This is a genomic window from Pseudomonas putida (genome assembly GCF_002741075.1).
In the GTDB taxonomy this organism is placed as follows: domain Bacteria; phylum Pseudomonadota; class Gammaproteobacteria; order Pseudomonadales; family Pseudomonadaceae; genus Aquipseudomonas; species Aquipseudomonas putida_T.
On sequence record NZ_CP016634.1, the window covers coordinates 3927722 to 3985392 of the forward strand.

At 63.0% G+C, this 57671-nt stretch carries 48 protein-coding genes (2 of these 48 running past the window's edge); 17 read left to right on the top strand and 31 right to left on the bottom strand.

The window, feature by feature from the left end; genetic code table 11:
* Positions 1-72, top strand: a protein-coding gene (locus IEC33019_RS18415; protein ID WP_372340685.1) for an IS3 family transposase; it begins 1457 nt to the left of the window's first position. Within the gene, positions 1-72 belong to an annotated coding region that runs on past the window's edge; the region does not span the whole gene.
* 297 nt (positions 73-369) lie between these two features.
* On the opposite strand, the gene recJ is transcribed toward IEC33019_RS18415, so the two are convergent.
* Positions 370-2079: a single-stranded-DNA-specific exonuclease RecJ gene (gene recJ / locus IEC33019_RS18420; RefSeq protein ID WP_070094683.1), complete on the bottom strand. Its 1710-nt coding sequence runs from the start codon at positions 2077-2079 to the stop codon at positions 370-372.
* 30 nt (positions 2080-2109) lie between these two features.
* Complete coding sequence (locus IEC33019_RS18425; RefSeq protein WP_070094682.1) at positions 2110-2652, bottom strand: YaeQ family protein; 543 nt, start codon at positions 2650-2652, stop codon at positions 2110-2112.
* Between the two features lie 132 nt (positions 2653-2784).
* On the opposite strand from IEC33019_RS18425, the gene IEC33019_RS18430 reads away from it, so the two are divergent.
* A complete protein-coding gene (locus IEC33019_RS18430) occupies positions 2785-3984 on the top strand; it encodes a CaiB/BaiF CoA transferase family protein (RefSeq protein WP_070094681.1) in 1200 nt (399 codons plus the stop codon).
* Between the two features lie 10 nt (positions 3985-3994).
* Positions 3995-4882, top strand: a complete 888-nt coding sequence (locus IEC33019_RS18435) for a TIGR02285 family protein (protein WP_070094680.1) — start codon at positions 3995-3997, stop codon at positions 4880-4882.
* A gap of 145 nt (positions 4883-5027) precedes the next feature.
* Here the strand turns inward: IEC33019_RS18435 and IEC33019_RS18440 are convergent, their stop codons facing one another.
* The 6 genes from IEC33019_RS18440 to xerD form a co-directional block, all read right to left on the bottom strand.
* Entirely contained in the window at positions 5028-5309 is a 282-nt protein-coding gene (locus IEC33019_RS18440; protein WP_070094679.1) for a DUF3509 domain-containing protein, read from the bottom strand.
* 79 nt (positions 5310-5388) lie between these two features.
* Positions 5389-5814: a response regulator gene (locus IEC33019_RS18445; RefSeq protein ID WP_070094678.1), complete on the bottom strand. Its 426-nt coding sequence runs from the start codon at positions 5812-5814 to the stop codon at positions 5389-5391.
* Between the two features lie 175 nt (positions 5815-5989).
* On the bottom strand, positions 5990-7399 hold the full coding sequence (gene thrC / locus IEC33019_RS18450) for a threonine synthase (protein WP_070094677.1): 1410 nt from the start codon (positions 7397-7399) through the stop codon (positions 5990-5992).
* A 54-nt stretch (positions 7400-7453) separates the two neighbouring features.
* A complete protein-coding gene (locus IEC33019_RS18455) occupies positions 7454-8758 on the bottom strand; it encodes a homoserine dehydrogenase (RefSeq protein ID WP_070094676.1) in 1305 nt (434 codons plus the stop codon).
* A gap of 82 nt (positions 8759-8840) precedes the next feature.
* Positions 8841-9602, bottom strand: coding sequence for a DsbC family protein (locus IEC33019_RS18460; protein ID WP_070094675.1), 762 nt, complete (start codon positions 9600-9602; stop codon positions 8841-8843).
* A 154-nt stretch (positions 9603-9756) separates the two neighbouring features.
* Positions 9757-10653 (bottom strand): site-specific tyrosine recombinase XerD, encoded by an 897-nt coding sequence (gene xerD / locus IEC33019_RS18465; RefSeq protein WP_070094674.1) that lies wholly within the window; start codon positions 10651-10653, stop codon positions 9757-9759.
* A 68-nt stretch (positions 10654-10721) separates the two neighbouring features.
* Here xerD and IEC33019_RS18470 point away from each other — a divergent pair, with 68 nt between their 5' ends.
* Positions 10722-12560 (top strand): cation:proton antiporter, encoded by a 1839-nt coding sequence (locus tag IEC33019_RS18470; RefSeq protein ID WP_070094673.1) that lies wholly within the window; start codon positions 10722-10724, stop codon positions 12558-12560.
* On the opposite strand, the gene IEC33019_RS18475 is transcribed toward IEC33019_RS18470, so the two are convergent.
* The 7 genes from IEC33019_RS18475 to ffh all read right to left on the bottom strand — a co-directional run bounded on the left by IEC33019_RS18475 (position 12554) and on the right by ffh (position 18009).
* Complete coding sequence (locus IEC33019_RS18475; RefSeq protein ID WP_070094672.1) at positions 12554-12964, bottom strand: acyl-CoA thioesterase; 411 nt, start codon at positions 12962-12964, stop codon at positions 12554-12556. The genes IEC33019_RS18470 and IEC33019_RS18475 overlap by 7 nt on opposite strands.
* A 140-nt stretch (positions 12965-13104) precedes the next feature.
* Positions 13105-14324 (bottom strand): IS3 family transposase gene (locus tag IEC33019_RS18480; RefSeq protein ID WP_099593083.1). Its coding sequence is split into 2 segments (ribosomal slippage): positions 13105-13976 and positions 13976-14324, totalling 1221 coding nucleotides; the frame shifts between segments, so codons are not numbered across the junction.
* A gap of 130 nt (positions 14325-14454) precedes the next feature.
* Positions 14455-14805, bottom strand: coding sequence for a 50S ribosomal protein L19 (gene rplS, locus IEC33019_RS18485; protein WP_070093150.1), 351 nt, complete (start codon positions 14803-14805; stop codon positions 14455-14457).
* A gap of 42 nt (positions 14806-14847) precedes the next feature.
* Complete coding sequence (trmD, locus tag IEC33019_RS18490; protein WP_070093151.1) at positions 14848-15600, bottom strand: tRNA (guanosine(37)-N1)-methyltransferase TrmD; 753 nt, start codon at positions 15598-15600, stop codon at positions 14848-14850.
* Between the two features lie 3 nt (positions 15601-15603).
* Positions 15604-16140, bottom strand: coding sequence for a ribosome maturation factor RimM (gene rimM / locus IEC33019_RS18495; RefSeq protein ID WP_070093152.1), 537 nt, complete (start codon positions 16138-16140; stop codon positions 15604-15606).
* 5 nt (positions 16141-16145) lie between these two features.
* Complete coding sequence (gene rpsP / locus IEC33019_RS18500; protein WP_043212455.1) at positions 16146-16397, bottom strand: 30S ribosomal protein S16; 252 nt, start codon at positions 16395-16397, stop codon at positions 16146-16148.
* A gap of 235 nt (positions 16398-16632) precedes the next feature.
* On the bottom strand, positions 16633-18009 hold the full coding sequence (gene ffh / locus IEC33019_RS18505) for a signal recognition particle protein (RefSeq protein ID WP_070093153.1): 1377 nt from the start codon (positions 18007-18009) through the stop codon (positions 16633-16635).
* Positions 18010-18357: 348 nt separating this feature from the next.
* Between ffh and IEC33019_RS18510 the strand changes: the two genes are divergently transcribed.
* From IEC33019_RS18510 to IEC33019_RS18520, 3 genes are all read left to right on the top strand, one after another.
* On the top strand, positions 18358-19167 hold the full coding sequence (locus tag IEC33019_RS18510; protein WP_070093154.1) for a cytochrome C assembly family protein: 810 nt from the start codon (positions 18358-18360) through the stop codon (positions 19165-19167).
* 9 nt (positions 19168-19176) lie between these two features.
* Positions 19177-20379 (top strand): transporter associated domain-containing protein, encoded by a 1203-nt coding sequence (locus IEC33019_RS18515; protein ID WP_070093155.1) that lies wholly within the window; start codon positions 19177-19179, stop codon positions 20377-20379.
* A 254-nt stretch (positions 20380-20633) separates the two neighbouring features.
* A complete protein-coding gene (locus tag IEC33019_RS18520; RefSeq protein WP_070093156.1) occupies positions 20634-21935 on the top strand; it encodes an MFS transporter in 1302 nt (433 codons plus the stop codon).
* A gap of 113 nt (positions 21936-22048) precedes the next feature.
* Here the strand turns inward: IEC33019_RS18520 and purT are convergent, their stop codons facing one another.
* The 5 genes from purT to IEC33019_RS18545 all read right to left on the bottom strand — a co-directional run bounded on the left by purT (position 22049) and on the right by IEC33019_RS18545 (position 25239).
* On the bottom strand, positions 22049-23230 hold the full coding sequence (purT, locus tag IEC33019_RS18525) for a formate-dependent phosphoribosylglycinamide formyltransferase (RefSeq protein ID WP_070093157.1): 1182 nt from the start codon (positions 23228-23230) through the stop codon (positions 22049-22051).
* A 117-nt stretch (positions 23231-23347) separates the two neighbouring features.
* A complete protein-coding gene (locus IEC33019_RS18530) occupies positions 23348-23815 on the bottom strand; it encodes a VUT family protein (RefSeq protein WP_070093158.1) in 468 nt (155 codons plus the stop codon).
* A gap of 49 nt (positions 23816-23864) precedes the next feature.
* The gene (locus IEC33019_RS18535; protein ID WP_070093159.1) at positions 23865-24068 is read right to left on the bottom strand and encodes a DUF1289 domain-containing protein; all 204 of its coding nucleotides are present in this window, start codon (positions 24066-24068) and stop codon (positions 23865-23867) included.
* 1 nt (position 24069) lies between these two features.
* On the bottom strand, positions 24070-24594 hold the full coding sequence (locus IEC33019_RS18540; protein WP_070093160.1) for a gamma carbonic anhydrase family protein: 525 nt from the start codon (positions 24592-24594) through the stop codon (positions 24070-24072).
* A 45-nt stretch (positions 24595-24639) separates the two neighbouring features.
* Complete coding sequence (locus tag IEC33019_RS18545; RefSeq protein WP_070093161.1) at positions 24640-25239, bottom strand: CoA pyrophosphatase; 600 nt, start codon at positions 25237-25239, stop codon at positions 24640-24642.
* 133 nt (positions 25240-25372) lie between these two features.
* Between IEC33019_RS18545 and IEC33019_RS18550 the strand changes: the two genes are divergently transcribed.
* The 5 genes from IEC33019_RS18550 to IEC33019_RS18570 all read left to right on the top strand — a co-directional run bounded on the left by IEC33019_RS18550 (position 25373) and on the right by IEC33019_RS18570 (position 35077).
* Positions 25373-25927: an NUDIX hydrolase gene (locus IEC33019_RS18550; protein WP_070093162.1), complete on the top strand. Its 555-nt coding sequence runs from the start codon at positions 25373-25375 to the stop codon at positions 25925-25927.
* Positions 25928-25946: 19 nt separating this feature from the next.
* On the top strand, positions 25947-26483 hold the full coding sequence (locus tag IEC33019_RS18555; RefSeq protein WP_070093163.1) for a L,D-transpeptidase family protein: 537 nt from the start codon (positions 25947-25949) through the stop codon (positions 26481-26483).
* Positions 26484-26638: 155 nt separating this feature from the next.
* Complete coding sequence (locus IEC33019_RS18560) at positions 26639-28318, top strand: ShlB/FhaC/HecB family hemolysin secretion/activation protein (protein ID WP_070093213.1); 1680 nt, start codon at positions 26639-26641, stop codon at positions 28316-28318.
* A 21-nt stretch (positions 28319-28339) separates the two neighbouring features.
* Positions 28340-32866, top strand: coding sequence for a hemagglutinin repeat-containing protein (locus tag IEC33019_RS18565; protein WP_372340674.1), 4527 nt, complete (start codon positions 28340-28342; stop codon positions 32864-32866).
* A 165-nt stretch (positions 32867-33031) separates the two neighbouring features.
* Entirely contained in the window at positions 33032-35077 is a 2046-nt protein-coding gene (locus IEC33019_RS18570; RefSeq protein WP_070093165.1) for a PhoX family protein, read from the top strand.
* A gap of 56 nt (positions 35078-35133) precedes the next feature.
* Here IEC33019_RS18570 and cutA read toward each other — a convergent pair whose 3' ends face one another.
* The gene (cutA, locus tag IEC33019_RS18575) at positions 35134-35445 is read right to left on the bottom strand and encodes a Nif3-like dinuclear metal center hexameric protein (protein WP_070093166.1); all 312 of its coding nucleotides are present in this window, start codon (positions 35443-35445) and stop codon (positions 35134-35136) included.
* A gap of 2 nt (positions 35446-35447) precedes the next feature.
* Positions 35448-39344 (bottom strand): phosphoribosylformylglycinamidine synthase, encoded by a 3897-nt coding sequence (gene purL, locus IEC33019_RS18580; protein ID WP_099593833.1) that lies wholly within the window; start codon positions 39342-39344, stop codon positions 35448-35450.
* A gap of 279 nt (positions 39345-39623) precedes the next feature.
* On the opposite strand from purL, the gene mltF reads away from it, so the two are divergent.
* On the top strand, positions 39624-41081 hold the full coding sequence (gene mltF / locus IEC33019_RS18585; RefSeq protein WP_070093168.1) for a membrane-bound lytic murein transglycosylase MltF: 1458 nt from the start codon (positions 39624-39626) through the stop codon (positions 41079-41081).
* 88 nt (positions 41082-41169) lie between these two features.
* Here mltF and tadA read toward each other — a convergent pair whose 3' ends face one another.
* From tadA to IEC33019_RS18620, 7 genes are all read right to left on the bottom strand, one after another.
* Positions 41170-41649 (bottom strand): tRNA adenosine(34) deaminase TadA, encoded by a 480-nt coding sequence (tadA, locus tag IEC33019_RS18590; RefSeq protein WP_070093169.1) that lies wholly within the window; start codon positions 41647-41649, stop codon positions 41170-41172.
* Entirely contained in the window at positions 41649-43031 is a 1383-nt protein-coding gene (locus tag IEC33019_RS18595) for a multicopper oxidase family protein (RefSeq protein WP_070093170.1), read from the bottom strand. Before IEC33019_RS18595 ends, tadA begins: the two co-directional genes overlap by 1 nt.
* A 182-nt stretch (positions 43032-43213) precedes the next feature.
* Positions 43214-46459, bottom strand: a complete 3246-nt coding sequence (locus IEC33019_RS18600) for a dermonecrotic toxin domain-containing protein (RefSeq protein ID WP_070093171.1) — start codon at positions 46457-46459, stop codon at positions 43214-43216.
* A gap of 177 nt (positions 46460-46636) precedes the next feature.
* Positions 46637-48214 (bottom strand): glutamine-hydrolyzing GMP synthase, encoded by a 1578-nt coding sequence (gene guaA, locus IEC33019_RS18605; RefSeq protein WP_070093172.1) that lies wholly within the window; start codon positions 48212-48214, stop codon positions 46637-46639.
* 78 nt (positions 48215-48292) lie between these two features.
* Positions 48293-49762, bottom strand: coding sequence for an IMP dehydrogenase (guaB, locus tag IEC33019_RS18610; RefSeq protein WP_070093173.1), 1470 nt, complete (start codon positions 49760-49762; stop codon positions 48293-48295).
* An 86-nt stretch (positions 49763-49848) separates the two neighbouring features.
* Positions 49849-50406: a sugar ABC transporter ATPase gene (locus IEC33019_RS18615; RefSeq protein ID WP_070093174.1), complete on the bottom strand. Its 558-nt coding sequence runs from the start codon at positions 50404-50406 to the stop codon at positions 49849-49851.
* Between the two features lie 46 nt (positions 50407-50452).
* Positions 50453-51208 carry a sulfite exporter TauE/SafE family protein gene (locus IEC33019_RS18620; RefSeq protein WP_070093175.1) on the bottom strand — a complete coding sequence of 252 codons (756 nt, stop codon included), beginning with the start codon at positions 51206-51208 and terminating at the stop codon, positions 50453-50455.
* A 97-nt stretch (positions 51209-51305) separates the two neighbouring features.
* On the opposite strand from IEC33019_RS18620, the gene IEC33019_RS18625 reads away from it, so the two are divergent.
* The 4 genes from IEC33019_RS18625 (at position 51306) to leuA (ending at position 56549) form a co-directional block, all read left to right on the top strand.
* Entirely contained in the window at positions 51306-52211 is a 906-nt protein-coding gene (locus tag IEC33019_RS18625) for a LysR family transcriptional regulator (RefSeq protein ID WP_070093176.1), read from the top strand.
* A 20-nt stretch (positions 52212-52231) separates the two neighbouring features.
* Entirely contained in the window at positions 52232-53611 is a 1380-nt protein-coding gene (gene xseA / locus IEC33019_RS18630; protein WP_070093214.1) for an exodeoxyribonuclease VII large subunit, read from the top strand.
* Between the two features lie 3 nt (positions 53612-53614).
* Positions 53615-54442 carry a M23 family metallopeptidase gene (locus tag IEC33019_RS18635; RefSeq protein WP_070093177.1) on the top strand — a complete coding sequence of 276 codons (828 nt, stop codon included), beginning with the start codon at positions 53615-53617 and terminating at the stop codon, positions 54440-54442.
* A 433-nt stretch (positions 54443-54875) separates the two neighbouring features.
* On the top strand, positions 54876-56549 hold the full coding sequence (gene leuA, locus IEC33019_RS18640) for a 2-isopropylmalate synthase (protein WP_070093178.1): 1674 nt from the start codon (positions 54876-54878) through the stop codon (positions 56547-56549).
* 224 nt (positions 56550-56773) lie between these two features.
* On the opposite strand, the gene IEC33019_RS18645 is transcribed toward leuA, so the two are convergent.
* Entirely contained in the window at positions 56774-57448 is a 675-nt protein-coding gene (locus IEC33019_RS18645; RefSeq protein WP_070093179.1) for a bifunctional 4-hydroxy-2-oxoglutarate aldolase/2-dehydro-3-deoxy-phosphogluconate aldolase, read from the bottom strand.
* A gap of 17 nt (positions 57449-57465) precedes the next feature.
* Positions 57466-57671: the final stretch of a 6-phosphogluconolactonase gene (pgl, locus tag IEC33019_RS18650; protein ID WP_099593835.1), read on the bottom strand. 508 nt of this gene lie beyond the right edge of the window; the window shows 206 of its 714 coding nt (coding positions 509-714); its start codon lies beyond the right edge, outside the window; it ends in the stop codon at positions 57466-57468.

A 57671-nucleotide genomic window follows, 5' to 3' on the forward strand; every position in this document is an offset into this window, starting at 1 on the left:
CGTAACTGGAAATTGCCTAACCATGTGTACTTGAATCGCGAGCGAGATCCAGAGCAAAAGCGCACCGGTTAAACCAGGCACGACAACTACCTTGACGCGCACCGTCTTGGGCAAAAGTAGGCATGGGACAGGCCCAGCAAAAACCGCTGGCTCCCACATGCGGCCCGGCGCTTCGCACCGGGTTCCCTCGCTGCGAAGCCCCGTAAGGCAATGAAGAGAGAACCCCGCCACGGGCGGGGCGTATGCGGGGGAACAGGCCCATGGTTACTTTGGCCAAGACCAAAGTGACCGCCGTAAGGGCGCAAAGGTGACTAAGCGTCACCCCAAAAAACGGAAAGCCCACAAACCTCAAACTAACAACTAATCAGCTCACCGCGGCTCCATGTGCGCAATCATCAACTGCACACTCTCATTCCCCCGAAACTCATTCACATCCAACTTGTAGGCCAACTCCACCCAGCGCACCGTTGGATTCGGCCAGATATCCCGATCGATACCAAAGGCGATGCCATCGAGCTTGACCGAACCACACTCGCTCTTGAGCACTACCTTCAAATGCCGCTCTCCCACCACCCGTTGCTCGACCAACTGGAACACACCATGGAAAAGCGGCTCGGGAAAGTGCTGCCCCCAAGGCCCCGCATGACGCAGGGCACGCGCAAGGTCCAGGTGGAACTCCTCGACCGCGAGGGTGCCGTCAGAGAGCAACCGCCCGGTCAGGTCTTCTTCCACCAGGTGCCGACGAACCTCTTCGTCGAAGGCCTCGGCAAACGCCGGGAAGTTTTCCGCAGGCAAGGACAGGCCAGCCGCCATGGCATGCCCGCCGAACTTGCTGATCAATTGCGGCTGGCGCGCCGCCACCGCATCCAGCGCATCGCGGATATGGAACCCCGGTACCGAGCGGGCAGAGCCTTTGAGCATGCCCTCGCCGACATCGGCGAAGGCGATGGTCGGGCGGTGATAGCGTTCTTTCATGCGCGAGGCGAGGATGCCGATCACACCCTGGTGCCAATCGGCCTCGAACAGGCACAGGCCATACGGCATGGATTCGACCGGCAGGTCCTTGAGCTGGGCCAGGGCTTCACGCTGCATACCTTGCTCGATGGTCTTGCGGTCCTGGTTCAGGCTATCCAGCTCTTGGGCCATCTCCAGCGCCACGGCCGGGTCGTCGCAGAGCAGGCATTCAATGCCCAGACTCATGTCGTCCAGGCGACCGGCGGCATTCAGGCGCGGCCCAAGGATGAAGCCCAGGTCCGTGGAGGTGATGCGCCGGTGATCGCGCCGGGCGACTTCGAGAATGGCCTTCAGGCCAGGGCGGGCGCGGCCGGCACGGATGCGCTCCAGGCCCTGGTGCACCAGGATGCGGTTGTTGGCATCCAGCGGGACGACATCAGCGACACTGCCCAGGGCGACCAGGTCGAGCAGTTCGCCGATGTTGGGTTGCGGTTGTTGATCGTAGCGCCCCAAGGCGCGCAGGCGAGCCCGCAGCGCCATGAGGACATAGAAGATCACCCCCACGCCAGCCAACGCCTTGCTGGGGAAGTCGCACCCAGGCTGGTTCGGATTGACGATGGCATCGGCATCGGGCAATTGCGCGCCCGGCAGGTGGTGGTCGGTCACCAATACCTTGAGCCCGGCGGCCTTGGCTGCCGCCACGCCCTCGACACTGGAAATGCCGTTGTCCACCGTGATCAGCAGCTGGGGCTCACCCTGCAAGGCCACTTCGACGATCTCCGGTGTCAGCCCATAACCGTACTTGAAGCGGTTGGGCACCAGATAATCGACATGGGCCGCGCCCAGGAGGCGAAGCCCCAGAACACCGACAGTACTGGCTGTGGCCCCGTCGGCATCGAAGTCGCCGACGATGACGATACGCTGGCGCTGATCCAGCGCCTCCAGCAACAGGTCCACCGCCGCATCGATGCCCTTGAGCTGCTGGTACGGCAACAAGCGCGCCAGGCTCTTGTCCAGTTCGGTCTCGGACTGCACGCCACGGGCGGCGTACAGGCGGGTCAGCAAAGGGGGCAGGTTACCGAGGAACGGCAGGCTCGGCGGCAGGGGGCGGGGTTCGATACGCATGGGGCCTTCGACAATCAGAGAGGGAACAGGTCAGCCGCGCTCACCGAGCAGCCACTCAAGCTGCACTTCGTGCTGGCCGCGGTCGTCGGTCACGAACACAGTGCCTTCACTGATCATCACGTCCCACTTGATCGAGCGGGGCATGTCCGTGGCCAGGATCTCCAGCACATCCTGGGGAACCGCGGCGATGCTGAGGTTCTTCAGGCCCTTGACTGCATCGACGACTTTGTTCTGCCATACCCGCAGACTGCCGTAGGCCAACAGACTGGTACGCTCGGTACGACGCGAGCACCAAGTCAGGCGCTCGGCGTCTGGCTGGCCGACTTCGATCCAGTGCAGGATGCGGTCGTCCAGGCTCTTTTCCCACAGGGCCGCTTCATCCACGTCGGACAGGCCACGGCCAAACGACAGGTTCCCGTTGTACCAGAGCGCGTAGGCCAACAGGCGTACAGCCATGCGCTCCTCGGTTTCCGACGGGTGACGGGCGATGGTCTGACGGACGCTCTCGTACACACCGCGGTCGAGGTCGGTCAGATTCAGTTCGAACTTGTAAGTGGTGGACGGCTGGGCCATGGGTGGGGGCTTCTTGCGAAAATAAAAGTCACACAGTCTAACCGATCCCGCTCATCGTTGCGCCGCGGCAGTACCTGCCGTCGACGACCTATGATAAAACCACGGGCTAAGCCCAGCTGCTACGGATGCCCCATGCCCACGCCAAGCAAACCCCTCGCCGGCCTGAAAGTGATCGAGCTCGGCACCCTGATCGCCGGCCCCTTCGCCTCGCGAATCTGCGCCGAATTCGGTGCCGAGGTCATCAAGGTCGAGTCGCCCGATGGCGGCGACCCGCTGCGCAAATGGCGCAAGCTGTACGAGGGCACTTCGCTGTGGTGGTTCGTCCAGGCACGCAACAAGCAATCGCTGACCCTCAACCTCAAGCACCCCGAAGGCCGTGAAGTGCTCAAGCGCCTGCTGGCCGAGGCGGACATCCTGATCGAGAACTTCCGCCCCGGCGTACTGGAAAAATTGGGCCTGGGCTGGGACGTGCTGCACGCACTCAACCCACGTCTGGTAATGGTACGCCTGTCCGGCTTCGGCCAGACCGGGCCGATGAAGGATCAGCCCGGTTTCGGCGCGGTAGGCGAGTCCATGGGCGGCCTGCGTTACATCACAGGTTTCGAGGACCGCCCGCCGGTACGCACGGGCATCTCCATCGGCGACTCGATCGCGGCCCTGTGGGGCGTGATCGGCGCCTTGATGGCCCTGCGCCACCGCGAGGTCAATGGGGGCCAAGGGCAAGTGGTGGACGTGGCACTGTACGAGGCCATTTTCGCGATGATGGAAAGCATGGTGCCGGAATTCGACGTGTTCGGTTTCATCCGCGAGCGCACCGGCAACATCATGCCCGGCATCACGCCCTCCTCCATCCACACCAGCGCCGACGGCAAGCATGTGCAGATCGGCGCCAATGGCGATGCCATCTTCAAGCGTTTCATGCAGGCCATCGGCCGCGACGACCTGGCCGATGACCCAAGCCTGGCCAGCAACGACGGCCGAGACCTGCGCCGCGACGAGCTGTATGGCGTCATCGACCGTTGGGTCAATAGCCTGCCATTGGAAGAGGTCATGCAGGCCCTCACCCAGGCCGAGGTGCCGGCCAGCCGCATCTATTCGGCCGAGGACATGTTCAGCGACCCGCAGTATCTGGCTCGCGAAATGTTCCTCCAGGCCAAACTGCCCGATGGCAAGCCGTTCAAGATGCCTGGCATCGTCCCTAAGCTTTCGGATACGCCAGGCTCCAGCGAGTGGGTAGGTCCAACCTTGGGCGAACACACCGAGTCGGTGTTGACGCGTCTTGGCTACGACGCTGTGGCCATCAGTCGGCTGCGCGAAACCGGTGCGGTCTGATCGCCTACCGATGCGAGGAATTGCCAGGCGTCTGCTCGGGCTGCTGATCATCCTGTGCGCAATGCTGCCGGTGTTGGGACAGTCCAAGGAGCGCCTGGTCTGGCTGGTGCGCGATCTGCCGCCATTCACCATCTTCGAAGGTACGGCCAAGGGCCAGGGCGTCGTTGACAACCTGCTGCCTCGATTGATTGCACAGATGCCCGAGTACGACCACAGCATCGTCAGGGTCAACCGTGCGCGGGGCATCCAGATGCTCCAAGAGCCCAGTTTTACCTGCGATCCGACGCTGCTCTGGACGCCGGAGCGGGCCAAGTTCGTGCATTACTCCATCCCGTCGCTGGGTGTGCTGAGCAGCGGGGTGGTGATACGCAAGCAGGACCAAGCGCTCCTGGCGCCGTTCCTCGACAACCAACAGGTCGACCTCAAGCGCTTGCTGGGCCAGACTCGACTCAAGCTTGGCATCGTCGCCGAACGCAGCTACAGCGTTCAAATCGACGAAATCCTCCGCCAGCTACCCGACACAGCGTTGAGCCGTCATTACGGCAATGACGCTACCGCCAATTTGCTACAAATGCAGCGCTTGGGCCGCCTTCAACTGGTCCTGGGCTACTGGCCGGAAATGCGCTATCTGATTCAGGCTCAGGGCAATAACCCGGACGAGTATGCTTTTCACCCGATCCAAGGTGTGAACCGCTATCAGTTTCTGCATGTGGGCTGCTCCGATACGCCCCAGGGGCGCGAAGCCATCAGTCAGATCGATCACCTGCTGCCTGCCCTGCGTCGCGAGACACTGCCAGAATTCTATGCCCGCTGGCTGGCCCCTGAAGAGCATGAGCAGTACCTGGCCGACAGTCAGCACTTTTTCGATACCCAGGCCGACAGCCCCGAGGAACACTGAGCTGGGCGATTGGCTGTAAAAAAAGAAACCCCGGGCGCAGGAAGGAACGCCCAGGGTCGAACGAAAGTCAGGGGACTTTCAGGAGCAGTCTTCAGCACCGGAGCAAAGCGCTGTCGACCTGCTCTTACCGATTCTGATGAAACCCTCAGACAAAGGTTCCGGAAAATGCTCGCTGATGCTGCAAGGCAGCGATCACACAAGGTTGCAGACGCCCTTCAGCGATCTGCAGGTCTCGGTGCAGGCCATCGACCAGGTCAACCAGCAAGCGCTGGTCCTCCAGCTGGCGCAGGCTGACCGAACGCCTGAGCGTCACATCACCCTGCTGATCGATCACACTGAGTTGGCGGTTGCCGCTGGCGTCTGTTTCGCCGAGCAGGGCATGGTAAGGGGTCAAGGCGTCGTTGAGCAGTTTGCAGATTCTTTCCATCCGGCGTACTCACTGTTCGAGGAAGCTATCGGAACTGACCACCAGACGCCGTGCAAAGTTCGCTCATGCCGCGCCGGTATCAGTGAGCATGCGCGGGGTACATGACAGTTTGAATATGTCCCTCGGACCCTTGATGGATACGCTCCAGAGCCCGTTGCAGGCTCGGCATCACCAATGGCCAGGACAGCTCGCCGACAACCCGAACGCCCTGGCGTCGGGCCTCCCGGGCCAGACCTTCGCCATGATCGGTTGATTGTCCGACGAACAATAACGCACAAGGCCGCTGCGCCTGCGCCACCTGCCGGAGCAGGGTTCGGCCGCAATGCACCGGCAAGCCATGATCGAGGATCAGCAGATCAACGATTCCCCGCTGGGATAAGCAGCCCTTTGCCTCGGCCAGGTCCTGGGCTACACGCACATTGAAGACGCCTTGTGCATTGCAGGCCTGGTGCAGCGAGATATCGTGGGAAGGTCGTGCGTGAATCAGTACGTTGAGCCAATGCATGAACCGCTCCTGGAGTAGCACTACGCCCTTGTGGATAGGCGAGTCACTCTAGAAGGCCCCATGCAACGGCAGGAATAGGAAATTACTTAAGCTTCTGAAGAAAGATCCGACTCATCGCGTGGAGGCGAGTAGGACGCCGCCCGGGGCCGCTGCGCGCCCCCGGACGGGTTGAGTCTTAGAGCGGTTTGCCGCGGTTGCCGTGCTGGGCGACGAAGGCCTGGACGGCCTTCAGGTCGTTGGCCAGGACCGTGCAACGCTCGTCACGGCTGAACAGGTCGCTCAGGTGCGCTGGCAGCTCGAGGGCCTTGCCGACGCCTGCCTTTTCCACCGCGTCCGGGAACTTGACCGGATGCGCGGTACCCAGAATGACCATCGGCGTATCCAGACTGCGACGGCACTCACGGGCGGCCTTGACGCCGATCGCGGTGTGCGGATCAAGCACCTCGCCGGTACTGGCAAACACTTCGGCGATGGTCTCGCAGGTCTGCTCATCAGTCACGGCCAGCGAATCGAACAGCTTGCGCGCTTCGGTCCAGCGGTCCTGTTCGACACTGAAGCCCCCGCCCTGCTTGAAACGCTCCATCAGCTCGGCGATGGCGGCACCACTGCGCCCATGCAGGTCGAACAGCAGGCGCTCGAAGTTGGAGGAGACCATGATGTCCATCGATGGCGACAGGGTCGGATGCAGGGTGTCCTTGACGTACTGGTTGCCGCTCATGAAGCGGTGCAGGATGTCGTTGCGGTTGGTCGCCACGATCAGTTGGCTGATCGGCAGGCCCATGTTGCGCGCCAGGTAGCCGGCAAAGATATCGCCGAAGTTACCCGTCGGGACCGAGAAGGCCACCGAGCGGGCCGGGCCACCCAGCTGCAGCGCTGCATGGAAGTAGTAGACGATCTGGGCCATGATCCGCGCCCAGTTGATCGAGTTCACGGCGACCAGACGGGTGCCCTTGAGGAACGACTGGTCCGCGAAGCTGGCCTTGACCATTTCCTGGCAGTCGTCGAAGTTGCCTTCGATGGCGATGTTGTGGATGTTGTCGCCGAAGATGGTCGTCATCTGGCGACGCTGCACCTCCGAGACACGCTGGTGCGGGTGCAGGATGAAGATGTCGACGTTGTCGCAGCGGCGGCAACCTTCGATGGCGGCGGAGCCGGTGTCACCGCTGGTGGCCCCGATGATCACCACGCGCTCGCCGCGCTTGGCCAGGACGTGGTCGAGCAGGCGGCCGAGCAGTTGCAAGGCGAAGTCCTTGAACGCCAGGGTCGGGCCGTGGAACAGCTCCATCACCCACTCGTTGCCCGCCAACTGGCGCAGCGGCGCGACGGCGGCATGAGCGAACTCGCCGTAGGTTTCTTCGAGGATCTTCTTGAAGTCGGCGTCAGCGATGCTGCCATCGACGAACGGGCGCATCACCCGGAAAGCCAGCTCGTGGTACGGCAGGCCAGCCCACGAAGCGATCTCTTCCTGGGTGAAGCGTGGCAGGTTCTCCGGCACGTACAGACCGCCATCGCTGGCGAGGCCTGCCAGCAGGACGTCTTCGAAATTCAGGGCCGGTGCCTGGCCGCGGGTACTGATATAGCGCATGGGTGCAAACCTTCGGTTCTGGGCGCGGGCCGCCGTCGCGGCCCGCCACTGACATTAATTGAGCTGTTCGACGCGGATGCGCACGACCTTGCCGACCACGTCCTGCAGGGCTTCCAGGGCGACGATGGCGTCGTTGATGCGCTGCTCCACCACGCGGTGGGTCAGGAGGATCATCGGCACCAGGCCGTCTTGCTCCTCGGCTTCCTTCTGCATGATCGACTCGATGTTGATGCCACGCTCGGAGAGGATGCTCGCCACCTGGGCCAGTACGCCCGGATGGTCCTTGGCCTGGATGCGCAGGTAGTAGGCGCTTTCACAGGCTTCGATCGGCAGGATCGGGTGAGCCGACAGCGAATCGGGCTGGAAGGCCAGGTGCGGTACGCGGTTTTCAGGGTCGGAGGTCATGGCGCGAACCACGTCGACCAGGTCGGCGACCACCGAAGAGGCGGTCGGCTCCATACCGGCACCGGCACCGTAGTAAAGGGTGGAGCCGGCAGCATCACCGTTGACCATGACAGCGTTCATCACGCCGTTGACGTTGGCGATCAGGCGATCATTGGGGATCAGGGTCGGGTGGACGCGCAGCTCGATGCCGGCGTCAGTGCTGCGGGCCACGCCCAGGTGCTTGATGCGATAGCCCAGGGCCTCGGCGTAGTTGACGTCGGCGGTGGTCAGCTGGGTAATGCCTTCGGTGTAGGCCTTGTCGAACTGCAACGGAATGCCGAAGGCGATGGACGCGAGGATGGTCAGCTTGTGGGCAGCATCGATGCCTTCGACGTCGAAGGTCGGGTCGGCTTCGGCATAACCCAGGGCCTGGGCTTCGGCCAGTACGTCAGGGAAGGCACGGCCCTTGTCGCGCATCTCGGTGAGGATAAAGTTGCCGGTGCCGTTGATGATGCCCGCCAGCCAGTTGATGCGGTTGGCCGACAAACCTTCGCGAATCGCCTTGATCACCGGGATGCCACCGGCCACGGCCGCTTCGAAGGCGACAATGACGCCCTTCTCGCGGGCCTTGGCGAAGATCTCGTTGCCGTGCACGGCAATCAGCGCCTTGTTGGCGGTAACCACGTGCTTGCCGTTCTCGATGGCCTTGAGGACCAGATCACGGGCGATGGTGTAGCCACCGATCAGTTCGATGACGATGTCGATCTCAGGGTTGCTCGCGACTTCGAACACATCAGCGGTAATGGGGGTACCGGTAATCTGGCAGTTCGGGTTCTGCGAGCGCATGGCGATCTGTGCCACTTCAATACCGCGCCCGGCACGGCGGGCAATCTCCTCGGCGTTGCGCTGAAGTACATTGAAGGTTCCGCCACCGACGGTCCCCAACCCACAGATGCCTACTTTGACCGGTTTCACTGTGAACTCCCCATTGAACGGTCGGCGCCTGCGCCGACCGTGAAACTTGCCGTCTCCCCATGGCGACGGCGTAGTGATTGAATTACTTGGCGGCCTTTGCGTCGCTGGCCAGGGCCAGCTTGGCGACCTGCGGTGCCGGCTGGTAACCCGGAATCACCTGGCCGCTCTGCAAGACGATCGCCGGCGTGCCATTGACACCGATCGACTGCCCCAGCTCGAACTGCTTGCTGACCGGGTTGGCGCACTTGGCGGCCTTGATTTCCTTGCCGTCGATCATCTTGTCCAGCGCCGCGCGGCGGTCGCTGGAGCACCAGACGGCCTGCAACTGCTCGTCACCGGGCGAGCCGAGGCCCTGGCGCGGGAAGGCGACATAGCGCACTTCGATACCGCGGCGATTGAGCTCAGGGACTTCGGCGTGCAGCTTGTGGCAATACGGGCAGGTGGTGTCGGTAAACACCGTGATGTGCGACTTGGTCTCGCCCTTGGCAGGATAAACCACCATTTCGGCGGCTGGAATGCCGTTGATGAGCTTGGCGATGCCCTGACGCTCTGTCTTCTCGGTGAGGTTGACCGGCTTGCCATCCTGGATCTGGTACAAGTACCCCTGCATCACGAACTGGCCATCGCCGCTGGCATACAGCACACGACCACCTTGCAGCTTGACTTCATACAGTCCGTTGACCGGGCTGCTGGCGACGCTTTCGACCGGTACGTCCAGCGCGAGGGTCTTGAGGGTATTGCGGATGGCCTGCTCGGCACCGGCGTTGGCATCGGTGGCCGCAGCGACGGCAAAGGTACTGGCCAACGCCAGGGCGGCGGCGGCGAAAATCTGGGTCACGCGCATGGGGTACTCCTGAAGGCGGACGGGGCCGGAAGATGTCGATCCGCGGCAAAAACGCGGCGAGCGGACGGCCCTTGGTGCAAACCGTCCAAGCCTACCACAACAGGCTGGCGCTAAATGCCCTCTCAACCTCCATAGGTCGGAACATGAAAATGATTCATCCACGCGGATGGTGCTGGGCGTGCAGTTGCTGCAAACGCGCCTTGGCCACATGGGTGTAGATCTGGGTAGTGGACAAGTCACTGTGCCCCAACAGCATCTGCACCACTCGCAGGTCGGCCCCGTGATTGAGCAAATGCGTGGCGAAAGCGTGACGCAGGGTATGGGGCGACAGGGGCTTGTCGATCCCTGCGACCCGCGCCTGGTGCTTGATGCGGTGCCAGAAGGTCTGGCGGGTCATCTGCTCGCCACGCTGGCTGGGGAACAGCACATCGCTGGGGCGCCCGTTCAACAGGTCATTGCGACCATCGCGCAGGTAGCGTTCGAGCCACAGCACCGCCTCTTCGCCCATCGGCACCAGGCGCTCCTTGCTGCCCTTGCCCATCACCCGCAGAACCCCCTGTCGCAGGTTGACCTGATCGAGGGTCAGGCTGACCAGTTCGGTCACCCGCAGGCCGCAGGCGTAGAGCACTTCGAGCATGGCTCGGTCGCGCTGACCGATGGCTTCGGCCAGGTCCGGCGCCTGCAGCAGGGCCTCGACATCGTCCTCCGACAAGGACTTGGGCAATGGCCGTCCCAATAGCGGCATTTCCACTTGCAGGGTCGGGTCTACACCTACGAGCTTTTCTCGCAGCAGATAACGAAAGAAGCCACGCAAGCCCGAGAGGAAGCGTGCCGTGGAGCGCGGCTTGTAGCCTTGTTCCAGGCGCCAGGCCAGATGGTCCAGGATCAGGTCACGGCCGGCGTCAAGCAGGGCCACCTCGCGCTCCTGTAGCCAACCATTGAACAGCGCCAGGTCGCTGCGGTAGGAGGCGCGGGTATTGTCGGACAGGCCTTTTTCCAGCCAGAGGGCATCAAGAAACTGGTCAATCAGGGGGTGGTCGAGAGCGGGCATGAAAACTCGGTGGCAAACGGTGCAATGGCGCTTAGTCTTTCATAACAACGTTGGCATAGGGAGCCCATATGAGCGAACAGCAGATTCTCCTGAGTTTCGGTGGCATCGGCGCAGCCGCTCTTGCCTGCCAATGGCTGGCCTGGCGCCTGAAACTGCCAGCGATACTCTTTCTGCTGCTGTGCGGTATTCTGGCCGGACCTGTGCTGGGCTGGCTATCGCCGCAGCAATTGTTCGGCCCGCTGCTGATGCCACTGGTGTCACTGGCCGTGGCCCTGATCCTGTTCGAGGGCAGCCTGACCCTGCATTTGTCCCAATGGCACGAGATCGGCAGCGTGGTGCATCGACTGGTGACGGTGGGCGCCTTGAGCACCTGGCTGGTCATCGCTCTCGCCACCCACTGGCTACTGGGCTTCGAGTGGCCCCTGGCGATCCTCTTCGGCACCCTCACCTTGGTGACAGGCCCAACCGTGATCGTGCCAATGCTGCGGGTGGTGCGCCCCAAGACTGCGATCGCCAACATCCTGCGTTGGGAGGGGATCGTCATCGATCCGATCGGTGCACTGCTGGCCGTGGTGGTCTACAGCTTCATCATTGCCCGCACCGACGGCGACGGGCTGAGTCAGAGCCTGGTGACCTTTGCCGGCGTGATCTTCTGCGGTAGCGCCCTGGGCGCAGCGGGCGGCTGGCTGCTGGGCCAGATCATGCGCGCGCAATGGCTGCCAGAGTACCTGCACAACCTGGCGTCGCTGGCAGCGGTACTGGGCATCTTCATCGCCGCCAACCAGATCGTCCATGAGTCGGGGCTGCTGGCCGTCACGGTCATGGGCATGTGGCTGGCCAACATGCCCGGTGTGGATGTGCGGCAGATCCTGCACTTCAAGGAAAACCTCAGCGTGCTGTTGATCTCGGGGCTGTTCATTCTGCTGGCCGCCCGGCTCGACCTGCATGCGCTGCTGGCATTGGGCCCGGCGGTGTTGGCACTACTGCTGGTCATTCAGTTGCTGGCGCGGCCGCTCAATGTATTGCTGTCGACCTGGGGCTCGAACCTGAACTGGCGCGAGCGCCTGCTGCTGGCCTGGATCGCGCCCCGTGGAATCGTCGCCGCAGCGGTTTCGGCGATCTTCGCCATTCGCCTGGATGAAGCCGGCCACGAGGGGGCGCTGCTGCTGGTTCCTTTGACCTTCGCGGTCATCATCGGCACCGTGGTATTGCAAAGCGCCACCGCAAGGCCACTGGCCCGCCTGCTCAAAGTGGCCGAGCCAGCCCCCAGCGGCTTTCTCATCGTCGGTGCCAATCCACCGGCCCGCGCCATCGCAAAGGCCTTGCAGCAATTGGGCAGCCGGGTGCTGCTGACCGATTCGAGCTGGGAGAACATCCGCGCCGCGCGCATGGATGGACTGCCGACCTACTTCGGTAACCCGGCGTCTCAGCACGCCGACGCCCACTTGGATCTGGTGGGCCTGGGCCATCTACTTGGCCTTTCCCCCGCCGGCGAGCTCAACGCCCTGGCCTGCGCACGCTTTCGCCATGACTTTGGTCCCAATCGACTGTTTGCATTGGCCAGCGGCCTGGAAAAGCAGCGCAGTGACAAGCACCGTGCCAGCGAAGAGCATCGCGGCCAACTGCTCGGTTCAAGCACGATGACCTACGGGCAACTGGCCAATCGCCTGCATCAGGGCGCCGAGCTGTATAGCACCCACCTCACCGACGGCTTCAACTGGCAGGACTACCAAGCGTTGCACGGCGAACGGGCAACCTTGCTTTTCGCCCGAGATAGCAACGGCTGGGTCCATGTCGCCAGTCCGGACTCTCCCCTCAAGCCCCAGCCTGGCTGGACACTGGTGGCGCTGGTGGAGGCCGACCTGGAAGCGAACACCCAGGTCGAGGTACAGACCGCCAATCAGTGAGCGGGAAGCACGGGTACCGGGCGCTTGTCCTCGTCGATGGCGACGAAGCTGAACACACCATGGATGGCCCGTTCGCGGCCATCCAAGTACATGTTCTCGACAAAGACATCCACCTGCACCTGCAAGCTGGTGTTGCCAACCTTGATCACCGTCCCCACCAACTCGACGATCGAGCCCGCAGGAATCGGGTGCTTGAAGTCGATGCGGTCGGTCGATACGGTCACCAGCGGCAAACGACAGAATCGTGTGGCGGCGATGAACGAGACTTCGTCCATCCAAGCCAGGGCGGTGCCGCCGAACAGGGTGTTGTGGTGATTGGTGGTACTGGGGAAGACAGCCTTCGTCACGCGGGTCACCGACAGTTCGGTGCGGCGCTGGATTTCCTGATCTCGAGGGGTGGTCATGAAGTGCTCTTGTCGCAACGGCTTGAAAGCGGTGCCGTCTGATTCGCGGGTAGACCCGCAAAAAGCCTGCACCGCCGATACAGAAATACAATGTCTAGTCCTGAAATAGGTTTACACCTGTTCAGGTAGGCCGACAGGCCTCAAAACGCCCGATGCACAGCATCGGGCGTTTTGTTTTTCAGGGCCATATGAGGCCGTTCTGTGTTGTAGATCTGCACTGCCTCGTCAACCATCTGTCTCGCTTGCTCCAAATCTGCAGGGCTACTCAACAGCAGCTCCATCTTGAGGATTCCGTTGATTCGCTCGGCCAGCGCGTTCTGGTAGCAGTCATACCCATCAGTCATGGAGCACTGAACGCCGTGCCGTTGATGCAGTGACTGGTATAGCGCCGAGCAATATTGGATGCCTCGATCCGAATGGTGGACTAATGGCTGGCGACGACGTCGCTTTCGTAGTGCCTGCTTGAAAGCTTGCGCCACTGACTCGGCATGCAGGCTCTCATGGACGTGGTGGCCAACGATTTTCCTGGAGTACGCATCCGTTATCAGGCTCAGGTATAGCGGGCCGTTACGTGCGGGCAGGTAAGTAATGTCGGCCACCCAGACATGTTCCGGCCTTGTCGGAACAATCTGGCTTGGCCCGGGCTTGAGTAAGTTGGGGTGGCGGTAGAAGCGATGAAAGCTTTGTGTTGTCTTGTGGTAGGCCCGCTTAGGCAGTACGAGCAAACGGCGCTCTCCCAAGACTTGGAACAGCCTATCTCGGCCGATCTGGAGTCGTCTGTCAGGCTGGCAATGCAGCAGATAGTGCAGCTTGCGTGTACCCAGACGAGGCTGGCGCATCCGGACTTGCTGAACAAACTTAACCACCCGGTCTGCCTGGCGCTCTTTGCCATCAGCGGCTCGGTTGCGTTTGTAGTAAGCCTGTCGACTGATGCCTAGAAACTGACAAGCCCTGGCAATGCTCAGTCCTGCGACTTGACCTTGCGAGAGGACTTGCCGGATCGCTTTTTTACGACCGAAACACCATAGTCATTTTTCAGAACATCGACGACCGTCTCGAAGAACTGGGCCTTCTGGCTCATCAGCTCAAGCTGCTGCTCAAGCTCTTTGATCCGCTGCTCTGGAGTGAGCGGTTTGGGGTCAGACATCGCGCAGCTCCTCTCGGCTCGGATCGATGCCCCTTGGCTCCAATCCTGCCGACCGTGCTTACGCAACCATACCAGAACCGTCGATCGACCCTGGATGCCATACCGTTCCTGGGCCTGGCCGTAGGTCATCTCGCCTTTTTCAATCTGATCAACCACCGCCAATTTAAAAGACAGTGAGTAATCTCGCTGTGTGCGCTTTACACCTTGCTCCATCTGACTCTCCGGAAATTCGGGATGGGAGGTGTAAACCTTATTCAGGACGGGACACAAAAAGCAAAAAAGCAGCCCGAAGGCTGCTTTTTTTCTCGCAAGGTGGCCTCGACGGCCACCCGGCAAACGGCACTTAGGCCAGTTTTTCCTTGATGCGAGCGGCTTTGCCGGACAGGTCGCGCAGGTAGTACAGCTTGGCCTTACGCACGTCACCACGACGTTTCACGGACAGGCTGTCGATCTGCGGGCTGTAGGTCTGGAAGGTACGCTCTACGCCAACGCCGCTGGAGATCTTGCGCACGGTGAAGGCGCTGTTCAGGCCGCGGTTGCGCTTGGCGATAACGACACCTTCGAACGCCTGCAGACGGGAACGGTCACCTTCCTTCACTTTAACCTGGACGACAACGGTGTCGCCTGGTGCGAAGGCTGGGATTTCCTTGTTCATCTGCTCGGCTTCGAGCTGCTGGATGATCTTGTTGGTCATGCTGTGCTCCTAAGGCGGATAACTTGATCCACCATCGATACGTTAACTATCGTCCCGCTCGCGGAGGTATTCCTCGAGCAGCTTCTTCTCTTCTCCAGAAAGCGAGCGACTTTCCAGAAGATCGGCGCGTCGTTCGAAGGTCCTACCAAGGGACTGCTTCAACCGCCAACGCCGGATGTGTGCATGGTTGCCACTAAGCAACACGTCGGGAACGCGCTGATCCGCATACACCTCCGGTCGGGTGTAGTGCGGGCAATCGAGCAGACCGTCGGTGAAGGAGTCTTCCTCCGCCGAGTCCACATGCCCTAAAGCTCCGGGCAGCAGTCGCGTAACCGCATCGATCAGCACCATGGCCGGCAGCTCGCCACCGGAAAGCACATAGTCACCAATCGACCACTCTTCATCGACATGAGCCTCGATAAAACGCTCGTCGATGCCTTCGTAACGACCGGCGATCAGGATCAACGATTCCTGTTGCGCCAGGTCTTTGACCGCCTGCTGAGTCAGCTTGCGGCCTTGTGGCGAGAGGTAGATCACCTTCGCCGATGCTCCGGTCGCTTGCCTGGCACTGGCCAGGGCATCTTCCAGAGGCTTGATCTTCATCACCATGCCCGGACCACCGCCAAACGGCCGATCATCCACCGTGTGGTGACGATCAGTGGTGTAGTCCCGCGGGTTCCAGCAGGTCACTTGCAGCAACCCCTGTTTCACCGCGCGGCTGGTAATGCCGTACTCCGTGATGGCCGAGAACATCTCGGGGAACAACGTGACGACTTCTACTCGAAGGTTACCCATCGTTTAGAAATCCGCGTCCCACTCGACCCGCATCACGCCTGCTTCCAGGTCGACTGCCAGCACACATTGCTCCGTATAGGGCAACAGTCGCTCGCGATCATCCAGGCTGCCTGCGCAAGGCTTGACCACCATTACATCGTTCGCACCGGTCTCCAACAGGTGATCGATCTTGCCGAACAGGTGTTCGTCCTGATTGATGACCTTCAGACCGACCAACTGGTACCAGTAGTACTCGTCAGCGGCCAGGTTGGGCAAAAGGCTCCGCGGAATGCAGATTTCGTAACCGCTCAGAAGACGGGCTTCATCACGATCATCGAGGCCTTTCAGTTTCACGACCAGGCCCTTTTGGGAGCCACGACCGTTGACCAGCTCGACCTGTTTTACCTTGCCTTCGTGCCGAAGCGTCCAGCGTGGATAATCCAACAGGTTTTCAATCGGATCGGTAAAGGAATACACCTTCACCTCGCCGCGAACGCCGTGAACCGAAAAAATCTTGCCGACGACAATGAGGGCGTCAGCGTTTTCTGGCGTCGCGTTCATACTGCTCAGGCAGCGGCCTTAGCAGCGTCCTTCAGCAGCTGAGCAACGCGCTCAGACGGCTGTGCGCCCTGGCTCAGCCAGTAGTTGACGCGTTCCTGATTGACCGACAGCTTGACTTCAGCGCCGGAAGCAACCGGGTTGAAGAAGCCAACGCGCTCAACGAAACGGCCGTCACGGGCGTTACGGCTGTTGGTCACGGTCAGGTGATAGAAAGGGCGCTTCTTGGAGCCGCCACGGGCAAGACGGATGGTTACCATGTGAACATCGTTCCTATAGTCGGTGCTGCAAATCTGAATGCCCAAATGGGCACAGGGTGCCCAAAAGGCCGCATATTCTCGGGGAATACACGGACATTTGCAAATGCCTTTTTCGGCGTGGGTCTACCACACCGTTCAGATCTGCCGGTTAAGCCGCGAATTTCGCGACATCGTTCCCGCCGGAGCGGGATTTCGGGAGGGCTGCCTTATATAAAGGCAACCTCCCAGAATCGAATCAGATCTTCGGCATGCCGCCACCTGGCAGCATCCCGCCTAGGCCACGCATCATCTTGGCCATGCCGCCCTTGGCGGAGAATTTCTTCATCATCTTCTGCATCTGCTTGTGCTGCTTGATCAGCCGACCGACGTCCTGCACCTGGGTGCCAGAGCCGAGGGCGATGCGGCGCTTTCGCGAACCGCTGATGATTTCCGGGTCGCGACGCTCGGCAGGCGTCATGGAGTCGATGATCGCCTCCATCTGCTTGAACTGCTTCTCGGCCGCGCCCTGGGCATTGCCCATCTGCGACAGGTTGACCCCACCGATGCTCGGCAGCTTGTCCATCAGGCCGCCCAGGCCGCCCATGTTCTTCATCTGCTGCAGTTGGTCGCGGAAGTCTTCAAGGTCGAAGCCCTTGCCCTTCTTGAGCTTCTTGGCGAGCTTGTCGGCCTTGGCCTTGTCGATGTTCTGCTCGGCCTGCTCGATCAGGCTGAGCACGTCACCCATGCCCAGAATGCGCGAGGCGATGCGGTCTGGGTGGAAGGGCTCGAGCGCTTCGGTCTTCTCGCCCATACCGATGAACTTGATCGGCTTGCCGGTAATGGCGCGAACCGACAGGGCAGCACCGCCACGGGCATCACCGTCGACCTTGGTCAGCACCACGCCGGTCAGCGGCAGGGCGTCGCCGAAGGCCTTGGCGGTGTTGGCAGCGTCCTGACCGGTCATGGCGTCGACCACGAACAGCGTCTCGACCGGCTTGACCGCGGCGTGCAGCGCCTTGATCTCGTCCATCATATCGGCATCGATGTGCAGACGACCGGCGGTGTCGACGATGACCACGTCGATGTATTTGAGCTTGGCTTCGCGGATCGCTGCTTCAGCGATGGCCACAGGCTTCTGGCTGATGTCGGACGGGAAGAAGGTCACGCCGATATCATTGGCCAGGGTTTCGAGCTGTTTGATCGCCGCCGGACGATAGACGTCGGCCGACACCACCATCACGCTCTTTTTCTTGCGCTCCTTAAGGAAGCGCGCCAGCTTGCCGGCGGTCGTGGTCTTACCTGCACCCTGCAAGCCCGCCATCAGCACCACAGCCGGTGGCGCGGCATTGAGCGCCAGGTCTTCGTTGGCCGCGCCCATCAGCCCTTCGAGCTCGGCCTGGACGATCTTCACGAACGCCTGGCCCGGGGTCAGGCTGCGCGACACCTCAGTGCCGACCGCACGTTCCTTGACGCTGTTGACGAAATCCTTGACCACCGGCAGGGCGACGTCGGCCTCGAGCAGGGCCATGCGCACTTCGCGCAACGTATCCTTGATGTTGTCTTCGGTCAGCTTGGCCTTGCCGGTGACATGGCGCAGCGTCTGTGACAAGCGGTCGGTCAGGTTTTCGAACATGGTGATCCTTTCAGGCCCTAATAAAGCCGAGGTTTTTCAGGCACCCAGGTGAAGATGTACACGCCCCGGGCACAACAAGGCGGCGATTATAGCGAAGAGCGAGGGCTGCGCACACCTTGGTGCTGACCACCGGGGGGATGCTTGGTCTATTGGCGGGTACACCACGCTCATCAGGATCACCGCCAGGCCTGTGGGACCGGGTTTACTCGCGAATGGGCCCGTACACTCAATCGAGGCTGTTACGTCAACAGATCTGCCCACGGGTCAGGTCCTACTGCTCTGCAGTCTTCCTAGAGCTGCGGGATCTATGCCAAACTCCGTCCTTTTAGGGCTTGCCTACCAGGACTTATGCTCTCTTCCCCCAGCCTCATCCCCAACCTGCTCGCCGCCGGGCTCTACATCGCCGCCGCGCTCTACCAAGGCAGTCGCCTGGCCCAGGGCAGCCGCGCCGACAAACGTCTGCTCGGCCTGCTCGGCGCCCTTGCGGTCATCGCCCAGGGCAGCGCCCTGTTCTTCCAGCTGCTCACACCGCTGGGCCTGAGCCTCGACTTCTTCAGCGCCGCCAGCCTGATCGCCGTCGCGGTCATCTCGCTGACCTTGCTGGCCTGCCTGCGCATCCCGGTCGAAAATCTGCTGATGCTGCTGTTCCCACTCGGTGCGGTGACGGCCCTTCTGGCCCAGTTCGCCCCACCCGGCACCGTACCGCTGGTCAACGAGGAGCCTGGGATCCTGGCGCATATCCTGCTCTCGATCCTGGCCTATGGCTTGTTCACCATCGCCGTGTTCCAGGCCCTACTCCTGCTGCTGCAGGACCATCAGCTCAAGCACAAGCACCCTTCCGGCCTGATCCGTAACTTCCCGCCCCTGCAAACCATGGAGAGCCTGTTGTTCGGCTTCCTCTGGGCAGGCTGGGGCCTGCTGTCGCTGTCGCTGTTGTCCGGCTGGCTGTTCCTGGACAACCTGTTCGCCCAGCACCTGGTGCACAAGACGCTGCTATCCTGTGTGGCCTGGGTGGTGTTCGGCCTGCTGCTGTGGGGACGCACCCGCCTGGGCTGGCGGGGTCACAAAGCGATCCGCTGGACCCTCGCCGGTTTCTGCCTGCTGATGCTGGCCTATTTCGGCAGCAAGCTGGTACGTGAATTCATCCTGCATATCTGACGACCGCCCATGGACACCCTGCCGTACGCTCCGCTATTCGGCACCCTGGCACTGGCGCTGCTCTGGTCGGTGCTGTTTACCGCCGTCGATGCGGCCCGCCAGCAACTGAACGGCCATCAGCGCCCCGCTGACAGCGCCGAACCCGCCCTGCCCGCCCAAGCCGTGGTGCTCTGCGCCAGCCTGGGCAAGCTGCTGGTGCTGGGCCTGGCCTGCCTGATCGGCCAGCGCTACAACGGCGAACACGGCTTCTGGATGGCAGGACTGGCCGCCACCCTCACGCTACTGGTTTTGGCCGAATACCTGCCCAGGCGCGCCGCCCGGCGCAACCCGCACGCCTTCCTCGGCGTGGGCACCCTGCTCAGGTGGCCTCTGGTCGCGCTGCAACCGCTGGCCTGCCTGCTCGACGGTTGCGCCAAGCTGATCCTTCGCCCCTTGCGCGCACAACCCGCCGCCGTGGCGCTGCACCCACAGGAACATGACGATTTCGAAGAAGGCGAGCCCTTCGACGCGCCACGCCAGGGCCTGCTCGAAGGCCTGCAATCGCTGGACAAGATCACCGTCAACGACATCCTCGTGCCCCGCAACGAGGTGGACGGCATCAACCTGGACGACTCGCTCGAGCAGATCGCCGAACAACTGATCGTCAGCCGCCATACCCGCCTGCCGGTCTACCACAGCGATATCAACCAGGTCGAAGCCATCCTCAACACCAAGCTGATCAGCCATTTGCTGCCTCGTGGCGAGTTGACCCTCCAGGCGCTGCGCGCGGCCTGCTACGAACCCTACTTCGTTCCCGAAAGCACCCCACTGCAACGGCAACTGCTGAACTTCCACAAGCAGCAGCGGCGCCTGGGCGTGGTGGTGGATGAATATGGCGAGGTCCAGGGCATCGTCACCCTGGAAGACATCCTTGAGGAGATCGTCGGCGAGTTCGAGGATGAGCAATCGCTCGAAAACCCGCACGTCCACCCCCTGGCCGATGGCCGCTTCGTGATCGAAGGCACGGCCTCGCTGCGCGAAATCAACCGCAGCCTGGGCTGGCACCTGCCCTGCGACGGCGGCCCGAAGACCCTAAACGGGCTGGTCACCGAGGCGCTGGAAAGCATTCCGGAAAGCGCCGTATGCCTGAAGATCGGCCGCTATCGCTTGGAAATCCTCGAAACAGAGGACAATTGCGCCAGCAAGGTACTGGTCTGGACCGTGACCCGATAGCTATACTCCAGTCACGCTTACCCAGCCCTGCCGTCCCGCCTGCTACCCGCTCCCGGCGCCACACGGCCGGTGCGCTCCACTGACACGCCCCGCGGTCCTGCTTCAACACCCAGAACAGCCCGCTCCCGTCCCTACCCTTGGGCTATCGTCGGTCGAGCGACTCACACTATGACGCTCCGGCGCCCGCACGCCCATGCCTGCCCGGCAGGCTGCGGCCCGCCCATAGGGAGCAATGACTGTCAGGGACCTACACGATGACCACCAGCAGTACCTGTGCCGACGCCTCGGCAGCCCCCGTCAATTCCCCCGCCCGCGTGGCCACCGCCAGCTTCATCGGCACCGCCATCGAGTTCTACGACTTCTATGTCTACGCCACTGCCGCCGCGCTGGTGATCGGTCCGGTGTTCTTCCCGTCGGGGTCAGGCACCGCGCAGATGCTCGCGGCCTTTCTGACCTTCGGTATCGCCTTCCTCGCCCGCCCGCTGGGCTCGGCACTGTTCGGCCACTTCGGCGACCGTATCGGCCGTAAATCCACCCTGGTCGCCTCGTTGCTGCTGATGGGCGTGTCGACGACCCTGATCGGGGTACTTCCCGGGTATGACAGCATCGGCGTCTGGGCGCCGATCATCCTTTGCCTGCTGCGCTTCGGCCAAGGCCTCGGCCTGGGCGGCGAATGGGGCGGCGCGGCGCTGCTGGCCACTGAAAACGCCCCTGAAGGCAAGCGCGCCTGGTTTGGCATGTTCCCGCAGTTGGGCCCCTCCATTGGCTTTTTGGCGGCCAACGGGCTGTTCCTGACACTGGCATTGACGCTCAGCGACGAGCAGTTCCGTGACTGGGGCTGGCGCATTCCGTTCCTGCTCAGCGCCGCGCTGGTGGTCGTCGGCCTGTACGTGCGCCTGAAGCTTGAGGAGAGCCCGGTGTTCGCCAAAGCCGTGGCACGCCATGAGCGGGTGAAGCTGCCGGTGGTGGATCTGTTCGCCAAGTACTGGCTGCCGACCCTGTTGGGCGCTGCGGCGATGGTGGTGTGCTACGCGCTGTTCTACATCTCCACGGTGTTCTCCCTGAGCTACGGAGTGTCGACCTTGGGCTACAGCCGCGAAAGCTTCCTGGGCATGTTGTGCTTTGCCGTGGTGTTTATGGCCTTGGCGACGCCGCTGTCGGCCTGGCTGAGTGACCGCTACGGACGCAAGCCGGTGCTGATCGTCGGCGGCCTGCTGGCGGTGGCATCGGGCTTTACCATGGAGCCGCTGCTGACCTCGGGCTCGACCACCGGCGTTGCGCTGTTCCTGGCCATCGAGCTGTTCTTGATGGGCGTGACTTTCGCGCCGATGGGGGCATTGCTGCCTGAGCTGTTCCCGACCCATGTGCGCTATACCGGCGCCTCGGCGGCCTACAACCTGGGCGGTATCGTCGGCGCCTCGGCGGCCCCGTTCTTCGCCCAGCAGTTGGTGAGCATGGGGGGATTGAGCTGGGTGGGCGGGTATGTGTCAGTGGCGGCAGTGATCAGCCTGATCGCCGTCTTGTGCCTGAAAGAGACACGTAACACGGCACTCTGATACCAGGGGTCGCCATGAGGCCCATTCGCGGGTAAAGCCGCCCCTACAGATCGAGCGATTCCCTGTGGGAGGGGTTACCCGCGAACAGGCTGCCCGGCAGCCTTGGCGTCAGATCAGAACTCGACCTTGACCGCCTGCGAAGCGCGGGTCGCCTTGGCCCGCGCCGCCTCGATCGACTCGTCTCGCGCCAGACATACGCCCATGCGACGCTGGCCGTTGACTTCCGGCTTGCCGAACAGGCGAATGGCGGTGTCCGGCTCGCTCAGGGCCGCGCCCAGGTTGGCGAAGGAAGTCTGCTGCGACTGGCCTTCAGGCAAGATCACCGCCGAGGCCGACGGACCGAACTGACGCACCACCGGGATCGGCAGGCCCAGGATTGCACGGGCATGCAGGGCGAACTGCGAAAGGTCCTGGGAAATCAGGGTCACCAGCCCGGTATCGTGGGGGCGCGGCGAGACTTCGCTGAACCATACCTGGTCGCCTTTGACGAACAGCTCCACGCCGAACAGGCCACGCCCACCCAGGGCATCGGTGACCGCCTGGGCCACCCGCTGGGACTCAGCCAGGGCCTTCGGGCTCATGGCCTGCGGCTGCCAGGACTCCTGATAGTCGCCTTTCTCCTGACGGTGACCGACCGGCGCGAGGAAGGTGGTGCCGCCCACATGACGCACGGTCAACAAGGTGATCTCATACTCGAAATCGATGAAGCCTTCGATGATCACTCGGCCCTTGCCCGCGCGGCCCCCTTCTTGCGCGTAGTCCCACGCCTTCTGCAGGTCGGCTTCGCTGCGCAGCAGGCTTTGCCCTTTGCCCGAGGAACTCATCACCGGCTTGACCACGCAGGGGTAGCCCAGGTCGGCAACGGCCTTGGCATAGTCATCGAAGGTATCGGCGAAGTGGTATGGCGAGGTCGGCAGGTCCAGTTCTTCGGCAGCCAGACGACGGATGCCTTCGCGGTTCATGGTCAGCTGGGTGGCGCGAGCGGTGGGGACGACATTGAAGCCTTCGTTCTCCAGCTCGACCAGGGTCGCGGTGGCGATGGCTTCGATTTCCGGGACGATGTAGTGCGGCTTCTCGGCTTCGATCACGGCGCGCAGGGCGACGCCATCGAGCATGTTGATGACGTGGCTGCGGTGCGCAACCTGCATGGCGGGGGCATTGGCGTAGCGGTCCACGGCGATGACTTCGACACCCAGGCGCTGCAGCTCGATCACCACTTCCTTGCCCAACTCGCCGCAGCCACACAGCAGTACACGGGTCGCGGTGGGCGACAATGGGGTTCCGATACGGGTCATTTCAGGTCCTCGAAGGCGTCCGGGGCCGCGCCACGTTGGCTGCCGCCCGCTGAAAAAGGACCGATATTCTACACCTGGCGAAGCGTTCCGGGGCCGCCGCGAGCCCCCCCCCTCACATCACCCTGCGACGACCTCGCGCCGCGCGCGCCAGGTCATGGCCAGCCAAACGGCGGTGACGCCCGCGAACTTGGAGGCCAGGGCCGTGCCGATGACCGCCGGAGTCAGCGCGCCGATCATGCCGAAGAAGATGAAAGTGTCCACCGGAATGCTCAGGGCCGAGCTGAGCCACAGACGGTCCCGCAGCGGCCGACGGGTGATGCTGAACACCAGCCAGTCGATCAGTTCGGACACGAAGAACGCGGTGGCGCTGGCCAGGGCAATGGCGGGTTCCGAGGTGACATAAGACAGCACCAACGCCGCCAGCATGGCCAACAGCGCGCCATGACCATAGCGGGTTTGAACCATGTCGCGCAGGATGAACACCAGACCGCCCCAGGCGGACCAGATCACATCCAGGTGCGGGGCACTGGAGAAGGCGTAGTTGATCAGCACTACGCTACTGATATAGGCAATGAGATAGAACATGGGATCACACGTTGGGCAAGCGGCACAGAATACTTGAATTTCGAGTCAACTACAGCCCCGACCCGATGACCAACCCCGCCGCCACCGCCCGCTCATGGCACAGCACCAGCACCTGGCGGCGCTCGTCGTTGCTCATGCGCGACCACCGGGTGATCTCGCTCACCGTGCGCTGGCAGCCGACGCAGATGTCCTGCTCGTCCAGCGCACAGACATTGACGCACGGCGAGGCGACCGGGCGTTCGGCATTCTGCATATCAGTCATCCTGGGGCGCCAGCTCGCGCGCATAGCGCTCGGCATTGTGCATATAGTGCGCGGCGCTGGCTTCGAGCATGCGCTTCTGCGCCTCGGTCAGCTCGCGCACCACCTTGCCTGGCGAGCCCATGACCAGTGAGCCATCCGGGATCTCCTTGCCCTCCGGGATCAATGCGTTGGCGCCGATGATGCAATGCTTGCCGATGCGCACGTTGTTGAGAATCACGGCATTGATACCGATCAGGCTGTAGTCGCCCACCGTGCAACCATGGAGCATGGCGTTATGACCGACCGTCACTCCCTTGCCGAGGGTCAGCGGGGAGCCCATGTCGGTATGCATCACCGTGCCATCCTGGACATTGCTGCCTTCGCCGATGTCGATCAGTTCGTTGTCGCCGCGCAGCACCGCGCCGAACCAGACACTGGCCCCGGCCTGCAGGCGCACCTTGCCGATCAAGGTGGCGTTGGGGGCGGCCCAACTGGTGGGGTGGGTTTCGACCCGCAGGTCGCCCAGGCGGTATTTCATGTCTCGTTCCTCACGGTTGAAGGCAGATGGCGGAGTGGGCCCCGCTCAGATCTGGGTATAGCGCTCTGGGGGCTGGTGCAGGCTGATGCCGGCGTCGAACAGCACATTGACCAGCTCGACGATCATGATCGCCGACAATCCCCAGATCTTGTATTCGCCGTAGCGATAGGCCGGCACGTACCAGCTGCGCCCTTGGTAGTCGATACGATGGGTATGGTCGCGCGGGTCCTGACGGAAGAACGCCAACGGAACCGTGAACACCGCGGCGATCTCGGCATCATTGGCACGGTACTCGACATAATCGGGAATGATCCCGACGAATGGCGTCACTTTAAGGCCATGCAGGGAAATCACCGGACTCAAGGGGCCGATGACCTCCACCAGGCCAGGCGGCAGGCCGATTTCCTCCTCGGCCTCGCGCAAGGCGGTGAATACCAGGTCCGGGTCCTCCGGGTCGCGCCGCCCGCCAGGGAAGGCCACCTCGCCTCCATGGGTGGAAAGCCCCTTGGCCCTCAGAGTCAGCACCAGCTCGGGCTCTTCGCTGCGGGTGATGGGCAAGAGTACCGCCGCCTCGGGGAAACGTCGGTCGGTTTCCAATGACGCGGGGGTGTGGTTGCTCATTCGGCGAAGAAGCTCGTCCAGCATTGCACTCTCTCGATTCCAAGGCCTGCCCAGCATGATGCACCAAAGCCGCGAAGCACCCAAGCCCCGCCCGAGGGCGGCTTGCGCAGCGCAGGCCGGCCACGCCAAGATAGCTGCATCTATAAGGAACCACAGCATGAAATTCTGCAGCGCGTGCGGCCAGGCGGTCATTCAGCGAATCCCCGAAGGTGACAGCCGCCTGCGGTATGTCTGCGATCATTGCCACACCGTCCATTACCAGAACCCCAACATCGTCGCCGGCGTACTCCCCACCTGGGGTAGCCAAGTGCTGCTGTGCCGACGGGCGATCGAACCGCGTCGAGGGTTCTGGACCTTGCCCGCCGGGTTCATGGAGAACGGCGAAACCCTCGATGCAGCCGCCCGGCGCGAAACCGTCGAGGAAGCCTGCGCGCGAGTTGGCCAGATGAGCCTGTACCAGCTCTTCGATCTGCCTCACATCGACCAGGTGCATGTGTTCTTCCGCGCAGAGCTGGCCGACCTGGATTTTGCCGTGGGCGTGGAGAGTCTGGAGGTGCGCTTGTTCGAGGAACATGAAATTCCCTGGGACGAGCTGGCTTTCCGCACCGTCGCACGCACACTAGAATGCTATTATCGCGACCGCGTCGGGCAGCACTTCCCCGTAGGCCATGAGTACCTGCCACCGATGAACGTCTCGTCGTCCACCACTTAGCTTTCAGGGATACGGTTTCATGCGTTGGTTGCTCGCCCTTTTCTGCCTTTCCATTGCATCGGTGTCCCAGGCCGCCTTCACCGAGACCATCATCCGCAAGCCTGTCGACCAATCCGCTGGCGCCAGCCAACCGCTGATCGACAAGGTCCTGGTGCTCAAGTCCGAACGCCGCCTGCAATTGATCAGCCGTGGCGAGCCGCTCAAGACCTACCGCATCTCCCTGGGCAAACAGCCCAAAGGCACCAAAGAACGCGAAGGCGACAGCAAGACGCCCGAGGGCCTCTACTGGTTGGACTGGCGCAAGGTCAGCGACCGCTTCAACCTGGCCATGCACATTTCCTACCCCAACATCAGCGATGCTGCCCGCGCCCGCCGCGAGGGGGTCAGCCCAGGTGGCATGATCATGATCCATGGCACGCCGATCAATGACGACTACCCGGAATGGTACTTCCACACCCTGGACTGGACCGAAGGCTGTATCGCCATGCGCAACAATGACATGCGCGAGGTCTGGGAGATGGTCAAGGACGGGACCTTGATCGAGATCCGTCCCTGATTCCTACAATTCGATTGATTTTGTAGGAAATTACACACATTAAACCCACCCCCACCTGACGCCCAGTTGGGTACGGGACCGCATCCAAACGGCAAGTCGGATTCTTAGAATCCACGCAAAAAAGCACATACGTGCAGACCTTGCGGGGCTTCTCCATGCCGACTTCCTTGCGTCGCATCGCCAGGCACATGCTTGCCAGCCTGGCCCTTGCCTTGATCGCCCACCCATCGGTGTGGGCCAACGATCCCGCCACTTCGCAACTGCGCGAGCAGCAGCGCGCGCTACAGCTCCAAGAGCGACGACAACGCCTTGAGCGATGGCAACGCCGCCGTCAGCCAGGCCCGGTGCCGGACGCCCCTACCCCAGCCCCTGCAGACTCACGCTGCTGGCCCACCCCCGGGTTACGCCTGAGCGGCAACCGCCTGGTGCCGAACCAGGCCCTGGAAGCCGCCCTGCGCCCCCTGTGGCGCCCTTGCCTGAGCGTCGACGACGTCAACAGGCTGCTCCGCTCCATCACCGACACCTACGTACAAGCAGGGTATCCGACCAGCCGCCCTTACCTGGCGCGCCAGCCCCAGGCAGGTGCCCCCCTGGATATCGTCATCACCGAAGGCTTCGTCGAGTCCATCGAACTGGCCGACCCCAGCCTACCCCTTTCCTTACGAGGCGCCTTTCCCGAGCTGCTCGGTCAGCCCTTGTACCTGCCCGCGCTCGAGCAAGGACTGGACCAGCTCAACCGCCTGCGTGCCTATGACCTGAACGCCGACCTGCTACCCGGCGAGCTGCAAAGTGGTACCCGCGTGATCATCCAGCCGCGCCGCACCGGCTCGCGCTGGCACCTCGACAGCCGCCTGGACAACCGTGGCAGCGACCTGACCGGCCGTCATCGCCTGAACCTTATGCTGGGGCTGGACAGCCCGTTGGGCTTGAATGACGACCTGCGCCTGGGTTTGGCCTCGACGGTCTTGGACGCGCCTGGCCAAAGCCAGGGTGTGAACCTGTACTACAGCGTGCCTTACGGCCCGTGGAGCCTGGCCCTGAACGCCAGCTGGATGCGCTATCGCGCCCCCCTGCCGCAACGACGTCAGGTCAGCTCCGGCGAAAGCGACCTCCAGGGCCTGAGCGTGGAACGCCTGCTTTGGCGCAACAACCAAGGGATGTTGAGCGCCCTCGCCCGGCTGGACCGCAAGCAACTGGTCAATCGCATTCAAGGCACCCCCATCGCGCAGCAGAGCCCGACCCTGACCACGTTGGAGGCCGGCCTCAACCTGCTGTGGCTCGAAGGGGGCCTGTGGAACGCCTATGTGGGCATATCCCAGAACCTGGACCTGTTTGGCGCCAAACATCCGCTGCAGACCTACGAAAGTGGCGCGCAAACGCATTGGCGCAAGTACCGCGCCAGCGTCGTGCATTTGCGCCAGGGCCCGACGCAATGGCCGTGGCGCTGGCAGAGCGAAGTGAACCTGCAATACAGCGAGCAACCGCTTCCGGCGATCGAGCAGGTGCTGCTAAGCGACGATGCCGCCGTCCGCGGCTGGCGTCGGGACACGGTTGCCGGTGCCAGCGGCGTGGTCTGGCGCAACACCTTCAGCCAGCCCCTGCCCTTCTTCCGCGCACTGGAGATACGCCCTCACCTGGGCCTGGACCTGGGCTGGACCCGCTTCACCCCTACCAGCGCTCCCCAGCGGATAGCGGGTGGCGCACTGGGTGTGGAGATCGGGCCAGCGACCCATCGCCTGCGCCTGGACTACCAACGAGCCCTGTATGCCAGCGAACGCAATCGGCGCGCGCTGGAGCCCGGCATCTGGGTCCTGGAGTGGACCCTGAGCCTCTGATCACCACAACAATAGAGAAAAGTGACTATGACTACCCACACCCCATCGGTACGCCCGGATGTCTTGCGCTGGGCCATTTTCATCGCCCTGGTGACGTGCTCCTGCGCAGTGCTCGCAGAAGGCCTGCAACCGACCCCGGGGCCCGGCGGTACGCCGGTCGTCAACAACGGCCACGGCGTGCCGGTGATCGACATCGTCGCCCCCAACGCCAGCGGCCTATCCCATAACCAGTTTCTCGACTACAACGTCGCCAAGCCCGGCGTGGTGCTCAACAACGCCTTGCAGCCTGGCCAATCACAACTGGCCGGTGCCCTGAGCGCCAACCCACAATTCCAGGGCCAGGCCGCGTCGACCATCCTGAACGAAGTCGTCAGCCGCAACGCCTCGCTGATCGAGGGACCGCAAGAGATCTTCGGGCGCGCCGCCGACTACATCCTGGCCAACCCCAACGGCATCACCCTCAATGGCGGCAGCTTCATCAACACCACACGCGCCGGCTTGCTGGTCGGCACGCCGGAAATCCAGGACCAACAGATCCGCTTTCTCGACACGTTGAACGCCAGCGGCACGTTGCAGGTGCTCGAAGGTGGGCAGGCCAACCACGAGGCGGCCCTGGAGCTGATCGCCCCACGCATCGACCAACAGGGCCCGCTCGCAGCCCGCACCGGCCTGACCCTGACCGCCGGGCGCAATCGCATCGATGCCCAGGACGGGCAGATCGTTCAACACTTGCCCAGCGCCCCGGCCAGCATCGATGCCAGCCTGTTCGGCGCCATGCGTGCCGGGCGCATCCGGGTAGTGAGCACCGCCGAAGGCGCAGGCGTGCGCGTGGGCCCGTCCCAGTTGAGCGCCGATGATGGCATCAGTGTCAATTCGGCAGGAGCCCTGCACGTCAGCGGCAACGCCGCCGAACGTACTCGCCTGCGCACCGAGCGAGGGGACCTGGCGCTGACCGCAGCGGGCGACCTGACGCTCGAAGCCGTCGAGGCCAAAGCCGGGCGTATCGAATTCACTGCCGGCGACAAACTGACCCTGGACGCCAAGACCCGGGAAAGCCTCCAGCGCGATCACGAACAGTGGGACAACAAGTTCCTGTTCGTCACCACCGAGACCTACAACCGCCAACGCACCACCACCGAGCGCCAGCAGCAAGGCACACTGCTGCAAGCCGACGAAGGGATCACGCTGCAATCTGGGAATGACATGCACTTGGTGGCCGCAGACCTTCGCACCCCAGGCGAGTTGAGACTCGACAGCGCGGCCAAGCTCGATGTCGAGGCCGGCATCGACAGTCAACGGATCGAGGAGCAGGTGCGCCACCGCAAGCATCTGTGGCGTGGCGACAGCGATACCGACCGCTACAAAGAGACTGCCAATGCCAGCCACCTGGAAGGCGGACGCGTCGTGATGACGGCCGGCGATACGCTCAAGGTGCAGGGCAGCCGCCTTCAAAGCCAGGGCGACACAGTGTTCAAGGCACGTCAGGTGAACGTGACCACGACCACCCTGGAGGACACAGGCACGCAGCGCGACTATCGGGGTGATCTGGTCTCCGGGGCCTTTTTCGGCTCACGCGACGGCAACGAGCGCCAAGGCCAGACCGTGGCCGGCAGCGATCTCAAGGCAGGTGGCGATCTCAACATCATCGCCGACCAGGTCACGATCAAGGGCAGTCGCCTGAGCAGCCAGGGCGATTCGATCCTGTTCAGCGAAAAGGGCTTGCTGGCCATCGAGGCCGACCGCGACCGCATCACCACGACCGAGCGCGCGCGCGACAGCAAGCTGTTTGGCCTGTTCGGCAGCGACCAGACACGCACCACGCGCCAGGACCAAGTGATCGTCAGTGACTTGAACGCCACCAGCGACCTGCGTCTGGCCAGTGCCGAAGAGATGCGCCTTATCGGTGCCAAGGCCACGGCAGGCAAAGCGCTGCAGGTGCAGGCCAAGGGCGACCTGCTGATCGCCAGCGCGCAGGCCCAGACCCACAGCGAAACCCAGCAGCAACAGCGCGGCCTCACAGCCAGCGCCCGCCAGACCCAGGATGCCCAGGATGGCAAGGCGCAGTCGCGCCAGTTCGAAGCGAGCCTGGGTTACCAGGTAACCCACACCCAACAGCAGGTCGACGAGACGGTGCAGACACCCAGTGAACTCAAAGGGGCAACGGTGGCCCTCGACAGCGGCACTCATGTACAGGTCAACGGATCCAAGGTCCAGGCCACTGAGGGCACGCTCACGGCCCAGGCCCCGAAGATCACCCTCGGTGCAACGCACGATACCTTGCGCTCTGTTACCGAAAAGACCCGCATCGAAGGCGGCCTCACAGTCTCGGGCGGCATCGATCGGCTGGGCAGCGCCACGACCGGCCAATATCGCCAGGACACCACCGGCGAAAACGACAGCACGGCCGTGCGCAGCGAACTGCTGGCCAAGGGAGATCTGACGCTCGCCGCCACAACCCTTGCCAGCGACGCCGCCCGGGTGCAGGCAAGCGGAACCTTGCAGGTGCAGGCCGGGCAAATCGACAACCGAGCCGTTGAAGACCTCAAGACGCGCGAACAGGACACCACCGGCTGGCGCGCCGGCCTTGGCGCCAGCCTGGAATACCGCGACCTGACCCGGCCCGTCGAACGCCTGGTCCAGGGTGAGGAAGCTGCGCGCTTTCAGCAAGCCTCGGTCGAAGATGCCCTGGCCGCGCCCAGCATCGGCGGCGATATGACCGTCGAGCACATCAAGCGCCTGGAGAACCAGCGCCGTGGGTATGCCCAGGTCAGCGAGTTCTCCGGGGCCTCGGTCCAGGTCAAGGCCGACCGGATCGAGGACCAAGGCACCCAATGGCGAGCCACGGCAGGTACGTTGAAAATCGACGCCGGGCACCATCAGCTGAACGCAGCGGCCGATACTCAGACCGATACCCTCCAGCGCCTGGATGCAGGCGGCGACCTGCGCGTCGACACCAGTACCGGGCAAGACATCAACGCTCGCGCCGCAGGCAAGGGTGGCTCACTGGACAAAACAGAGCACCTGCTCACCGCCCGCCCTGGCGCACTGATCGGCCAACAGGGCATCCAGATCCAGCTCACAGGCCAGGGCCTTTACGAAGGCACACGCATAGACGCAGGCGACGGCGGACTCTCCTTGGAGAGTACCGGCAGCCTGACCTTGACGCCGGCCACCGACCGTACAACCGAGCAGACACTCCAACTGGCAGGCAATGCCTGGGCCAAGGGTGGCAATCGCCCCGGCAGCACCGGCGTCGAAGGGCGGGGCTATCTCGACCACGAGCGTGAACAACGTCGGTCGAGCAACGTCCAGGTCGCACAGATCGACGCCAAAGGCGAGGTCACCTTCAAAAGCGGCGGCGACCTGCTGCTCGAAGGCACCCGTATCGGCAGCCGCGAGGCGCCCACAGGAGCAGTGACCCTGGACAGTGACGGCCTGCTGCTGGTCAAGGCCGCCCGCAACACCCAAGGGGCAAGCGGCGGCAAACTGGGTGGTGGTCTGGAATTGGCCGCCAAGACGGGTAACAGCAAGGGAGGTGCCGTGGGCGGCCATTTCACCCACGGCAAACTGGACGAAGACGCCAGCCAAGCGGTCGATGCCCGCATCGACACCCGCGCAGCGGTGCACATGAGCAGCCGCGCCCGAGAGGATCTCGCCCTGCATGCGCAAGGTCTGCAGGTCTCGGCCACACAGCTCGATCTGCAGACACCCAATGGCGGCCTGCTGCTGGAGGCCTCAGACAATCGGGACAAGCGCAATAGCCTGGACATCACCGCAGGCGCAGGCCTGAGCCTCAGCCGAGGCGAACTCGACAGCCGCGGCCTGTATGGCCGGATCAAAGTCGACCTCGATAAACGCGACAACCAGACCTGGAATGCCAACACCCTGCGCGCCGACCGCATCAACTTGTACACCCGGGGCGATGCCCGCATCGAAGGCACCAGCCTGGAGACCGGGCGCATACAGGGCACCGTCGGCGGCGATCTGTTGGTGGCCAGTCGCAAGGACCGCATCGACACCTTGACTGTCGGGGCAGACGCCCGCTTGAGCCAGGAAAAAAACCCACAGAGCTATAGCAATGCAGCCAAAGCCCTGGCAGGCCCGGCAGGCGGCAAAGTCGGTGAGAAGGCCGGATCCGCCCTGAGCCAGGCCGAACCCGGCCTCTCCCCTACCTTCAAGTTGGATCTGTCCCACCAGCAACGCGACACCGTGGCCCACCAGGCCACCCTCAAGGGCAGCGACGGTATCGCCCTCAAGGTCGGTGGTGATGCAAAGCTGGTGGGCGCACGCGTGCTGTCGGCCAATGGCCCTGTCGAGCTGGATGCCGCCTCGGTCACCCGCCAAACCTTGTCAGGCAGCGACTACCGCCGGGATGTCTCGATCGATGCCTCCAACTCGCCGGTCGACCTGGGGACGGCCATCGCCGAATTGACCAAGGACAAGGGTGCGGCCCAGGGCGACAACCCACTGGATCTGGGGCTGGTGCGCACCAGTGGGCACAACCGCAATGAGCAATGGGCCTCAAGCATCGAGCAGAAGCGTCGCTAAGCCCTGTGGCGGCCAGACCACACTGGCCGCCACACATTCTGAAAACCAATCCAGGCCCTGGAGAACGGCCTATGGCCCTCCTTTCATGTTTTTGCCAAAAAATCGTCATACTTTGCGTTCTAAAGTCGCGGTCTTCCTTTAACTCAGCAATGCAAGGACACCCTGATGAGTCGAGAAAGCGGCGATAACCTTGACCGCAACCACAGCGGCAACCTGCCAATGGCCAGTGTCATGGATGCCTACCTGAGCCGGCGCAGTGTCATGCGCGGCGGTTTGGGTGCGGCCATCGCGCTGATCGCAGGGGCAGGCCTGACCGGCTGCCTGGGCAGTGGCGCCAACCAAGGCACGCCCGCTCCGGCTCGTCCCGCCACTCCCAGGCCCAGACTGGGGTTCCAGTCGATTCCCGGCTCGCGCACCGATGGCTGCGCCGTGGCCGCCGGCTACAGTGCCTATGTCCTGGCGCCCTGGGGCACACCGCTGAACAGCAAGGCCAGCCCCTGGAAACCCGACGGCAGCAACAACTCCACGGACCAGGCCAACGCCATGGGCATGCACCATGACGGCATGCACTTCTTCCCCATCGGTGGGCGTTCCGACGATGGCCTGCTGGCAATCAACTTCGAATACATCGACCCCGCCGCGCTGCATCCGAACGGCCCGACCACCGCTGCCAATGGCAAGCGCCCGGCCGAAGAAGTGCGCAAGGAGATCAACGCCCACGGCGCCGGTGTGGTACGCCTGCGCAAGCTCGACGGGCGCTGGCAGGTGGTGGACAACGACCCACTCAACCGCCGCTTCACCACCGCCTCGTTGATGGACATCGCCGGCCCTCTGCGCGGCAGCGATCACGTCAAGACCCGGTTCTCGCCCGCCGGCACCCAATGCCGTGGCACCAACAACAACTGCGGCAATGGCTATACCCCCTGGGGCACCTACCTCACGTGCGAGGAGAACTGGCCCGGCATCTTCGTCAACAAAGCGACCCGCCCTGCCGACCAAGTGCGCATCGGCGTGGCCACCTCAAGTGGCCAGTACGGCTGGGAGAGCGCCGCAGGTGACCGCAGCGAGGCTCATGACGAATTCGCCCGCTTCGACATCACGCCACGCGGCGCCAGCGCCACCGACGACTACCGCAACGAAGCCAGCACCTATGGCTACATCGTCGAGATCGACCCCTACGATGCCCGCACGCGAGCGGTCAAACGTAGTGCGCTGGGCCGGTTCCGCCATGAGGGCTGCTGCCCTGGGCTGCCGGTCGCCGGCAAGCCGCTGGTCTGGTACATGGGCGACGACTCCAACAACGAGTACCTGTACAAGTTCGTCTCCGATGCCGCCTGGGATCCTGCCGACGCCACTCCGAGCGACCGACTGGCCACCGGTGCCAAGTACCTGGACCACGGCAAGCTCTATGTGGCGCGCTTCGATGCCGACGGCACCGGGCACTGGTTGCTGCTGGCACCCAGCACAGCCACGACCGCTGGCAGCACCTTGGGCGCGCTGTATGGCGACCTGGCCGGGATCATCCTCAATACTCGCGGGGCTGGCGATGCCGTGGGGGCAACGCCCATGGACCGTCCGGAGTGGACAGCCGTCAATCCACTCAATGGCGACGCCTACGTCACCCTGACCAACAACAGCGAGCGCACAGCCGCGAAGGTCGATGCCGCCAACCCGCGCGGGCCGAATCGCCACGGCCATATCATCCGCTGGCATGACAGTGACGATCAGCGCAGCTTCACCTGGGACATCTTCGTCTTTGGTGGCAATGCCGACGGTGGTACCGACATCAATCGTTCGGGCCTGACCGAACTGAACCAGTTCGCCAGCCCCGATGGAATGAGCTTCGATAGTCGTGGTGTGCTGTGGTTCGAGACCGACAACAGCGAGTCGAGCGTGACCCGTTATACCAACGACCAGTTACTCGCGGTGATTCCCACCGACCTGGTGGATGCCAATGGCAGGCAGGTGCCGATCGATGCCCGCAACCAGGCAGACCTGCGCCGCTTCTTCGTGGGCCCGAACGGCTGCGAAGTGACCGGTATCACCTTCACGCCGGACAACAAGACCTTGTTCGTCAATATCCAGCACCCGGCCAACTGGCCGCACAGCGACATCGCCACCGAGGCCACGCCAACGGGCAGCCGCGTTCGGCCCCGGTCATCGACCGTGGTGATTCAGCGCAAGGATGGGGGAGAAATCGGCATCGCCTGATGCCATGAAAAGAAAGGGGCCGCTACGCAGCCCCTCTCGATATCACGCGCGCGTGATCAGAACTCGGCGAGGCGCCAGACCTCATAGGCTGGCGTCTCGTAAGGGTGGCTCGCCTTGAGCGCGGCCACGACCTGGGCGACCCGTTCGTCAGCCACTACCAACTCGACCTTCCACTCCTCCACCTGCTCGACCTGACCGGCCTGCCCGAGGTACGGCTGGCTGCCGTCCAACGGGCGGAACTGGCCCAGGCCCTGCGTCTGCCAGGCGCAGTGGTCATAGTCGCCGATGCGTCCGCCGCCCGCGGCGAACACAGCGGCCTTGACCACTTCCACATGGCTCGGCGGCACGAAGAAGGCGAGCTTGTACACGCTTAGTTCACCCAGACGCGCGCATTGCGGAACATGCGCATCCAGGCACCGTCTTCCTGCCACTCGTCCGGACGCCAGGAGTTCTGCACGGCACGGAACACACGCTCAGGGTGCGGCATCATGATGGTCACGCGACCGTCGCGGCTGGTGAGGCCGGTGATACCACGCGGCGAGCCGTTCGGGTTGGCCGGGTAGGACTCGGTGACCTTGCCGTGGTTATCGACAAAGCGCAGGGCCACGCAACCGGACAGGTCGGCTTCCAGCAGGGCTTCTTCGCTGGCGAACTCGGCATGGCCTTCACCGTGGGCGATCGCGATCGGCATGTGCGAACCGGCCATGCCCTGCAGGAAGATCGAGTTGGACTTCTGCACCTCGACCATCGCCACGCGCGCCTCGAACTGCTCCGAGCGGTTGCGCACGAAGTGCGGCCAGTACTCGGTGCCCGGGATCAGCTCGTGCAGGTTGGACATCATCTGGCAACCGTTGCACACGCCCAGGGCGAAGCTGTCGTTACGCTCGAAGAATGCCTGGAAGGCTTCACGGGCGCGGCTATTGAACAACGCCGACTTGGCCCAACCTTCACCGGCGCCCAATACGTCACCGTAGGAGAAACCACCGCAGGCCACCAGACCCTTGAAGGCTTCGAAGTCGACGCGGCCGGCGAGGATATCGCTCATGTGCACGTCGATGGCGGCAAAGCCTGCGCGGTCGAAGGCGGCAGCCATCTCGACCTGGCCGTTGACGCCCTGCTCGCGCAGGATGGCCACTTGCGGGCGCACGCCCTTCTTGATGTACGGCGCTGCGATGTCGTCGTTGACGTCGAAGCCCAGCTTGACCGACAGGCCTGGGTTTTCTTCTTCCAGCAGGACGTCGTATTCCTGGTCGGCGCAATCGGCGTTGTCACGCAAGCGCTGGATCTGGTAGCTGGTCTCGGCCCACTGGCGCTGCAGCAGACGACGCTGGTCGTCGAACAGCACTTCGCCGTTCAGGCTGATGGACACTTCGCCGTTGTTGACCGGCTTACCGATCACCGCGACGCAGTCGCCCAGGCCAGCGGCGCTGAACTGTGCCAGCACGTCCGGAGTGGCGTCCTGGCGAACCTGGATGACAGCGCCCAGCTCTTCGTTGAAGAGGATGGCCGGTACGTCACCCTCGCTGTCGGTCAGCGGATCGAGTTGCAGGTCCAGACCGCAGTGGCCGGCGAAGGCCATCTCCAGCACGGTGGTCAGCAGACCGCCGTCGGAACGGTCGTGGTAGGCCAGCAGGTGGCCGTCGGCGTTCAGGCCCTGGATGACCGCGAAGAAGGCCTTGAGGTCTTCGGCATCATCGACGTCCGGCGCCTGGGCGCCGAGCTTGCCGAAGGTCTGCGCCAGGATCGAGGCGCCCATGCGGTTCTTGCCGCGGCCCAGGTCGATCAGGATCAGGTCGGTCTCGCCCTTGTCCATGCGCAGTTGCGGCGTCAGGGTGTCACGGATGTCGACCACCGGGGCGAAGCCGCTGACAATCAGCGACATCGGGGCGGTGACGCTCTTCTCGACGCCGTCCTCGCTCCACTTGGTCTTCATCGACATGGAGTCCTTGCCGACCGGAATGGTCAGGCCCAGCTCAGGGCACAGCTCCATGCCGACCGCCTTGACGGTGTCGTACAGACGGGCGTCTTCACCTGGATGACCGGCAGCGGACATCCAGTTGGCCGACAGTTTGATGTCGGACAGCTTTTCGATACGGGCACCCGCCAGGTTGGTGAGGACCTCGCCGATGGCCATGCGACCGGAGGCTGGGGCATCGAGCAGTGCCAGCGGAGTGCGCTCACCCATGGCCATGGCTTCACCGGTGTAGACGTCGAAGCTGGTGGCGGTGACGGCGCAGTCGGCCACCGGAACCTGCCACGGACCGACCATTTGGTCGCGGGCGACCAGGCCGGTGATAGTGCGGTCGCCGATGGTGATCAGGAAGCTCTTGCTGGCAACAGCCGGGTGATGCAGGACGCGCTCGACGGCGTTGTCCAGATCCAGCGCGCTCGGGTCGAAGTCATCGCCCAGCTCAGCTTCGCGCGTGACCGACCGGTGCATGCGCGGTGGCTTGCCCAGCAGCACGTCCAGCGGCATGTCCACTGGGGTGTTGTCGAAGTGGCTGTCGGTGACGGTGAGGTGTTTTTCCTCGGTGGCTTCGCCGACCACGGCGAACGGGCAGCGCTCGCGCTCGCAGATGGCCTTGAAGCGCTCGAAGTCCTCGGCGCTGACCGCCAGCACGTAACGCTCCTGGGACTCGTTGCTCCAGATCTCGTGCGGGGCCATGCCCGGCTCGTCATTGGGCACGTTGCGCAGCTCGAAACGGCCACCACGACCACCGTCGTTGACCAGCTCGGGGAAGGCGTTGGAAATACCACCGGCACCCACATCGTGGATGAAGGCGATCGGGTTCTTGTCACCCAGCTGCCAGCAGCGGTCGATGACCTCCTGGCAACGGCGTTCCATTTCAGGGTTTTCGCGCTGTACCGAGGCGAAGTCCAGGTCGGCGGAGCTGGCGCCGGTGGCAACCGACGAAGCCGCGCCGCCACCCAGACCGATCAGCATGGCCGGGCCACCGAGCACGATCAGCTTGGCGCCGACAGTGATCTCGCCCTTCTGCACGTGATCTTCACGGATGTTGCCCATGCCGCCGGCGAGCATGATCGGCTTGTGGTAGCCACGCACTTCTTCACCGCGCGGGGTGTCGATGGCCTGCTCGAACGTACGGAAGTAGCCGGTCAGGGCCGGACGGCCGAACTCGTTGTTGAACGCGGCGCCGCCCAGGGGGCCTTCGACCATGATGTCGAGGGCATCGACGATGCGGCCCGGCTTGCCATAGGCCCGCTCCCACGGCTGTTCGAAGCCCGGGATGCGCAGGTTGGAAACGGTGAAGCCGGTCAGGCCGGCCTTGGGTTTGGCGCCACGGCCGGTTGCGCCTTCGTCGCGGATCTCGCCGCCGGAGCCGGTGGAGGCGCCGGAGAACGGGGCGATGGCGGTCGGGTGGTTGTGGGTCTCGACCTTCATCAGGATGTGCACCGGCTCCTGCACCGCGCCGTACTGGCGGGTTTCAGGATTCGGGAAGAAGCGGCCCGCCACGTTGCCTACGATGACCGAGGCGTTGTCCTTGTACGCGGACAGCACGCCTTCGCTGTGCATCTGGTAGGTGTTCTTGATCATGCCGAACAGGCTCTTTTCCTGAGCCTGGCCGTCGATGTCCCAACTGGCGTTGAAGATCTTGTGGCGGCAGTGTTCGGAGTTGGCCTGGGCGAACATCATCAGCTCGATGTCGTTCGGGTTGCGCTTGAGACCCTGGAAGGCATTGACCAGGTAGTCGATCTCGTCTTCGGCCAGGGCCAGGCCCAGGTCGATGTTGGCCTGGGCCAGCGCGGCACGACCACCGCCGAGGATGTCCACGGAGGTCATCGGCTTGGGCTGGGCGTGGCTGAACAGGTCGGCGGCGTCTTCCAGGCGGGCCAGCACGCGTTGGGTCATGCGGTCGTGCAGCTCGGCGGCGATCAGCGCGGCGTCGGCATCGGAGAGCTCACCGGCGACGTAGTAGGCGATACCGCGCTCCAGGCGCTGAATGCTCTGCAGGCCGCAGTTGTGGGCGATGTCGCTGGCCTTGCTGGCCCAGGGCGAAATGGTGCCCAGGCGCGGGACCACCAGGAACAGGCGACCGGCCGGCTCCTGGACCGGAACGCTCGGACCGTATTTGAGCAGACGCCCCAGCACCTGCTGCTGGTCGGCGGTCAGCTCGCCATCGACATCGGCGAAGTGGGCGAATTCGGCATACAAACCAGTAACAGCGGGGACTTTCTGGCTCAGTTGCTCGAGTAACTTACCGTGGCGGAAGGCAGAAAGGGCAGGAGCGCCGCGCAGGATCAACATCGTCGGGACAGCCTCAGGAAGGGGTGTGCTTAGAGGCCGTGCATTCTAGCCTAATTCGCAGACTTTCGGCACCCGCTCTAAGCCACGCCTGCCGGGCGGTGGAACCGGACTTACGGGTCAGAAAAATGCACCGACACCGCACGCCCTTCAAGGAGTGGCTTTGTGTCACGATGGGACGCTAACACGGCGATTGCGCCGCAATTGCACACAAAGCGCTACCAGACAAGCTAACCGTTGTCGAGATATGGCGGGGCCGGTCCTTTGCGTATACTGCAACCTATGTTCGCCCTCACTGCTTTGCGCCAGCGCTGCGCCAGATGGCTCTTCGCAACCGGACTCTTCCTGCTGCTCGGTGCCTGTGTTGAAAAACCCAGCACCCTCGAGCGCGTCAAGGAGGACGGCGTGCTGCGCGTTATAACCCGCAACAGTCCGGCCACCTATTTCCAGGACCGCAACGGTGAAACCGGCTTCGAATACGAGCTGGTCAAGCGTTTCGCCGACGACCTGGGCGTGAAGCTCGAAATCGAAACCGCCGACAGCCTCGATGAACTGTTCGACCAGTTGGGCAAGCCGTCCGGCCCGGTGCTGGCCGCCGCCGGATTGGTCAGCAGCGAAAAACGCAAGACCCAGGCGAGATTCTCCCACCCCTATCTGGAAGTGACCCCGCAGGTCATCTACCGCAATGGCCGCTCACGCCCCACCAACGTCAAGGGGCTCATCGGCAAGAAGATCATGGTGCTCAAGGGCAGCAGCCACGCCGATCAACTGGCCGAACTGAAAAAGCAGAACCCTGCCCTGGAATACGAAGAGTCCGACGCGGTCGAGGTCGTTGACCTCCTGCGCATGGTCGATGAAGGTCAGATCGACCTGACCCTGGTGGACTCCAACGAACTGGCGATGAACCAGGTCTACTTCCCCAATGTCCGGGTGGCCTTCGACCTCGGTGACTCCCGCGATCAACGCTGGGCGGTCGCCGCCGGCGAGGACAACAGCCTGCTCAACGAGGTCAACGAGTTTCTCGACAAGTCGCAGAAGAACGGCACCCTTCAGCGCCTGAAGGATCGCTACTACGGCCATGTCGACGTCCTCGGCTATGTGGGCGCCTACACGTTCGCCCAGCACCTGCAGCAGCGCCTGCCCAAGTACGAGAAGCACTTTCGCGCCACCGCCAAGACCGAGCAGGTGGACTGGCGCTTGCTGGCCGCGATCGGTTATCAGGAGTCCATGTGGCAGCCGGAAGTCACCTCCAAGACCGGCGTACGCGGCCTGATGATGCTGACCCAACGCACTGCCCAGGCCATGGGCGTGTCCAATCGCCTGGATCCGAAGCAGAGCATCCAAGGCGGTGCCAAGTACTTCATGGTGGTCAAGGACCAGCTCGACGAGAGCATCAAGGAGCCCGATCGCACCTGGTTCGCCCTGGCCGCCTACAACGTCGGCAGTGGCCACCTGGACGATGCCCGCATGCTGGCCAAGCGCGAAGGCCTGAACCCGAACAAATGGCTGGACGTGAAGAAGATGCTGCCGCGCCTGTCGCAGAAGCAGTGGTACCGCAAGACGCGCTACGGCTACGCCCGCGGCGGCGAACCGGTGCACTTCGTGGCCAACATCCGCCGCTACTACGACATCCTCACCTGGGTGACCCAGCCGCAGCTCGAAGGCCAAATGGCCGAAGGCAATCTGCACGTGCCGGGGGTCAACAAGGACAAGCCGGCCGAACAGCCATCGCCGATGTAATCAAACGCACGCCGCGGTATCTGAGCGGCCTTGCATCGCGATCGGACGCGAAGCGCCCATAAATCGCTGCCCCATACCTACCAGAGCATCACCCCTTGGCCCGCCGGGCCTTGAAGAAATCGCTCAGGATCTGCCCGCACGCCTCGGCCAGCACCCCGCCCTCGAACATCACCCGGTGGTTCAGGAAACCCTGGGTAAAGAACTGCCCCTGGCTCTGCACGATCCCGGCCTTGGGCTCCAGCGCGCCATATACCACCCGGGCAATGCGCGAATGCACGATCAGCCCCGCGCACATGCTGCACGGCTCCAGCGTCACGTACAGCGTGCTGCCGGGCAGTCGGTAGTTGCTGGCAGCCTTCGCGGCAGCGCGGATGGCCACCATCTCGGCGTGCGCACTGGGATCGCTGTCGGTGATCGGACGGTTGAAGCCCTGCCCGATCACCTGGCCATGCTGCACCAGCACCGCGCCAACCGGCACCTCGCCCATCGCAGCGCCCTGTGCGGCGAGGGCCAGGGCCAGTTGCATGAACTCCTGATCGCGGCTGCGATCGATGATCTGCGGACGCATCAGACCACCGCGATCGCGGCCATCAGGCCGGTTTCCATGTGGTCGATCACATGGCAATGGAACATCCAAGTGCCAGGGTTATCGGCCACCAGCGCCACCTGGGCACGTTCGTTCTTGCCCAGCAGGTAGGTGTCGGTGAACCAAGGCTCGACGATCTTCCGGCGATTTGAAGCGATCACCTTGAAACTCATGCCATGCAGGTGAATCGGGTGCTGGTACTGGGTCATGTTCTTGAATTCGAAGATGTAGCTGTTGCCCTTCTTGAGCGTGGCGATCGGGCGATCGGCACAGGTCTTGTCGGTGATGTCCCAGGCCTGGCCATTGATCTGCCACAGGCTTGGCGGTCGACCGCTCTCGGCGCCCACCGACACCTTGCCGGCCCATTCGAAATTGAAGTTGAGCTTCTCGGCATTCTCCATGTCCGGTTCGGCGATGGGATTGGCCGGCAGCGCCTTGGGCCAGTCGCCCGGCGCCTCATTGCTGGCGACCGAACGCAAGGTCCCCAACCGCACGAAGCCGTCACGCAAGGAAACCTCCTCGCCCGCCTCGGGAATGCGGATCGCCAGGCAGATACGCATGCCTGGGCCGAGCCAGTAGTCGTCCTCCAGCACCCGTGGGGTGACGGGGTTACCATCGAGTGCATACACCCGCGCCTCACAGTTGCCTTTGAGGTTGATGCGGTAGGTCCAGGTGTTGTCCAGATTCAGCAGGCGCACCCGTACCACCTGCCCCGCCGGCAGCTCCGTGACCGAGTCAGCCTGGCCATTGATGGTGATCAGGCGCCCGGCCGTACCATTGCGCGCAGCTTCGCGGGGAATGCTGAACGGCAACCAGGCACCCTGCTCGTCCACGTGCCAGTTCTTCAGGCTCAACGTGCGCTCATGCCGGAACCCGGTGGGCTCACGCTCCTCGACGATCAGCGGACCGACCAGGCCTCGCCCCAGTTCCTCGGAGCTGCTGACGTGTGGGTGATACCAGTAGCTGCCAGCATCGGGCACGCGGAACTTGTAGTCGAAGAACTCGCCCGGCTTGACCGGCAATTGCGAGACGAAGGGCACGCCGTCCATTTCCAGCGGCAGGCGAATGCCATGCCAGTGGATGGTCGTCTCCACGGGCAGGTGGTTGATGAAACGCACCCGCAGCCAGGTCCCCTGACGCACCCGCAACTCAGTCCCTGGCGCCGAGGGGCCAAAGGCCCAGGCCTCGGTCTTGAAGCCCGGCACCAGCTCGACGTCCAGCGGGGCGGCGATCAGCTCATAGTCGTGTCCGGCGTTCTCATCCTCGACCTTGCCCAGCCAGTAACGTGCCGCGCCCCCGGCGCCCAGACCAACCACCACCAGGCCGGTCAGGCCCTTGAGCATTTGTCGACGGGTAAAGGACATCGGTGCGGGTACCTCGTTTCTGCGCAATCAGTCTGCCAGCAGTGCTGGCAATGAAGGGCGAATACGATACACCCGCAATTGAGAAAGATTAAGTGAAGTCTTGTGTCGGCGGCTGGATCACCTTGTCGCAGCGTCGAACGCGCAGAAGGACATCCAGCGAATGCCCCCTGTGCGCCTTACCCTCAGTGGCTCGCCTGCGCCGCCGTCGAAGACCAGGAGTTCTCCGCCCCGGCACGGATTTTCAACCGTCTGCCGAAGGGGGCGTAGAAGTCGATAGCCGCATCTCGAAATTCGAGATACGTCAGAGAGCGCATCCCTGCTCTAGGCTTCAAGACATCGTCCAACAGATCGGCGTAGTCCGGACGCAAGCGCTTGAGCGTGTCGAGGAACATTTGAGGACCACTGATTGCAAAGATCTTGCGCATATAGGGATTGGTGCCGTCAGCGCCGACGGTACGCGAAGCCTCCAACTCACGCAGCGCGTCGATCTCATCGATCCAACGTCGATAGGCCGCCTGCTGGATCTCCTGCAGGACAGGGTTACCGGCGTGACTTGCAAAGTGACTGTTGCCCGGGCCGTAAAAGCCCATTCTCGGCGACGAGACCGCCCCACCCGTCAAAACGTCATCCGGGCCAGCGTTGAGCTCGACCGCTTCGAACGACCCCACCATGACGTCGTCGCAATCCATGTAGATACCGCCGTATTCGTGAATCAGGCGATACCTCAAGATGTCCGAGGCAGCCGCCAGGTTTTGCCCCTGACCACTGCGAAAGTAACGATAGGGCACCACCGTTTCATCATCGGTGAGAAACCTGGAGAAAAAAGGCTCATCCCCCAGCTCTGAAACCGCCATGTTGGGAAACTCCGCGAACGCTTGTTTCAACCGATCCAGTTCACCGGTAAAGGCTGCGTTGTCGACGTCCAGATGCAAGGTGAACTTCAAGCTGGGATTTGCACGGATATTCGCCTTCATCGTATCTATCAATCCGGTCCTGGGCCCCTGCGTACCCAACCAGATCTGATGAACTTCCCGGTTGATTGCCCGAGCCTCCTGCGAAATGCCTGGAATACGGGGAAAGGTGTATACCTCATAACGTACGCCGAACCGAAGCGATGACCTGACCGCTAGAAATGACTTCACACTGCCCTGTTTCCAGACGCCTTTATTGTTCAACCAGTGGACCTTCCCATCATAGGATTTCCACCCCCCGATATCGGCATCGAAGGTGACGCGCGTACCTCTGGCGGTGTTCATGGCGTAATACGTGTCTATCTGTTGTTCCTCTTCGAAGGCGGGACGTATTTCAATACCGTCCATGGGCACTTCGATCTGCACCAGAGGGTGCGCTCGCACCAAGGTAATGCCCGGTTTGAGAACGTCGGGCGCAGGTTCAGTATCCGGCGCGACCTCGATAAGACTCTCGCCACCGCGCAGGCCAGGTTTGACATCGATATCAGAGTAAAAACCCTTCAGTCGCTTGAGGTAAGGGCCTTCGATATTTGCCTCGTTTGATGAAATGATTCTGTACTGCCCCGCGCGCTCGATGCGCTCGACACGGTACAACTTGGCATGCACCCGCGCGTACCGCCTGATAGCACCGGACGCTTCGTCGGTTTCCTGATAGACAGCGCCGAAGTCATCCACCACCCATTTGCCACCGTCGCCCAGCGGCGCGTTGTATTCGAACTTGGCAAGTTCCTCGCGCAGTTGGGGGGACAGCGAGCGAAGACCATCGGGCTCGATCCCAAAGGCTTTCACACTGTCAAAGGTTTGAGCATGGAGCTTCGCACGCGCCAGCCTTTGCGCCTCCTCATGTTCGCGACGCACCCTTCGCTCATCGGTCGACTCACTGGCATGCTCTTCCCGTTGATTGGCAAGCTCTTGCTCCAGCTGTTCAGTCGTGGCGGCATTTTCCACCTGTTCCTGAGGGGTGAGCGTACTTGCCTTTTGCCCGATTTCGTCCGCCGCTCCTGGAGCGACCGCATCTCCTATCCGCGCCGCAGCACCCGCCACCTTGGCAATCTCAAGGGTGGCTGGCACGGCGTTGAGAATGCCAAAGATGATGCGGCGTTTGCCTTGCGCCTGATCCTCGACGATACTGTTGGCGACCTCATCGGCCCCCAAGCCGATCAGCGCAGCGGACATCGCTGCCACGGGTAGCCAGAGCGCCGGTACTGCCATTGCGACAATACTCGTGACGGTCAAGGCGGTGGACAACACCTCCCCGGCGAGCGCTTGATTGTAAGCAGCACGGCTTCGAATCAGCCGCAATGCATCGGACTGCAGGCGGCTTTTCAGATTGTTTTTAAAGTGCGTGAACGGCCAAGGATGAATAGCAGGGCCCAGGGTGATTTCATCGTGCGGATTCCAACGGGAGTAATTGCCCACATGCCAAGAGGGGAAAGCCCCCAGCCCCAGCAGTACGGTCTTGAGGCCTGACACGAATATCCCGTCCGGGTCGTCTTCGGCCTTGAAATGCCCTTCCAGGACCGTGCGCCGCTGCGTGAACCTGCACTGCAAGGCGAACCAGTCGCAGAACGCCGCCATGTCCTCAAAGCCATGCAGCGGGGAAGAGTTCCCGGGGATATACACCACTAGCCGACCGGACTGTTCATCCTTGAAAACGATGATGTCGCTGGCTGTATAGCGATAAACCAGAAGTTCGCGAATGCTGACGATCTCTTGATCCAGAGCGCCTTGCTCGAAGACCTCGTAAGTCAGCGTTTCCCAAGCGCTGGATGCGGGCAGCCCCATGGCCCTGAGCACCATTTGCTTATCACTGAGCGTCAGCGACCCTTCTTCATGCTGGACAAAGGCGGCCCTTAGCATCGACGCCTTGATCAACAAGTTGTAGCCGCGCTCATGAGAGCGCCAGAACTCATTCAAATGCTTCAGGTACTTCGCCTGCAGATCCACCTCCCAGGCAAAGCGTTTGAATGACTTCGGATCCAGACGAACCTGTGTATCGCTTGAAAAGCGCTGAGGCGTGGTTTTACGGTAGATGGCTTCGTAGGCGAAACAATCATCCAGTGGAAGCGGCGCTTCGGCGATGACCGTGGGATAACCTTCGAGCCTGAAGTCCTCCAGTGTTCCAAGATGGCTAAAAAGGCTGCCATCACCCTGTTGCTGCCAGTTTCGCATCAGAGCATCGGTCAAGGTCATGGACGATGCGATGTTCGCGCGTTGATCGCCCTCATCCCAGGCATCGATATACAAGGTCGTAATGAACAGCTCGTCTGGGTCGATATCCAGCTCCAGCATTTGCAGTACATAGGCCTTGGCCACGTCGTGGGAGAATTTGCGAGGCGACGGGTAGTCCACCGCCTGCTGGCTCACAAAGTCCTTCAACAACAAGGGCTCGCCCGTCTCGTGCCTGGAGGCTGTTACTTCGTTAGAGAAATCCTGAAAAATGTGTCGTTCGGTCATTTCGGCAGTTCCTTCGCAAGGGGAGCCATAGCATGCGAAGTCTGCCGATTCTGAAAAATCCAACTATTTACCACCTGGCGAGAACCCGCCATCCTCCACGGCGCACCCAACAGAAAGCCCGCAGATATGCGGGCTTTTTGTTGGCGCTTCAGGTGCCAGGTTGCCCCGGCAGTCTGATCATTCCCACTCGATGGTGGCTGGCGGCTTGCTCGACACGTCGTAGGTGACGCGGGAGATGCCGTCGATTTCGTTGATGATACGGCCGCTGACGGTCTCCAACAGCTCGTATGGCAGGTGCGCCCAGCGAGCGGTCATGAAGTCCACGGTTTCGACGGCGCGCAGGGCGACGACCCAGGCGTAGCGACGGCCATCGCCAACGACGCCAACCGACTTGACCGGCTGGAACACCACGAATGCCTGGCTGGTCTTGTGGTACCAATCGGCCTTGCGCAGTTCTTCGATGAAGATATGGTCGGCGCGACGCAGCAGGTCGGCGTATTCCTTCTTCACTTCACCCAGGATGCGCACGCCCAGGCCTGGACCCGGGAACGGGTGGCGGTAGACCATGTCGTACGGCAGGCCCAGTTCCAGACCGATCTTGCGCACTTCGTCCTTGAACAGCTCACGCAGTGGTTCGACCAGCTTGAGGTTCATTTCCTCCGGCAGGCCGCCGACGTTGTGGTGCGACTTGATCACGTGGGCCTTGCCGCTCTTGGCGCCAGCGGACTCGATCACGTCCGGGTAGATGGTGCCCTGGGCCAGGAACTGGATGTTCTCCAGCTTGCTGGCTTCGGCATCGAACACGTCGATGAAGGTGCGACCGATGATCTTGCGCTTCTTCTCCGGGTCCGATTCGCCAGCCAGGTTGTCGAGGAACTGCTGCTCGGCATCGGCACGGATCACCTTGACACCCATGTTCTCTTTGAACATGGCCATGACCTGGTCGCCTTCGTGCAAACGCAGCAGGCCGTTGTCGACGAAGACGCAGGTCAGCTGGTCGCCGATGGCGCGGTGCAGCAGCGCGGCGACCACCGAGGAGTCGACACCGCCGGACAGGCCCAGCAGCACGTTGGCCGAACCAACCTGCTCGCGAACCTGGGCGATGGCGTCTTCAACGATGTTGGACGGAGTCCACAGGGCTTCACAGCCGCAGATGTCCTGAACGAAGCGGGACAGGATGCGACCGCCCTGCTTGGTGTGGGTCACTTCCGGGTGGAACTGCACGCCGTAGTAGCCGCGGGTGTCGTCGAACATGCCAGCGATCGGGCAGCTCGGAGTGCTGGCCAGCACGTGGAAGTCGCCTGGCATCTGGGTGACCTTGTCGCCGTGGCTCATCCACACGTCCAGGCCCAGTACGCCGTCGTCATCGACGTGGTCTTCGATGCCGTCGAGCAGGCGGCTCTTGCCGACTACGTCAACGCGGGCATAGCCGAACTCGCGCAGGTCGGAGCCTTCGACCTTGCCGCCCATCTGCTCGGCCATGGTCTGCATGCCGTAGCAGATGCCCAGCAGCGGAACGTTCAGGTCGAAGACCGCTTGCGGTGCGCGCGGGCTGTTGGCTTCGTGGACCGACTCGGGGCCGCCAGCGAGGATGATGCCGCGCGGGTTGAATTCGCGGATCGCTTCATCGTCCATGTCGAACGGGTGCAGTTCGCAGTAGACACCGATCTCGCGCACGCGGCGGGCGATCAACTGGGTGTACTGGGAACCGAAATCGAGGATCAGGATGCGGTGAGCGTGAATGTCGAGGGCCATGACTCAATCTCGTCAGTGGAAATCGGAAACGACGCGGGGCTGTCGTGACAGCCCCGCTAACAGGTATTGCTGGAAGCCTTAGCCTACGCGGTAGTTAGGGGCTTCTTTGGTGATCTGCACGTCATGCACGTGGGACTCGGCCATGCCGGCACCGGTGATGCGCACGAATTCAGGCTTGGTGCGCATCTCTTCGATGGTCGCGCTGCCGGTGTAGCCCATGGAAGAACGCAGGCCACCCATCAGTTGGTGGATGATCGCAGCCAGGGCGCCCTTGTACGGCACACGGCCTTCGATGCCTTCCGGAACCAGCTTCTCGGCGCCGGCCGAGGAGTCCTGGAAGTAACGGTCCGAGGACCCCTGGGCCTGTGCCATGGCGCCCAACGAGCCCATGCCGCGGTAAGCCTTGTAGGAGCGGCCCTGGAACAGCTCGACCTCACCCGGCGCCTCTTCGGTGCCGGCGAACATCGAACCCATCATGACGCAGGAGGCGCCAGCGACGATGGCCTTGGACAGGTCACCGGAGAAGCGGATGCCACCGTCGGCGATCAGCGGGACGCCAGTGCCTTCCAGTGCGGCGGCGACGTTGGCGATGGCGCTGATCTGCGGCACACCGACGCCGGCGACGATACGGGTGGTGCAGATGGAGCCAGGACCGATACCGACCTTGACCGCGTCGGCGCCGGCTTCAGCCAGGGCCTTGGCAGCGGCGCCGGTGGCGATGTTGCCGCCGATCACCTGGACTTGCGGGTAGGTTTCCTTGACCCAGCGAACGCGATCGATCACGCCTTTGCTGTGGCCGTGGGCGGTGTCGACCACCACCACGTCAACCCCGGCGGCCACCAGGGCGGCAACGCGCTCGCCGGTGTCCTTGCCGGTACCGACCGCGGCACCGACACGCAGGCGACCTTGGTCGTCCTTGCTGGCCAGCGGGTAGGCCTTGGCTTTTTCGATGTCCTTGACGGTCATCATGCCCTTGAGGCTGAACTTGTCGTCGACGATCAGGACTTTTTCCAGGCGGTGCTTGTGCAGCAGCTCGCGGACTTCGTTCTTGTTGGCGCCTTCACGCACAGTGACCAGACGCTCTTTGGGCGTCATCACTTCACGTACCTTGGCGTCCAGGCGGCTCTCGAAACGCACGTCACGGGAGGTGACGATACCGACCAGGTCGCCGTTCTCCAGCACCGGAACACCGGAGATGTTGTTCAGGCGAGTCAGGTCGAACAGGTCACGCACGGTGGCGTCGGCGTCGATGGTGATCGGGTCCTTGACCACGCCGGCCTCGAACTTCTTGACCTTGCGCACTTCGGCAGCCTGCTGCTCGATGGTCATGTTCTTGTGGATGATGCCGATGCCGCCTTCCTGGGCCATGGCGATGGCCAGGCGCGCTTCGGTCACGGTATCCATGGCGGCGGAAACCAGAGGAATGTTCAGCTCGATGCCGCGGGTCAAACGGGTCTTGAGACTGACTTCATTGGGCAGTACCTCGGAATAGCCAGGTACAAGGAGGATATCGTCGAAGGTCAGGGCTTCTTGGCTGATACGCAGCATCGCGGGGGCTCCCGGGCGGGAAAAATGGAAGCGCGCCATTATACTCATCCACGGCGCGCCGCTCAATGCAAAATAAGGGCCTTCGGTCAGCCTTGCGGCAGTTTTACCTGCACCACCGCCACCGGTTGGTCCAACCAGTCGGCGAAGCTGTCGAGGAAGGCCTGGGTGAACCCGGCCTCGCCCCAGTTGTTGAAGATGAAGCCCAGGTTGGAAAAGGCACACGGCTGCAGGAAGAGAAACCCGTTGATGTCGTCCTCGAAACCACACAGCGGGCAGGTGAAGTTGTCGCTCACCCCAGGCATCCACTCCTCCAGGCTCTCGAACAGCGGCTCGCCAACTTCGCGCCGGCACTCTGGGCAGCCTGCCTCTTCGAGAAATCCTTCGGTGGGCGTATAGATACAGCGCTTGAGCATCACCTCCAGGCCGTTGACCTGCTCACCGAAGGGGAGTCGTTCCGGGTGCAGCGCCACCTTGCGCGCGCCTTGGGCCAAGGCGTAGCCCATGCGATTGCCGGTGCGGCCACAGGTGCTGAGCGGCTCCTCGACGATCTTCTCGCGCACCAGCCAGCGCAGGATCGCCCGGGCGCGGGCTTCGTGAACCGGGACAGTGGAGAGTTTGGGAACGATGATGCTCTGGGTGTTCATGAACGAAACGGGCCTGGGGACTGCGGTAGTGATGAGATTCTACCGCTCAACCACCGAGGTAGCGACCGATCAGCGCCAGCCCGCTGGCCAGCACCAGCCAGGTGACCAAGCGCACGAAGGCTTCACGGGACAGCTTCTGGCTCAGGTGCCGACCTAGCCAGAGCCCGGCGGCCATCACCGGTAACAAACATGCCGCGAGCCACAACAGGTGGGCATCGGCATACGTCCCGGCGATGAGAAACAGCGACAGGCGCACCACCGTGCTGCAGCTGATCAGCGCACTCTGGGTCGCACGCGCCTGCTCCGTGGAGTCCAGCCGGGCATTGAGGTAGATCGCATAAAGAAAGCCCCCGCTGCCGAATAAGGCGCCGAACAACCCGCCCGCCGTGCCCATCGGTACGGCCCAGACGCCCGCCAACCGCGCGGGCCGCACCTTTATCGCCAGGCCATACATGGCGTACCCCGTTACGAACAGCCCCATCAGCAACAACAGAAGGTCTGATTTCAAATGCAGCAGGAAGACCACGCCCAGGGTGCAGCCCACCGCCATGCATGGCAGCAACCTCAACAGCTCGCTGCGCGCCACCGCCCTGCGCGAGGGTAACCAGTTGCCGAAGGCCGCCACGAAGTCCAGCAGCACCAGCAGCGGGATGATCCGCGACAACGGCATGAAATGAATCAGTATCGGCCCTGCCACCAAGGCCGTGCCGAAGCCGGCAATGCCAAAGACGACGTAGGCAATGCCGACCCCTAGCAGGATGGGCAACCAATCAAGACCGGAAAACGGCAGTTGGACCAGCATGGACATGACCCCTGACAAGATGCAGACAGGTTAGCCAGCCATGAGCCATGCCGACTAATATGCCTTTCCGCCCTCAGCCATCTCAAAAAGGCATGCCATGACTTCCATCCGCCAATTGCGCTATTTCGTGGAAATTGCCGAGAACGGCAGCTTCAGCGCAGCTGCCGAGCGGCTGTACATTGCCCAATCGGCCTTGAGCCGCCAGATCAAGGAACTGGAACAGCAGCTTGGCACGCCGCTGTTCGAGCGCACTGCCCGCCAGCCACGCCTGACCGCGGCCGGTCTGGCGTTTCTCGACCGCGCCCGGCACCTGCTGGCTGACCTGGACAAAGCCGAACGCCTGGCCCGGGAGATTGGCCAGGGCTTGCGCGGCAGCCTGCGCCTGAATCACTCCAGCACCGTTCCGTTGACCGGACGGCTGCTCGAGCGTCTGGGCGGCTATCTGGAGGCCAACCCCGGCGTTTCCCTGGAGATCGCCCAGCAATCGTCGGAAGCGCAGTTGGAAGACATCGCCCAAGGACGTCTGGAAATCGGCCTGCTTCGCCTGCCCGTATTGCGCCAACATCATGACGTGGAAACCCATACCCTGTTCAGCGAGCCATTGCTGCTGGCCGTGGCGGCAGGCCATCCACTGGCAAACGCCACGCAGGTGGACCTGGAGCGATTGCGTGAGGAGCGCTTTATCTCCATCCCCCATCGGCAGCGGGGGGGTTTGAGCTATCTGTCCGCTTCGTTGTGCATGAAGGCGGGGTTCTTTCCCCGCGCCGCACAGGTCGTTTCTCGCAAGACCACCCAACTGCAACTGATCCAGGCCGGTTTCGGGGTGGCACTGTTGCCGGCCTGCATGCGCGACATTGCGCCGGCCTCGGTGCATTTCGTACCGCTGGATGAGCCTTGCCAGAGCACCGTGGCCCTGGCGTGTCGACGAGATGCGGGGGACCTGGTGCGCCAGTTCGTCTCGGCGATGCAAGCCTCGAGCGCCAACACAGACAACCAGGCGTGATGTCCTTTATGATGCCCGCCATGATCAGAGACCCCTTCGAACGACTCGGCCTGGACCGCGAAGTCCTCACCGTCAGCCAACTCAACGGCCGCGCCCGCGTGCTGCTCGAGGACGTGTTCCGCAGCGTCTGGGTGGAGGGCGAGATATCCAACCTCGCCCGGCCGGCCTCCGGGCACATGTATTTCACCCTCAAGGACAGCGGCGCCCAAGTGCGCTGCGCACTGTTCCGGCAAAACGCCGCGCGCGTGCGCCAGGCCCTGCGCGATGGCTTGGCGGTAAGGGTGCGAGGCAAGGTCTCGCTGTTCGAAGGGCGCGGTGACTACCAACTGATCCTCGACACCGTCGAGCCCGCCGGCGATGGCGCCCTGCGCCTGGCCTTCGAAGCGTTGAAGGAAAAGCTCGGCGCCGAAGGCCTGTTCAGCGCCGAACGTAAGCAGCCCCTGCCGGCCCACCCGCGTCGCATCGGCATCATCACCTCCCCCACCGGCGCGGTGATCCGCGACATCATCAGCGTATTCCGCCGCCGGGCTCCGCAGGTGGAACTGAACCTGATCCCCACCGCCGTACAGGGCCGGGAAGCCATCGCCCAGATCGTACGCGCCCTGCGCCTGGCCGACAGCATGGGCTTCGATGCGTTGATCCTGGCGCGCGGCGGGGGCTCGCTGGAGGACCTCTGGTGCTTCAACGAAGAGGACGTCGCGCTCGCCGTGGCCGCCTGTGTGACGCCCATCGTCAGCGCCGTGGGTCATGAAACCGACGTGTCGATCAGCGACTTCGTCGCCGACGTTCGCGCACCGACGCCGTCGGCGGCCGCCGAACTGCTGGCACCGGACAGCAGCGGCCTGCAGCAGCGCCTGGACAGCCTGCAACGGCGCCTGTTGCTGCGCATGAAAAACCGCCTGGCCCACGATCACCTGCGCCTGGATGGCCTGGCTCGCCGCCTGCGCCATCCCGGCGAACGCCTGCGCCAGCAGGCCCAGCGCCTGGACGACCTGGACATGCGCCTGCGCCGCGCCTTCATGCTCAACATGAACCAGCGCCACGAGCGCCTGGGCCGGTTCGACACACGCCTGGCCGCGCAACATCCGGGGCGCGCGCTCAAGCTGCTTGGCCAGCGCCTGGACAGCCTTGCCGAGCGCCTCCCTCGGGCGATGCGCGAAATCCTCAAGGATCGTCGCCAACGCTTCCAGGCCCAGTTGCAGACGCTGCAAGTGGTCAGCCCCCTGGCGACCCTGGCCCGCGGCTACAGCATCCTGCTCGACGAGCGCGGCCAGGCCATCCGCAGCGCCGCCCAGACCCACAACGGCCAACGCCTGACCGCCCGCCTGAACGAAGGCGAGCTCAAGGTGCGGGTCGAGGACAACCACCAGACTCCGGTCACCCTTTCGCTACTGGACTGACACATGCCCCGCCTGCTTGCCCCTCTGCTTGCGCTCTCCCTGCTGTTGCTCGGCACCCACGCCCAGGCCAGCTACATCACCCGCCAACTGAACAAACCGGTGCCTGGCGGTGTGGCAGTGGTCGACCTGGGCCCATCGGCCTCGGCACCCAACGCCCGCTTCGATGGCAAGCCGGTGCTGGTGGTGCAGGAGCAAGGCAATTGGCTGGCCATCGTCGGCATCCCGCTGACGCAAAAGCCTGGGACCGCCGTGCTGACCCAGGGCTCGCGCAGCCTGCCTTTCACCGTCGGCAGCAAGAAGTACCCCGAGCAGCACATCACCCTGAAGAACAAGCGCCAGGTCAATCCAGAGCCCGCCGACCTCAAGCGCATCGAGCGCGAGCTTGCCGAGCAGATCAAGGCCTACCGCAGCTTCAGCCCTGCCCTGCCGAGCAACCTGATCCTCGACAAACCGGTCAGCGGGCCACTGTCGAGCAAGTTCGGTGTGCGCCGCTTCTTCAACGGCGAGGAGCGCAACCCCCATGCGGGCCTGGACTTCGCCGTGCCGGCAGGTACACCTATCAAGACCCCGGCCAATGGCAAGGTGATCCTGGTGGGCGACTATTTCTTCAATGGCCGTACCGTGTTCGTCGATCACGGCCAGGGCTTCATCAGCATGTTCTGCCACATGTCGAAGATCGACGTGAAACCCGGGCAGACGCTGCGCCGAGGCGAGGTGGTCGGCCGCGTGGGCGCCACGGGCCGGGCGACCGGGCCGCACATGCACTGGAATGTCAGCCTCAACGATGCGCGGGTGGATCCGGCAATCTTCATCGGGGCATTCCAGCCCTGATGATCGGCGGAGTCTGTTTCGCGGGTCCCCCCCTCCCACAAGGACTGGCGCTGCCTTGGAAGCCTTCATAAAACCCTGTGGGAGCAGGCGTACCCGCGAAGAGGCCTGCACAGCCAACTATGATTCCGCCGAGTTGCGCCATCGAAAAATACAGCGCAAAAATACCGAAGGCACTTTTACATATCAGCCATAAAATCTCGCTCAACCGCTTTTTTTAAGCATTTCTCTCAATTTTTTCCGAATGCTTGCCATCCCTCCAGCCACTGGTTAGGGTTGAGGCATGAAAACCTTCAGCACCCTCATCCTGCTCCGACAACATCGCAGCCTCTGCCTGGTCAGCGCCCGACTACCAGGCTGATCGCGTCGCCTCGCCTCTTCATCTCGTTATCGCTCGGCAGGCCCGATCTCGGCCGCACATAAAAGGATTGCTTCCATGACCATGCTCAAAGACCCTTCGAAGAAATACCGCGCCTTCCCGACCATCGACCTGCCTGACCGTACCTGGCCGTCGAAGACCATCACCCAGGCGCCGATCTGGTGCAGCTCCGACCTGCGTGACGGCAACCAGTCGCTGATCGAGCCGATGGATTCGGAGAAGAAGCTGCGTTTCTGGAAGACCTTGGTGCAGGTCGGCGTGAAGGAAATCGAAGCCTCGTTCCCCTCCGCTTCGCAAACCGACTTCGACTTCGTGCGCACCCTGATCGAAGACGGCCACATCCCGGACGACACCACCATCCAGGTGCTCACCCAGGCCCGTGAAGACTTGATCGCGCGTACCTTCGAGTCCCTGCGCGGCGCCAAAAAGGCCATCGTTCACCTGTACAACGCCACCTCGCCGTCGTTCCGCCGCATCGTCTTCAACCAGGACAAGCAAGGCGTGAAGGACATCGCAGTGAACGCCGCCAAGCTGTTCGTCAAATATGCCGCGCAGCAACCGGAAACCCAGTGGACGTTCCAATACTCGCCGGAGACCTTCAGCGCAACCGAGATGGAGTTCGCCAAGGAAGTCTGTGACGCAGTGATCGAGGTGTGGAACCCGACCCCTGAGCACAAGATCATCCTCAACCTGCCGGCCACCGTCGAAGTCTCGACGCCGAACGTCTATGCCGACCAGATCGAATGGTTCTGCCGCAACGTCAACCGCCGCGACAGCGTGATCATCAGCCTGCACTGTCACAACGACCGTGGCACCGGTATCGCCGCCACCGAGCTGGGCCTGATGGCCGGCGCCGACCGTGCCGAAGGCTGCCTGTTCGGCAATGGCGAGCGTACCGGTAACGTCGACCTGGTGACCCTGGCCTTGAACCTCTACACCCAGGGTATCGACCCTCTGCTGGACTTCTCCGACATCGACGGCGTACGCAAGGTCGTCGAGGAGTGCAACCAGTTGCCTGTGCACCCCCGTCACCCGTACGTGGGCGACCTGGTCCACACCGCGTTCTCCGGCTCGCACCAGGACGCCATCCGCAAGGGCTTCGCCAAGCAGAAGGAAGACACGCTCTGGGAAGTGCCGTACCTGCCGATCGACCCGGCCGACATCGGCCGCAGCTACGAGGCGGTGATCCGCGTCAACAGCCAGTCAGGCAAAGGCGGCATCACCTACCTGCTCGAGCAGGAATACGGCATCAGCCTGCCACGCCGCATGCAGATCGAGTTCAGCCAGGTGGTACAGGGCGAGACCGACCGTCTGGGCCTCGAGATGACCGCTCAGCAGATCTACAGCTTGCTGCACAAAGAGTACCTGCAAGCCAACACGCCGTACGCGCTGGTCAGCCATCGCCTGCAGGAAGAGAACGGCCACAGCGCCGTGGAAGTGGAAGTCGCTGGCGAAGGCGAAACCACCCTGCACTGGCGCGGCAAAGGCAACGGCGCGCTGGAAGCGCTGGTCGCCGGCCTGCCGGTCAGCGTGGAGATCATGGACTACAACGAGCACGCGATTGGTGCCGGCACCAACGCCAAGGCCGCGGCCTACATCGAACTGCGTGTGGCCGGTGGTCGCCCGGTGCATGGTGTGGGGATCGACGAGAACATCACCACCGCCAGCTTCAAGGCACTGTTCAGCGCCTTGAACCGCTCGCTGAGCCAGCAGGAAGCCAAGGCGGCGTAAGCTGTCACGCAGTGATCAAGCCCGCATCGTTCGATGCGGGCTTTTTATTGCCTGTTGGATCGATGAGGGCTGCTGCACAGCCCTTTCGCGGCACAAGGCCGCACCTACAGAAATCCGCGAACGCGTTCATCGCTTGTAGCGGCCTTGCCCCACCTTACTTCAGCGCAAAAAAAGGGCGCCAATCAGGCGCCCCACAAGCGTTGTAGCACACAACAAATTCAGCTTCAGTCCAGCAATGCCATCGCCTCGGCGCTGCAGGCCTCGATCCGTGCCCAGTCGCCGTTCTTGATCCAGCCGCTGTCGAGCATCCAGGTCCCGCCCACGCACATCACGTTGGGCTGGGCCATGTAGTTGCGCACGTTGGCCGGGTTGACGCCACCGGTGGGACAGAAGCGGATGTCGCCGAACGGGCCGGCGAAGGCTTTGATCGCCGCTACGCCGCCGCTGATTTCGGCGGGGAACAGCTTGAAGCGACGGTAGCCCAGGGCGTAACCCATCATGATTTCCGAGGGCGTGCTGATACCGGGCAACAGCGGGATGTCGCTTTCGACACCCGCCTGAAGGATGTCCTGGGTCACCCCAGGGGTCACCACAAATTGTGCTCCTGCAGCGTCCACCGCAGTGAACATGGTGCGATCCAGGACGGTACCGGCGCCGACGCACAGTTCCGGACGCTCCTCGCGCAGCACGCGGATGGCCTTGAGGCCATGCTCGGAACGCAGGGTCACCTCCAGGGTACGGATGCCACCGGCGGCCAGGGCGTCGGCCAGGGGCAGAATATCTTGCTCACGGGCGATGGTGATCACCGGCAGAATGCGCGCCTTGCCACAGATCGCGTCGATCCGGGCGGCTTTCTCGGCCATCGAGAGCAGAGGCTGTTGGCGTTCGAGCGTGGTCATGAGAGTGGATCCTTGGCTCATGGGCACCAGTAGATGTCCAGGGGGTCGTGAAGAAAGGCGCGAATCGGCATTTCGGTTGGGTCAGCGGCCGCCAATGCGGCGCGCAGGGTAGCGAGTTTGCCCGGGCCTTGCACGGACAGTGCGATGAAACCAGCGCTGGCCAACAGGGCACGGGTCATGCTCAGGCGCTGGCGCGGCACATTCGGTGCCAGCATCGGCAGGC

What these genes read in the sequence shown, in the direction of transcription:
- recJ (WP_070094683.1), bottom strand. Translation starts at nt 2,079, where the DNA reads ATGCGTATCGAACCCCGCCCCCTGCCGCCGAGCCTGCCGTTCCTCGGT.
- IEC33019_RS18425 (WP_070094682.1), bottom strand. Translation starts at nt 2,652, where the DNA reads ATGGCCCAGCCGTCCACCACTTACAAGTTCGAACTGAATCTGACCGAC.
- IEC33019_RS18430 (WP_070094681.1), top strand. Translation starts at nt 2,785, where the DNA reads ATGCCCACGCCAAGCAAACCCCTCGCCGGCCTGAAAGTGATCGAGCTC.
- IEC33019_RS18435 (WP_070094680.1), top strand. Translation starts at nt 3,995, where the DNA reads ATGCGAGGAATTGCCAGGCGTCTGCTCGGGCTGCTGATCATCCTGTGC.
- IEC33019_RS18440 (WP_070094679.1), bottom strand. Translation starts at nt 5,309, where the DNA reads ATGGAAAGAATCTGCAAACTGCTCAACGACGCCTTGACCCCTTACCAT.
- IEC33019_RS18445 (WP_070094678.1), bottom strand. Translation starts at nt 5,814, where the DNA reads ATGCATTGGCTCAACGTACTGATTCACGCACGACCTTCCCACGATATC.
- thrC (WP_070094677.1), bottom strand. Translation starts at nt 7,399, where the DNA reads ATGCGCTATATCAGTACCCGCGGCCAGGCACCGGCCCTGAATTTCGAA.
- IEC33019_RS18460 (WP_070094675.1), bottom strand. Translation starts at nt 9,602, where the DNA reads ATGCGCGTGACCCAGATTTTCGCCGCCGCCGCCCTGGCGTTGGCCAGT.
- xerD (WP_070094674.1), bottom strand. Translation starts at nt 10,653, where the DNA reads ATGCCCGCTCTCGACCACCCCCTGATTGACCAGTTTCTTGATGCCCTC.
- IEC33019_RS18470 (WP_070094673.1), top strand. Translation starts at nt 10,722, where the DNA reads ATGAGCGAACAGCAGATTCTCCTGAGTTTCGGTGGCATCGGCGCAGCC.
- IEC33019_RS18475 (WP_070094672.1), bottom strand. Translation starts at nt 12,964, where the DNA reads ATGACCACCCCTCGAGATCAGGAAATCCAGCGCCGCACCGAACTGTCG.
- rplS (WP_070093150.1), bottom strand. Translation starts at nt 14,805, where the DNA reads ATGACCAACAAGATCATCCAGCAGCTCGAAGCCGAGCAGATGAACAAG.
- trmD (WP_070093151.1), bottom strand. Translation starts at nt 15,600, where the DNA reads ATGGGTAACCTTCGAGTAGAAGTCGTCACGTTGTTCCCCGAGATGTTC.
- rimM (WP_070093152.1), bottom strand. Translation starts at nt 16,140, where the DNA reads ATGAACGCGACGCCAGAAAACGCTGACGCCCTCATTGTCGTCGGCAAG.
- rpsP (WP_043212455.1), bottom strand. Translation starts at nt 16,397, where the DNA reads ATGGTAACCATCCGTCTTGCCCGTGGCGGCTCCAAGAAGCGCCCTTTC.
- ffh (WP_070093153.1), bottom strand. Translation starts at nt 18,009, where the DNA reads ATGTTCGAAAACCTGACCGACCGCTTGTCACAGACGCTGCGCCATGTC.
- IEC33019_RS18510 (WP_070093154.1), top strand. Translation starts at nt 18,358, where the DNA reads ATGCTCTCTTCCCCCAGCCTCATCCCCAACCTGCTCGCCGCCGGGCTC.
- IEC33019_RS18515 (WP_070093155.1), top strand. Translation starts at nt 19,177, where the DNA reads ATGGACACCCTGCCGTACGCTCCGCTATTCGGCACCCTGGCACTGGCG.
- IEC33019_RS18520 (WP_070093156.1), top strand. Translation starts at nt 20,634, where the DNA reads ATGACCACCAGCAGTACCTGTGCCGACGCCTCGGCAGCCCCCGTCAAT.
- purT (WP_070093157.1), bottom strand. Translation starts at nt 23,230, where the DNA reads ATGACCCGTATCGGAACCCCATTGTCGCCCACCGCGACCCGTGTACTG.
- IEC33019_RS18530 (WP_070093158.1), bottom strand. Translation starts at nt 23,815, where the DNA reads ATGTTCTATCTCATTGCCTATATCAGTAGCGTAGTGCTGATCAACTAC.
- IEC33019_RS18535 (WP_070093159.1), bottom strand. Translation starts at nt 24,068, where the DNA reads ATGCAGAATGCCGAACGCCCGGTCGCCTCGCCGTGCGTCAATGTCTGT.
- IEC33019_RS18540 (WP_070093160.1), bottom strand. Translation starts at nt 24,594, where the DNA reads ATGAAATACCGCCTGGGCGACCTGCGGGTCGAAACCCACCCCACCAGT.
- IEC33019_RS18545 (WP_070093161.1), bottom strand. Translation starts at nt 25,239, where the DNA reads ATGCTGGACGAGCTTCTTCGCCGAATGAGCAACCACACCCCCGCGTCA.
- IEC33019_RS18550 (WP_070093162.1), top strand. Translation starts at nt 25,373, where the DNA reads ATGAAATTCTGCAGCGCGTGCGGCCAGGCGGTCATTCAGCGAATCCCC.
- IEC33019_RS18555 (WP_070093163.1), top strand. Translation starts at nt 25,947, where the DNA reads ATGCGTTGGTTGCTCGCCCTTTTCTGCCTTTCCATTGCATCGGTGTCC.
- IEC33019_RS18560 (WP_070093213.1), top strand. Translation starts at nt 26,639, where the DNA reads ATGCCGACTTCCTTGCGTCGCATCGCCAGGCACATGCTTGCCAGCCTG.
- IEC33019_RS18570 (WP_070093165.1), top strand. Translation starts at nt 33,032, where the DNA reads ATGAGTCGAGAAAGCGGCGATAACCTTGACCGCAACCACAGCGGCAAC.
- purL (WP_099593833.1), bottom strand. Translation starts at nt 39,344, where the DNA reads ATGTTGATCCTGCGCGGCGCTCCTGCCCTTTCTGCCTTCCGCCACGGT.
- mltF (WP_070093168.1), top strand. Translation starts at nt 39,624, where the DNA reads ATGTTCGCCCTCACTGCTTTGCGCCAGCGCTGCGCCAGATGGCTCTTC.
- tadA (WP_070093169.1), bottom strand. Translation starts at nt 41,649, where the DNA reads ATGCGTCCGCAGATCATCGATCGCAGCCGCGATCAGGAGTTCATGCAA.
- IEC33019_RS18595 (WP_070093170.1), bottom strand. Translation starts at nt 43,031, where the DNA reads ATGTCCTTTACCCGTCGACAAATGCTCAAGGGCCTGACCGGCCTGGTG.
- IEC33019_RS18600 (WP_070093171.1), bottom strand. Translation starts at nt 46,459, where the DNA reads ATGACCGAACGACACATTTTTCAGGATTTCTCTAACGAAGTAACAGCC.
- guaA (WP_070093172.1), bottom strand. Translation starts at nt 48,214, where the DNA reads ATGGCCCTCGACATTCACGCTCACCGCATCCTGATCCTCGATTTCGGT.
- guaB (WP_070093173.1), bottom strand. Translation starts at nt 49,762, where the DNA reads ATGCTGCGTATCAGCCAAGAAGCCCTGACCTTCGACGATATCCTCCTT.
- IEC33019_RS18615 (WP_070093174.1), bottom strand. Translation starts at nt 50,406, where the DNA reads ATGAACACCCAGAGCATCATCGTTCCCAAACTCTCCACTGTCCCGGTT.
- IEC33019_RS18620 (WP_070093175.1), bottom strand. Translation starts at nt 51,208, where the DNA reads ATGCTGGTCCAACTGCCGTTTTCCGGTCTTGATTGGTTGCCCATCCTG.
- IEC33019_RS18625 (WP_070093176.1), top strand. Translation starts at nt 51,306, where the DNA reads ATGACTTCCATCCGCCAATTGCGCTATTTCGTGGAAATTGCCGAGAAC.
- xseA (WP_070093214.1), top strand. Translation starts at nt 52,232, where the DNA reads ATGATCAGAGACCCCTTCGAACGACTCGGCCTGGACCGCGAAGTCCTC.
- IEC33019_RS18635 (WP_070093177.1), top strand. Translation starts at nt 53,615, where the DNA reads ATGCCCCGCCTGCTTGCCCCTCTGCTTGCGCTCTCCCTGCTGTTGCTC.
- leuA (WP_070093178.1), top strand. Translation starts at nt 54,876, where the DNA reads ATGACCATGCTCAAAGACCCTTCGAAGAAATACCGCGCCTTCCCGACC.
- IEC33019_RS18645 (WP_070093179.1), bottom strand. Translation starts at nt 57,448, where the DNA reads ATGACCACGCTCGAACGCCAACAGCCTCTGCTCTCGATGGCCGAGAAA.